Origin of the sequence: Streptomyces sp. NPDC086519, assembly GCF_040686075.1 — a bacterium.
GTDB classification, from domain to species: domain Bacteria; phylum Actinomycetota; class Actinomycetes; order Streptomycetales; family Streptomycetaceae; genus Streptomyces; species Streptomyces shenzhenensis.
In genome coordinates, this window is sequence record NZ_JBFBJL010000016.1 from 56504 (window position 1) to 113672 (window position 57169).

Sequence of the window (57169 nt, forward strand, 5' to 3'; positions counted from 1 at the left end):
CCCGATCCTCGGCAGGAACCAGGCCGACCTCGTCAAGCTGCTGCGGCCCGCGAACAAGGAGCTGCGCTACGTCCGGCTCGCCACCCGGCAGACCCCGCAGGTCTGGAAGCAGATCAAGGACCTGAAGGCCGCGCTGACCGCCAAGGCCGGGACCGACCACAGCACCGTCAACGTGCTGGCCGGTGTCTTCGCCGACCCCAGCAGCCAGCGGGTCTACCCGAACGGCGGCCTGGCCGCCGGGATACTGGGCTGGGTCAACGCCGACGGCAAGGGCGGCGGCGGCATCGAGTCGCAGCTCGACAAGGAGCTCACCGGCAAGGACGGCAAGATCCGCTACGCCCAGTCCGGCGGCCGCGAGGTGCCCACCGCGGGTTCCACCGAGACCCCGGCCGTGGCCGGCTCCGACGTCGAGCTGACCATCGACCGCGACATCCAGTGGGCCGCGCAGAACGCCATCACCGAGCAGGTCAAGCAGTCCAAGGCGGACCGCGGGTACGTGGTCGTCCAGGACACGCAGACCGGGCAGGTCCTGGCCATGGCCAACTCGCCCGGCTTCGACCCGAACGACCTGGCGTCGGCCGACGCCGCCGACCTGGGCAACGCGGCCCTCCAGGACGCCTACGAGCCCGGCTCCACCGCCAAGGTGATGTCGATGGCGGCCGTGCTGGAGCAGAACGCCGCCACCCCGCTCACGCACGTGGTGGTGCCCAACCGGCTGCACCGCGGCGACCGGCTCTTCAAGGACGACGTCGACCACGCCACCTGGTACCTCACGCTCAACGGCGTGCTCGCCAAGTCCAGCAACATCGGCACCATCCTGGCGGCCGGCCAGCTCGGCAAGACCCAGGAACAGGCCAACCGGGTCCTCTACTCGTACCTGCGCAAGTTCGGCATCGGCAGCTACTCCGGGCTCGGCTTCCCCGGCGAGACCAAGGGCATCCTGGCCGCCCCGGACAAGTGGTCGACGTCGCAGCAGTACACGATTCCTTTCGGCCAGGGCTTCTCCATCAACGCCATGCAGGCGGCCTCCGTCTACTCGACCATCGCCAACGGCGGGGTCCGCGTCGAGCCGACCCTGGTGCGCGGCACCAAGGGCGCCGACGGCCGCTACACCCCTGCCGACCAGCCCAAGAAGACCCGCGTGATCAGTGCGAAGACGGCGAAGACCCTGGCCGAGATGCTGGAGTCCGTCGTGGACGACGAGCAGGGCACCGGCGCCAAGGCGGCCATCCCCGGCTACAACGTGGCCGGCAAGACCGGCACCGCCAACCGAGTGGATCCGGCCACCGGCAGGTACCGCGGCTACACCTCGTCGTTCGCCGGCTTCGCACCCGCGGACAAGCCCCGCATCACCGTCTACTGCGCCATCCAGAACGCCACCGCCGGCAGCTACTTCGGCGGCCAGATCTGCGGCCCCATCTACAAGCAGGTGATGGAGTTCGCCCTCAAGACCCTCCAGATCCCGCCGACCGGCGCGAAGGCGGCCAACCTGCCCGTCGACTACAAGCCCTGATCAGCGCCTCAGCACCTCGCACAGACCACCAGGAACGAGTTCGTGACAACGATCACCCCCGATCCCGGGAACCACGGGATGCCGCGCCCCTCGCTTCGCTCCGGACCGGGTGCGCCCGGTACGCTCACCGCCGTGCCACACGCTGATCAGTCCCAAACCACCCAGAAGGGCGCTTCCGTGACACATCCGGGGCCGCCCAGGCCGGTTCAGAACTCCGCCACACCCCTCGCGGAGCTCGCCGATCAGCTGGGTGCCGCCGCCCCGGAACCGGCGCACAGCGCAGTCGACGTCACGGGCATCACCCATGACTCGCGCGCGGTCCGCCCCGGCGACCTGTACGCCGCCCTGCCGGGCGCCCGGCTGCACGGCGCCGACTTCGTCGCCCAGGCCGCCGGACTCGGCGCGGTCGCCGTCCTGACCGACCCGACGGGCGCCGAACGCGCCGCCGCGACCGGCCTGCCGGTCCTGGTGGCCGACGACCCGCGCGCGCGGATGGGCGAACTCGCGGCCACCGTCTACGGCCGTCCGGGCCGCGACCTGCTCCAGATCGGCATCACCGGCACCTCGGGCAAGACCACCACGGCCTACCTGGTCGAGGGCGGTCTGAAGGGCACGCGCAACACCGGCTTGATCGGCACGGTCGAGACGCGCATCGGCGAGGAGCGCATCAAGTCCGAGCGCACCACCCCCGAGGCCACCGACCTCCAGGCCCTGTTCGCCGTGATGCGCGAACGCGGGGTCGAGGCGGTCGCCATGGAGGTCTCCAGCCACGCCCTGGTCCTCGGCCGGGTCGACGGCTGCGTCTTCGACATCGCCGTCTTCACCAACCTCAGCCCGGAGCACATGGAGTTCCACTCCGGCATGGAGGACTACTTCCGGGCCAAGGCGCAGCTGTTCACCCCGAAACGCAGCAGGCGGGGTGTGGTCAACGTCGACGACGAGTACGGCCGCCGGCTCGCCCGGGAGGCCTCCGTACCGGTCGTCACCTACTCCGCCGAGGGCCACCCGGACGCCGACTGGCGGGCCGCCGACGTCCACATCGGCCCGATGGACTCGACGTTCACCGTCACCGGGCCCGAGGGCGTCCGGGTCGCCGCCAAGTCGCCGCTGCCGGGCCCCTTCAACGTGGCCAACACCCTCGCCGCGATCGTCGCCCTCGCCACCGCCGGCCTCGACCCGCAGACCGCCGCCGACGGCATCGCCGCCGTGCCGGGCGTGCCGGGCCGCCTGGAGCGCGTGGACGCCGGACAGCCCTACCTCGCGGTCGTGGACTACGCCCACAAGACGGACGCCGTCGAGTCGGTCCTCAGGGCCCTGCGCAAGGTCACCAAGGGCCGGCTGCACATCGTCCTCGGCTGCGGCGGCGACCGCGACCGCACCAAGCGCGCCCCGATGGGCGCCGCCGCGGCCCGGCTCGCCGACACCGCCGTACTGACCTCCGACAACCCCCGCTCCGAGGATCCCCTCGCCATCCTCGCGGCCATGCTCGAAGGCGCCGCCTCGGTGCCCGTCCACGAGCGCGGCGAGGTGCTCCTCTTCGAGGACCGGGCCGCCGCGATCGAGGCCGCCGTCGCCCGCGCGCACCCGGGCGACACCGTGCTGGTCGCCGGCAAGGGCCACGAACAGGGCCAGGACATCGCCGGCGTGATCCGTCCCTTCGACGACCGTCAGGTCCTCCGCGAAGCCATCCAGAAAACCCAGGGATGAAAATCCAGAAGACCCAGGGGATGAACTTGTGATCGCCCTCTCTCTCGCCGAGATCGCAGCAGTCGTCGGCGGGCAGACGCACGACATACCGGATCCGTCCGTCCTGGTCACCGGCGAGGTCGTCCGGGACTCCCGCGAGGCGGGGCCGGGCAGTCTGTTCGCCGCCTTCGTGGGCGAGCGCGTGGACGGCCACGACTTCGCCGCCCAGGTCGTCGGACAGGGCGCGGTCGCCGTACTGGCGTCGCGCCCCGTCGGCGTGCCCGCGATCGTCGTGGACGACGTCCAGACCGCCCTCGGCGCCCTCGCGCGTCATGTCGTACGACGGCTCGGCGCGACCCTCGTGGCGCTGACCGGCTCGGCCGGCAAGACCAGTACCAAGGACCTCATCGCCCAGGTGCTGCGCACCAAGGCGCCGACCGTGTTCACGCCCGGCTCGCTCAACAACGAGATCGGGCTGCCGCTGACCGCCCTGTCCGCCACCGAGGAGACGAAGTTCCTGGTGCTGGAGATGGGCGCCCGCGGCATCGGCCACATCCGCTACCTGACCGATCTGACGCCCCCGAAGATCGGCCTGGTCCTCAACGTCGGCACCGCCCACATCGGCGAGTTCGGCGGCCGGGAGCAGATCGCCCAGGCGAAGGGCGAGTTGGTGGAGGCGCTGCCCGCGGCCGAGGACGGCGGCGCCGCGATCCTCAACGCGGACGACCCGTTGGTGCGGGCCATGGCCTCCCGTACCAAGGCGAAGGTGGTCCTTTTCGGAGAGTCGGCCGAAGCGGACGTACGGGCCGAGAACGTACGACTCACGGACACGGGACAGCCCGCGTTCAGCCTTCACACACCCTCCGGTGCAAGCGATGTGACCATGCGCCTGTACGGTGAGCACCACGTGTCGAACGCGCTCGCCGCGGCCGCCGTCGCCCATGAGCTGGGCATGTCCGCGGAAGAGATCGCCCTCGCGCTCTCGGAGGCGGGCTCCCTCTCCCGCTGGCGTATGGAGGTCACCGAGCGCCCGGACGGCGTGACCATCGTCAACGACGCCTACAACGCCAACCCCGAGTCCATGCGAGCCGCGCTGCGCGCGCTCGCGGCCATGGGCAAGGGGCGCCGCACGTGGGCGGTGCTCGGCAAGATGGCCGAGCTCGGGGACGAGGCGCTCGCCGAGCACGACGCGGTCGGACGGCTCGCCGTCCGGCTCAATGTCGGCAAGCTCGTCGCTGTCGGGGGAGTGGAAGCCTCCTGGCTGCAACTGGGCGCATATAACGAGGGTTCGTGGGGTGAGGAGTCGGTGCACGTGTCCGACGCACAGGCGGCGATCGACCTGTTGCGCAGCGAGTTGCGCCCGGGGGACGTCGTACTCGTGAAGGCGTCACGGTCGGTGGGTCTGGAGAGCGTTGCGCAGGCGCTCGTCGAGGCCGATGCCGAGGGTGTTGATGCCCGATGATGAAGCAGATCCTCTTCTCGGGCGTCATCGGTCTCTTCCTGACGCTGATCGGCACCCCGCTGCTGATCAAGCTCCTCGCCCGCAAGGGCTACGGCCAGTACATCCGTGACGACGGCCCGCGCGAGCACGCCAGCAAGCGCGGTACGCCGACGATGGGCGGTATCGCCTTCATACTGTCCACGGTCGCCGCCTACTTCCTGTCCAAGGTGATCACCGGCTACACCCCGACCTACTCGGGCCTGCTGGTGCTGGGCCTGATGTGCGGGATGGGCCTGGTCGGCTTCCTGGACGACTACATCAAGATCGTCAAGCGGCGTTCGCTGGGTCTGCGGGCCAAGGCGAAGATGGCCGGCCAGCTGATCGTCGGCATCGCCTTCGCGGTGCTCTCGCTCCAGTTCGCCGACGCCCGCGGCAACACCCCGGCGTCCACGAAGCTGTCCTTCATCACGGACTTCGGCTGGTCGATCGGCCCGGTGCTGTTCGTGGTCTGGGCGCTGTTCATGATCCTCGCGATGTCGAACGGCGTGAACCTGACCGACGGTCTGGACGGCCTCGCCACCGGCGCCTCCGTGCTCGTCTTCGGCGCCTACACGTTCATCGGCGTCTGGCAGTTCCAGGAGTCCTGCGCCAACGCGATCACCCTGACCAACCCCAATGCCTGCTACGAGGTGCGCGACCCGCTGGACCTCGCGGTCATCGCCTCCGCGCTGATGGGTTCCTGCCTGGGCTTCCTGTGGTGGAACACCTCGCCCGCCAAGATCTTCATGGGCGACACCGGTTCGCTCGCGCTCGGCGGTGTCCTCACGGGCCTGGCGATCCTGTCCCGCACCGAACTCCTCGTCGCCATCATGGGCGGTTTGTTCGTCCTCATCACGATGTCGGTCGTCATCCAGGTCGGCTCCTTCCGGCTCACCGGCAAGCGCGTCTTCCGGATGGCACCGCTCCAGCACCACTTCGAACTCAAGGGCTGGTCCGAAGTCCTTGTGGTGGTCCGCTTCTGGATCATCCAGGGCATCTGTGTGATTGTCGGACTCGGCCTCTTCTACGCGGGATGGGCAGCGGACAAGTGACCTCCTCGGTGTCCCCGGACTTCCAGGGCATGCACGTCACCGTCGCCGGGCTCGGCGTCTCCGGTGTCCCGGCGGCCAAGGTGCTGCACGCGCGCGGGGCGATCGTCACGGTCGTCAACGACGGCGACGACGCACGCGCGCGTGAGCAGGCCGCCGGACTGGAGGCGCTGGGCGTCACGGTACGACTCGGTGACACTGCGTCCGTCAGCGGCTCCGCCGCGGGCACCCTGCCGGAGGGCACCGAGCTCATCGTCACCGCGCCGGGCTGGAAGCCGGACAAGCCGCTGTTCCAGGCGGCCCGCGCGGCCGGTGTCGACATCTGGGGCGACGTCGAGCTGGCCTGGCGGCTCCGGGGCCCCGATGCGGCCCCCTGGCTGGCCGTCACGGGCACCAACGGCAAGACCACCACCGTCCAGATGCTGGCGTCGATCCTGAGGGCCGCGGGCCTGCGCACGGCGGCGGTCGGCAACATCGGCGTCTCGCTGCTCGACGCGGTCCTCGGGGACCAGGAGTACGACGTCCTCGCGGTGGAGCTGTCGAGCTACCAGCTGCACTGGGCGCCCTCGCTGCGCGCCCACTCGGCGGCCGTGCTGAACCTCGCCCCCGACCACCTCGACTGGCACGGCTCCATGGAGGCGTACGCCAAGGACAAGGGCCGCGTCTACGAGGGCAACCGGGTCGCCTGCGTCTACAACGTCGCCGACAAGCTCACCGAGCAGCTGGTGCGCGAGGCCGACGTCGAGGAGGGCTGCCGGGCCGTCGGCTTCACCCTCGGCACCCCGGGACCGTCCCAACTCGGCGTCGTGGACGGCATCCTGGTCGACCGCGCCTTCGTCGAGAACCGGCACAAGAACGCCCAGGAACTGGCCGAGGTCTCCGACGTCAACCCGCCGGCCCCGCACAACATCGCCAACGCCCTTGCCGCGGCGGCCCTCGCGCGCGCCTACGGGGTGCCCCCCACGGCCGTACGGGACGGGCTGCGGGCCTTCACGCCGGACGCCCACCGCATCGCGCACGTCGCCGACGTGGACGGCGTCGCGTACGTCGACGACTCCAAGGCCACCAACACCCACGCGGCGGAAGCCTCGTTGGCGTCGTATGAGTCGATCGTATGGATCGCGGGCGGGCTGGCGAAGGGCGCGACCTTCGACGAGCTGGTCGCCAAGTCGGCAAAGCGGCTTCGCGGTGTGGTGCTCATCGGCGCCGATCGCGCCCTCATCCGGGAGGCCCTCGCGCGACACGCGCCCGAAGTCCCGGTCGTCGACCTCGACCGGACCGACACTGGGGCGATGCTCGCGGCGGTCCGGGAGGCCCGGCGACTCGCCGTCGCCGGAGACACGGTGCTGTTGGCACCCGCCTGTGCCTCCATGGACATGTTCGCCAACTACAACAAGCGCGGTGACGCGTTCGCTCAGGCGGTTCGCGAACTCGGCGCCTGACCCGGCCGCCTGCCGGGCGACCTTGGGAGGGACGCGTGGGACGCTCGACGTGCAGCGGAGGCGTTGATGCCCGGTAGCCGCACCGGCCGGCCGCCCGTACAGGGAGCGGTCCGCCGGCCCGCCGCGCCCCGAGCCTCCCGCGACAACCCGCTGCGGCGGCTCCACACACGGGCCCAACGGGCCTGGGACCGGCCGCTGACCGCCTACTACCTGATCCTCGGCGGCAGTCTGCTGATCATCGTGCTGGGTCTGGTGATGGTCTACTCGGCCTCCCAGATCACCGCGCTGCAGATGTCGCTGCCCGGCTCGTTCTTCTTCCGCAAACAGTTCCTGGCCGCCTGCATCGGGGGCGCGCTGCTGTTCGTGGCGTCCCGCATGCCGGTGAAACTGCACCGGGCGCTCGCCTACCCGATCCTCGCCGGCGCCGTCTTCATGATGGCGCTCGTGCAGGTGCCGGGGATAGGGATGTCCGTCAACGGCAACCAGAACTGGATCGCCCTCGGCGGCTCCTTCCAGATCCAGCCCAGCGAGTTCGGCAAGCTCGCCCTCGTGCTGTGGGGCGCCGACCTGATGGCGCGCAAACAGGAGAAGCGGCTGCTGACCCAGTGGAAGCACATGCTGGTGCCGCTCGTTCCGGTGAGCTTCCTGCTGCTCGGCCTGATCATGCTCGGCGGCGACATGGGGACCGCGATCATCCTCACCGCGATCCTGTTCGGCCTGCTGTGGCTGGCGGGGGCGCCGACCCGGCTGTTCGCGGGGGTGCTGTCGATCGCGGGCGTGCTCGGTGTGATCCTCATCAAGACCAGCCCCAACCGCATGGCCCGGCTCGCCTGCATCGGCGCCACCGAGCCGAAGACCGGCGTCGCCGACTGCTGGCAGGCCGTTCATGGCATCTACGCCCTGGCCAGCGGCGGCCTCTTCGGATCCGGGCTCGGTGCGAGTGTGGAGAAATGGGGTCAACTCCCCGAAGCCCACACAGACTTCATCTTCGCCGTCACCGGTGAGGAACTGGGCCTGGCGGGCACACTGTCGGTGCTGGCCCTCTTCGCGGCTCTAGGCTATGCGGGTATCCGCGTGGCCGGATGCACGGAGGACCCCTTCGTGAGGTACGCCGCGGGAGGCGTGACCACCTGGATCACCGCTCAGGCGGTGATCAACATCGGTGCGGTGCTCGGCCTGCTGCCGATCGCCGGCGTCCCCCTCCCGCTGTTCTCCTACGGAGGCTCCGCCCTGCTGCCGACCATGTTCGCCATCGGGCTGCTGATCGCCTTCGCGCGCGACGAGCCCGCTGCGCGGGCGGCGCTTGCGATGCGGCAACCTCGCTTTGGTAGAAAACGAGGAGCCGGGGGCCCTCAGGGGCCTCGGAGATGGAACACGATGCGACGGCGTGCCTCGGCGGCGCGCTCGTCCGGAGAGCGGTGAATTTCGGTGCATGTCGTACTCGCTGGTGGGGGGACCGCCGGCCACATCGAGCCCGCGCTCGCCCTCGCGGACGCCCTGCGCAGGCAGGACCCCACCGTGGGGATCACGGCCCTGGGCACGGAACGCGGTCTGGAGACCAGGCTCGTCCCGGAACGCGGCTATGAGCTCGCACTGATCCCGGCGGTGCCGCTGCCCCGCAAGCCCACCCCCGAACTGATCACCGTCCCGGGCCGGCTGCGCGGCACCATCAAGGCCGCCGAGCAGATCCTGGAGCGCACCAAGGCGGACTGCATCGTCGGCTTCGGCGGCTATGTCGCCCTGCCCGGCTACCTCGCGGCCAAGCGCCTCGGCGTGCCGATCGTGATCCACGAGGCCAATGCCCGACCCGGCCTCGCCAACAAGATCGGCTCCCGGTACGCCGCCAAGGTCGCCGTCTCCACCCCGGACAGCAAGCTGCGCGACGCCCGCTACATCGGCATCCCGCTGCGCCGCTCCATCGCGACCCTGGACCGGGCCGCCGCCCGCCCCGAGGCCCGCCACCGCTTCGGCCTCGACCCCAACCTGCCCACGCTGCTGGTCTCGGGCGGCTCCCAGGGCGCCCGCCGCCTCAACGAGGTCGTCCAGCAGGTCGCGCCCTGGCTCCAGCAGGCCGGCATCCAGATCCTGCACGCGGTCGGCCCGAAGAACGAACTGCCGCAGGTGCACCAGATGCCGGGAATGCCCCCCTACATCCCGGTAAGTTACCTGGACCGGATGGACCTCGCGTACGCCGCGGCCGACATGATGCTCTGCCGCGCGGGCGCGATGACCGTCGCCGAACTCTCCGCCGTCGGACTCCCGGCCGCTTATGTCCCGCTGCCCATCGGCAACGGCGAACAGCGGCTGAACGCCCAGCCGGTGGTCAAGGCCGGCGGCGGCCTGCTGGTCGACGACGCGGAACTCACCCCGGAGTGGGTGCAGCAGAACGTCCTGCCCGTGCTCGCCGACCCGCACCGGCTGTACGAGATGTCCCGCGCGGCAAGCGAGTTCGGCCGCCGGGACGCCGACGAGCTGCTCGTCGGCATGGTGTACGAGGCGATCGCCTCACGCCGATAGGACCGTATGACGAAAGGCAAGTGAGTAGCGTGGCCGGACCGACCACCACCGCCGAACGCGGTGAACGCCGGCAGGAGTCGTCCGGCCCGCCGCTCGTCCGTCGGCTGCGGAACCGCCGCTTTCGTAGGATCGTCATTCTGGTGCTGGCCGTTGTGTTCCTCGGGTCCGGCTCCGTCTGGCTGCTGTACGGCTCCCCGTGGCTGCGGGTGCGTCATGTCTCCGTGTCCGGGACGGCCGTTCTGACCCCCGAGCAGGTCCTCGCGGCCGCCGGCGTCCCGGTCGGAGCGCCGATGGTCTCCGTCGACACCGACGGGATCGAGGCCCGACTGCGCCGGAAACTGCCCCGAATTGACGCGGTGGACGTCGTCCGTTCCTGGCCTCACGGAATCGGGCTGAAAGTAGTCGAGCGCGCGCCGGTGCTGCTTATCGAAAAGGGCGGAAACTTCACCGAAGTGGACAAGGGAGGCGTCCGTTTCGCCACGGTTTCCCGGGCGCCGGAAGGTGTTCCGGCGCTGGAATTGAGCCTGTCCCGGTCGGGTTCGGCCACCGCGAGCCTGCGCCGCTTCGGCACGGACCGGCTGGTGCGGGAGGCGGTCGAGGTCGCGCGTGCCGTTCCGGCCGCCGTCCGCCGGGACACCCGAACCCTCAAGGTCCGTTCCTACGACGACATCTCGCTGGAGTTGGGCGGCGGCCGGGTCGTCGAGTGGGGCAGTTCGGAGAACGGCGCGGCGAAGGCGCGCACGCTCACCGCGCTCATGAAAGCCGCTTCCGGTGCCCGCCACTTCGACGTGAGTGTTCCCACCGCCCCTGCGTCATCGGCGAGTTGACGCACATCAGCGCAGGCCAGCACCCTGGTTGGGCACCGCTATGCCTGATCACATAGGGTGAAAAGAAAAACGGGAGGTTCGGCGTGTTCGTTGAACGGGCGCCACTTGTCGACTTAGTGTCCTGTTCAGAAGACTCCAGGGAACAGACACACTGGTAACCCTAAACTTCAGGGTTAGGGTTCGGGTCGGCGCTACGGACCGTCCCAATCGGCATCTGCCGTCCCGCGCGGGGCACCGCACGTGGACGGCAACGTAATTCGAGGCGAGAGGCCTTCGACGTGGCAGCACCGCAGAACTACCTCGCAGTCATCAAGGTCATCGGTGTCGGCGGCGGTGGTGTCAATGCCATCAACCGGATGATCGAGGTCGGTCTCAAGGGCGTCGAGTTCATCGCCATCAACACCGACGCACAGGCGCTGTTGATGAGCGACGCCGACGTCAAGCTCGACGTCGGCCGTGAACTCACCCGGGGACTCGGCGCCGGCGCCAACCCGGCCGTCGGCCGCAAGGCCGCCGAGGACCACCGCGAGGAGATCGAGGAGGTCCTCAAGGGGGCCGACATGGTCTTCGTGACGGCCGGTGAGGGCGGCGGCACCGGCACCGGCGGCGCGCCCGTCGTGGCCAACATCGCGCGCTCCCTCGGCGCCCTCACCATCGGCGTGGTCACCCGCCCGTTCACCTTCGAGGGCCGGCGCCGCGCCAACCAGGCCGAGGACGGCATCGCCGAACTCCGCGAAGAGGTCGACACCCTCATCGTCATCCCCAACGACCGGCTGCTGTCCATCTCGGACCGCCAGGTCTCGGTGCTCGACGCGTTCAAGTCGGCCGACCAGGTCCTGCTCTCCGGTGTCCAGGGCATCACCGACCTCATCACCACCCCCGGCCTGATCAACCTCGACTTCGCCGACGTCAAGTCGGTCATGTCGGAGGCCGGTTCGGCCCTCATGGGCATCGGCTCGGCCCGCGGCGACGACCGCGCGGTGGCCGCCGCCGAGATGGCGATCTCCTCGCCGCTCCTGGAGGCCTCCATCGACGGCGCCCGGGGCGTCCTGCTCTCCATCTCCGGCGGCTCCGACCTCGGCCTGTTCGAGATCAACGAGGCCGCCCAGCTGGTCAGCGAGGCGGCGCACCCCGAGGCCAACATCATCTTCGGCGCGGTCATCGACGACGCCCTCGGTGACGAGGTCCGCGTCACCGTGATCGCGGCCGGTTTCGACGGGGGCCAGCCCCCGGCCCGCCGGGACAACGTGCTCGGCTCGTCCTCGGCCCCCGCCCGTCGCGAGGAGCCGGCTCCGGCCCGGCGGGAGCCCGAGCGCCCCTCCTTCGGCTCGCTCGGCAGCGTGACCCCGAAGGAGGAGCCGGAGCCGGCGCCCGAGCCGGTGGCCGACATCCCGGTCGCCCCGCCGGTCCCGCCGTCGCGGACGTACACGGACAGCGCGGCCGAGGAACTGGACGTACCGGACTTCCTCAAGTGATCCTTACGACGTGACAGGACAGCGCGAGACCGTGAGCGGCGCGCACTTCGCCTTCACCGACAGGTGGGGCGGGGTGAGCGCCGCTCCGTACGAGGAGCTCAACCTGGGCGGGGCCGTCGGCGACGACCCCGACGCGGTACGCACCAACCGGGAGATCGCCGCCCGGTCGCTCGGCCTGGACCCCGGCCGGGTGGTCTGGATGAACCAGGTCCACGGAAACGACGTGGCCGTCGTGGACGAGCCCTGGGGAGAGCGCCCGGTGCCCGAGGCCGACGCGGTGGTCACCGCGCGCCGGGGGCTCGCCCTCGCCGTCCTCACCGCCGACTGCACGCCGGTGCTGCTCGCCGACCCGGTCGCCGGGATCGTGGCGGCCGCCCACGCGGGACGGCCCGGGATGGTCGCGGGGGTCGTGCCCGCCGCCGTGCGCGCGATGACCCGACTCGGCGCCGACCCGGCCCGGATCGTCGCCCGCACCGGCCCCGCCGTCTGCGGCCGCTGCTACGAGGTGCCGGAGACGATGCGCGCCGAGGTGGCCGCCGCCGAGCCGGCGGCGCACGCCGAGACCGGCTGGGGCACTCCGGCGGTGGACGTGAGCGCCGGGGTGCACGCACAGCTCGCGCGCGCCGGGGTGCTCGACCGGGCGCAGTCGCCGGTGTGCACGCTGGAGTCGGGCGATCACTTCTCGTACCGCCGGGACCGCACCACCGGGCGGCTCGCCGGATATGTGTGGCTGGACTGATGAGACATGACGGACCGTAGAACCGAACTCGCCGCGAACCTGGCGAAAGTGGAGGAGCGCATCGCCGCCGCCTGCGCGGCGGCCGGGCGCAAGCGGGAGGAGGTGACCCTGATCGTGGTCACCAAGACCTACCCGGCGAGCGACGTGCGGCTCCTGTCCGGGCTGGGGGTGCGCCATGTCGCGGAGAACCGCGACCAGGACGCGGCCCCCAAGGCTGCCGAATGCTCGGATCTGCCTCTTGGTTGGCACTTTGTTGGGCAATTGCAGACCAATAAAGTGCGATCCGTCGTGGGTTATGCGGATCTCGTGCAGTCCGTCGATCGTTCCAAGCTCGTGGACGTCCTGTCCAGGGAGGCGGTGCGGGCCGGGCGCGAGGTCGGCTGCCTCCTGCAGGTCGCACTCGACGCGGGCACGAGCGGAAGGGGGGAGCGCGGCGGTGTGGCGCCGGGCGGAATCGAAGAGTTGGCCGACCTCGTCGCCGGTGCGCCGGGACTGCGGCTCGACGGCCTCATGACCGTCGCTCCGCTCACCGGGGAGTACGCGGGGCGCCCGCGTGCGGCGTTCGATCGGTTGATGGATTTGTCGACTGACCTGCGCCGAGCCCATCCGGCTGCCACCATGGTCTCCGCAGGGATGAGTGCGGACCTTGAGGAAGCCGTGGCCGCCGGGGCGACACATGTACGCGTCGGCACTGCGGTACTCGGAGTCCGCCCCAGGCTCGGGTAACGTCGCCAGGAAGTCGGACCACAGCAGAAAATATGGTCAATGCCGCCTCAGGTGGGCGCAATGACCGCGTGGATCGCGGGACTTGGCAGTCGTCACCGATCCACCACAGAGCGGAGGACTCAGAGCATGGCCGGCGCGATGCGCAAGATGGCGGTCTACCTCGGCCTCGTGGAGGACGATGGGTACGACGGCCGCGGATTCGACCCCGATGACGACTTCGAGCCCGAACTGGACCCGGAGCCCGAGCGGGATCATCGACGGCACGAGCCGTCGCACCAGTCCCACGGGGCACACCAGTCCCAAAGGGACGATTCGGTACGAGTGGTACACCCCTCGCCCCCGCGCGAACCGATGTCGCATTCCGCCGCGCTCCCCGCGGAATCGGGACGCCCGGCGCGCATCGCCCCCGTGGCGTCCATCACACAAGAACGCGCAAGCCTGGAGAAGAACGCACCGGTGATCATGCCCAAGGTCGTGTCGGAACGAGAGCCTTACCGGATCACCACGCTTCACCCCCGGACCTACAACGAGGCCCGTACCATCGGGGAACACTTCCGCGAGGGCACCCCGGTGATCATGAATCTGACTGAGATGGACGACACAGACGCGAAGCGACTTGTCGACTTTGCGGCCGGTTTGGTGTTTGGTCTTCACGGCAGCATCGAACGGGTGACGCAGAAGGTGTTCCTGTTGTCGCCTGCTAACGTCGATGTCACGGCGGAGGACAAGGCCCGCATCGCAGAGGGCGGGTTCTTCAACCAGAGCTGAGACGCAAGACCGGTACAAGGCACGGAAACAGGGGAGAGGGAAAGCACGGATCATGGGCGTGTTCCTGGATGTGATCTACATCGCGCTGATGTGCTTCCTCATCGTGCTCATCTTCCGGTTGGTCATGGACTACGTGTTCCAGTTCGCCCGCTCATGGCAACCCGGCAAGGCGATGGTGGTCGTACTTGAGGCCACCTACACTGTCACCGATCCACCGCTCAAGCTTCTGCGGCGGTTCATCCCGCCGCTGCGTCTCGGGGGCGTGGCGCTCGACCTGTCCTTCTTCGTACTGATGATCATCGTCTACATCCTGATTGCGATCGTTGGTCGGCTGTGATGAGCGATGTGACCTACCGTCTTGCCGAACGCCGACGACTACGTTGAGGTGAAGAGATGCCGTTGACCCCCGAGGACGTGCGGAACAAGCAGTTCACGACCGTCCGCCTCCGAGAAGGCTATGACGAGGACGAGGTCGATGCCTTCCTCGATGAGGTCGAAGCCGAACTGACGCGCCTGCTCCGCGAGAACGAGGACCTGCGCGCCAAACTGGCCGCGGCCACGCGCGCTGCTGCCCAGAACCAGCAGAACATGCGCAAGCCTCCGGAGCCGCAGGACCAGCAGCAGGGCGGAATGCCCCAGCAGGGCGGAATGCCTCAGGGCATGCCGCAGCAGGGCATGCCTCAGCAAGGCGGCATGCCCCAGCAGGGCATGCGAGGTCCCGGCGCTCCGGTGCCCGCCGGCATATCGGGCCCGCCGCAGCAGCAGATGGGTGGCCCCATGGGCGGTCCCCCGCAGCTGCCGAGCGGCGCCCCGCAGCTGCCGGCCGGTCCCAGTGGCCAGGGCGGTCCGCAGGGTCCCGGTCCGATGGGCCAGGGTCCGATGGGTCAGGGCCAGATGGGCCAGGGTCCGATGGGCCAGGGTCCGATGGGCCAGGGTCCGATGGGGCAGGGTCCGATGGGGCAGGGCCCGATGGGCCAGGGTCCCGGTCCGATGGGTCAGGGCATGGGTCCGATGGGTGGCCAGCCGCCCATGCAGCAGCAGATGGGTGGCCCGATGGGCGGTCCCATGGGCGGTCCGATGGGCGGCCCCGGTCAGGGCCCCGGTGGCGACAGCGCCGCCCGTGTCCTCTCGCTGGCCCAGCAGACCGCCGACCAGGCGATCGCCGAGGCCCGCTCCGAGGCCAACAAGATCGTCGGCGAGGCCCGCAGCCGCGCCGAGGGTCTGGAGCGCGACGCCCGTGCCAAGGCCGATGCGCTGGAGCGGGACGCGCAGGAGAAGCACCGCGTCGCCATGGGCTCCCTGGAGTCCGCGCGCGCCACGCTGGAGCGCAAGGTCGAGGACCTGCGCGGCTTCGAGCGCGAGTACCGCACGCGTCTGAAGTCGTACCTGGAGTCGCAGCTGCGTCAGCTGGAGACCCAGGCCGACGACTCCCTGGCGCCGCCGCGCACCCCGGCCACGGCCTCCCTCCCGCCGTCCCCGGCGCCCTCCATGGCCCCGGCCGGCGCGAGCGCCCCGTCCTACGGCGGCAACCCGTCGATGGGCGGCGCCCCGTCCCCCGCTGGCCCGTCCTACGGCGGCCAGCAGCAGATGACGCCGGCGATGACCCAGCCGATGGCGCCGGTACGCCCGCAGGGCCCGTCCCCGATGGGCCAGGCACCGTCCCCGATGCGCGGCTTCCTCATCGACGAGGACGACAACTGACGGCCGCCGCGTAGTACCGCGTAGGCGTCGGCAGCCTTCACCAGGGCGGGGCCCCGGATCTCGATCCGGGGCCCCGCCCTTTTTACGCGAGTTGCACCCCCCGCCGCGTGGGCGCAGGCCAGGGTCGTCGCCCCGTACGTGTGAGAAGGGGTTCGTAACTCAGGGGCGCGGGGAACCGCGCAGGCCAGGGTCGTCGGCCCGCAGGTGTGAGGAGGGGTTCGTCAATCAGGGGCGCGGAGCCGCGCCGGTCTGCGGCTCCGCCGCGTGGGCGCAGGCCAAGGACACCGACCCGCACGCACCGGAAGGGCCCGATCCCCGTCTGGAGACCGGGCCCTTCCAGAACAGGCCGGCGCTTACGCCTTCCGCAGCCGGAACGTCAGAGACAGCCCCTCGTCAACGAACGGCTCTCCATAACTCCCGTCGGCCTCGCCCTGCGAGAACTCCGTCGCGAGAACCTCGTCGGCGATCAGCGCAGCGTGCTCCGCCAGCGCCGCGATCACCGCAGGGTCGGTCGACACCCACCTGAGCGCGATCCGGTCGGCCACATCCAGCCCGCTGTTCTTCCGCGCCTCCTGGATCAGCCGGATCGCGTCCCGGGCGAGCCCCGCCTGCCGCAGCTCCTCCGTGATCTCCAGGTCGAGCGCGACGGTCGCGCCGGAGTCCGACGCCACCGACCAGCCCTCACGAGGCGTCTCCGTGATGATCACCTCGTCCGGTGCCAGCGTCACCGTCTCGCCCTCGACCTCCACCGACGCCGTGCCCTCGCGCAGCGCCAGCGACAGCGCGGCCGCGTCCGCCACGGCGATCGCCTTGGCGACCTCCTGCACCCGCTTGCCGAACCGCTTGCCCAGCGCCCGGAAGTTGGCCTTGGCCGTGGTGTCCACCAGCGAACCACCCACCTCGGACAGCGAGGCCAGCGAGGACACGTTCAGCTCGTCGGTGATCTGCGTGTGCAGCTCCGGGTCGAGCGCGTCGAAGCCGACCGCCGCGACCAGCGCCCGGGACAGCGGCTGCCGCGTCTTCACGCCCGACTCCGCGCGCGTGGCCCGGCCCAGCTCCACGAGCCGTCGTACCAGAACCATCTGCCTGGACAGCTCCGGGTCGATCGCGCCCAGGTCCGCCTCCGGCCACGCGGCCAGGTGCACCGACTCCGGGGCGCCCGGGGTCACCGGCGCCACCAGGTCCTGCCACACCCGTTCGGTGATGAACGGGGTCAGCGGGGCCATCAGCTTGGTGACGGTCTCCACGACCTCGTGCAGCGTGCGCAGCGCGGCCTTGTCGCCCTGCCAGAAACGGCGCCGCGAGCGGCGGACGTACCAGTTGGACAGGTCGTCGACGAACGCGGACAGCAGCTTGCCGGCGCGCTGGGTGTCGTACGCCTCCAGAGCCTGCGTCACCTGGTCGGTGAGCGCGTGCAGTTCGGAGAGCAGCCAGCGGTCCAGGACCGGGCGGTCGGCCGGGGCCGGATCGGCCGCGGAAGGCGCCCAGTTCGACGTACGGGCGTACAGCGCCTGGAAGGCGACCGTGTTCCAGTACGTCAGCAGCGTCTTGCGGACGACCTCCTGGATGGTGCCGTGCCCGACCCGGCGGGCCGCCCACGGCGAGCCGCCGGCCGCCATGAACCAGCGCACCGCGTCCGCGCCGTGCTGGTCCATCAGCGGGATCGGCTGAAGGATGTTGCCCAGGTGCTTGGACATCTTGCGGCCGTCCTCGGCGAGGATGTGCCCCAGGCAGACCACGTTCTCGTACGACGACTTGTCGAAGACCAGGGTGCCGACGGCCATGAGGGTGTAGAACCACCCGCGCGTCTGGTCGATCGCCTCGGAGATGAACTGGGCCGGGTAACGGCTCTCGAACAGCTCCTTGTTCTTGTACGGGTAGCCCCACTGCGCGAACGGCATCGAACCCGAGTCGTACCAGGCGTCGATGACCTCCGGCACGCGCGTGGCCGTCTTCGCGCACCGGGGGCAGGCGAAGGTGACGTCGTCGATGAACGGACGGTGCGGGTCCAGCTCCGACTGGTCGGTGCCGGTCAGCTCGGTGAGCTCCGCTCGGGAGCCGACGCAGGTGAGGTGGTCGTCCTCGCAGCGCCAGATCGGCAGCGGGGTGCCCCAGTAGCGGTTGCGGGACAGCGCCCAGTCGATGTTGTTGTTCAGCCAGTCCCCGTACCGGCCGTGCTTGACCGTGTCCGGGAACCAGTTCGTCCTCTCGTTCTCCGCGAGGAGACGGTCCTTGATCGCCGTCGTGCGGATGTACCAGGACGGCTGCGCGTAGTAGAGCAGCGCGGTGTGGCAGCGCCAGCAGTGCGGGTAGCTGTGTTCGTACGGCAGGTGCTTGAAGAGGAGGCCGCGCTGCTTGAGATCCTCGGTGAGCTGTTCGTCGGCCTTCTTGAAGAAGACGCCGCCGACCAGCGGCACGTCCTCCTCGAAGGTGCCGTCCGGGCGGACCGGGTTCACCACCGGCAGGCCGTAGGCGCGGCAGACCTTCAGGTCGTCCTCACCGAAGGCGGGGGACTGGTGGACCAGGCCCGTACCGTCCTCGGTCGTGACGTATTCGGCGTTGACGACATAATGCGCCGGTTCAGGGAACTCAACCAGTTCGAACGGACGTTGATAAGTCCAGCGCTCCATCTCGGCGCCGGTGAAGGACTGGCCCGTGGTCTCCCAGCCCTCGCCGAGCGCCTTGGTGACCAGCGGCTCGGCGACGACGAGCCGCTCCTCGCCGTTGGTGGCGACGACGTAGGTGACCTCCGGGTGCGCGGCGACCGCCGTGTTGGACACCAGGGTCCATGGGGTGGTCGTCCACACCAGGAGCGCGGCCTGGCCGGCGAGCGGACCGGAGGTGAGCGGGAAACGGACGTACACGGAGGGGTCGACGACCGTCTCGTAGCCCTGCGCCAGCTCGTGGTCGGACAGGCCGGTGCCGCAGCGCGGGCACCAAGGGGCGACGCGGTGGTCCTGGACCAGCAGCCCCTTGTCGAAGATGGTCTTCAGCGACCACCAGACCGACTCGATGTACTCGGGATCCATGGTGCGGTAGGCGTCGTCGAGGTCGACCCAGTAGCCCATGCGGGTCGTGAGCTCGGTGAAGGCGTCGGTGTGCCGGGTCACCGACTCACGGCACTTGGCGTTGAACTCGGCGATGCCGTACTTCTCGATGTCCGGCTTGCCGCTGAAGCCCAGCTCCTTCTCGACCGCGAGCTCCACGGGCAGCCCGTGGCAGTCCCAGCCGGCCTTGCGGGCCACGTGGTAGCCGCGCATGGTGCGGAAGCGGGGGAAGACGTCCTTGAAGACGCGCGCCTCGATGTGGTGGGCGCCGGGCATGCCGTTGGCGGTGGGCGGCCCCTCGTAGAACACCCACTCGGGGCGGCCCTCGGACTGCTCCAGGGTCTTGGCGAAGATCTTCTGCTCGCGCCAGAAGTCGAGCACGGCGTGCTCGAGGGCGGGCAGGTCGACCTGTGCGGGCACCTGGCGGTACGTCGGCGCTGTCATCTGCGAGCTTCCTCCAACGGACTTGCTGCCTTCCGTCGGAGGGACGAGAGCCTTGCCTTCCGTACGCCGTGTGCGGCGCGCTCCCGCGGTACCACCCTCCTTGGCTCTCCGGGCGCCGTACGCGCCGGTGAGCCCCCTCATTGGGGTCGCGAAGCCGGTTCTACTGGCCCTTGCGGGGCTTTCTTCCGGCGGCTCCGGGGTGATCTTCACGTCGCGCTCGCCCCCGGGCTTCCACCGTCCCCGGGTCGCTCTGGGCTGCGTACGCCGCTACTCGTCCCCATCCACGCTTCTCGCTCCGCCCAGTGTACGGCGCCGCACGGACAGCGGCCGCCCCGTTTTCCGGGCACCGGCGGGACAGGGCCCTTTGCCTGCCGGGATGACCCGAATGGCGCGGTACGCGTGTTCGCATCCTGGGATGTCCGGCTCGGCGGATTACCGCGCGGGGAGCTGGGCACAACGCATGCATACCTGCTGCGTGGGGGGTGCGGGGCGGGCGGATCGGGCGGCGTGCCCCGTTGCCGCGGGACTCAAGTCGATTTATCGTCCCAGCACGATTCGCGTGCAAGATCACAATATGTGAAGGGGCCGCGGCCATGGTGGCGAAGAAGACCGCGGGGGACGGTGAGAAGAAGAGCACGCGCGCGACCGCGACGGCTCCTTCGGAGAAGACTCCGGGCGAGAAGGGCTCCGCCGGGAAAGAGGCCGCACACAGGACACCGGTGGGGACGGCGGCCGGGAAGAAGGCCGCGGTGAAGAAGGCCGACGGGGCGAACCGGGAGAACCCTGAGAAGCCTGAGAACCCGGAGAACCCTGAGAAGCCGGAAAAGGCGGAGAAGACCCGGAAGCCGGAGAAGAGCGCGTCCCGGGCCGCGGCGACGAAGACCGCGGCGGAGAAGAGCACGGCCAAGAAGAGCACGGCCAAGAAAGCGGGCGCGGCGCGGGCCGCGAAGCAGACGGGAGCCATGACGGTGGTTGCGAAGAAGACTCCTGGCACGGCCGCGGCGGCGGAGACCGCCGTCCCCAAGGCGCGGGTCGCCACGGCGGCTCCGGGCGAACTCGCGGTACGTCCCGGCGAGGACCCGTGGACGCCGCAGGAGGTCGAGGAGGCGCGCACCGAGCTGACGGGCGAGGCGATGCGGCTGCGGGCCGAGATCGAGGCGTCCGACAGCGCTCTGGTCGGGCTGATGCGGGACTCCGGCGACGGCGCCGGTGACGACCAGGCCGACACCGGCACCAAGAACATCACCCGCGAGCACGAACTGGCGCTGGCCGCCAACGCGCGCGAGATGCTCGAACAGACCGAGCGCGCCCTCCAGAAGCTGGACGCGGGCACCTACGGCCTCTGCGAGAACTGCGGCAACGCCATCGGCAAGGCGCGCATGCAGGCCTTCCCGAGGGCCACCCTGTGCGTGGAGTGCAAGCAGAAGCAGGAACGCCGCTACTGAGCATCGGGGTCGCCTGGGGCGTGCCGTAGTCTCGTCCCGAGGCAGGCACCTAGGTTTGAGGGACTCACGTGGCAGAGGCGGGACGCATCATCGGTACGCCGGGCACCCCGGACGACGGCGGCGAGCGGACGGCGGCGCCCGGCGCCCTTGACGCGTCCGGTGCGGATCAGCAGTCCACCGCGGGACGGCGGCCCGGGCGCGGTCGCCGGATCGCCGTGCTGTTCGCGGTGGCCGCCTTCGCGTACGCCCTCGACCTGGTCAGCAAGATGATCGTGGTCGCGAAGCTGGAGCACCACGCGCCGATCAAGGTCGTCGGCGACTGGCTGGAGTTCCACGCGATCCGCAACCCGGGTGCGGCCTTCGGTTTCGGCGGCGCCTTCACGATCATCTTCACGGTGATCGCGGCGGCCGTGATCGTCGTGATCTTCCGGCTGGCACGCAAGCTCTACAGCTTCCCCTGGGCGGTCGCGCTCGGCCTGCTGCTCGGCGGTGCGCTCGGCAACCTCACCGACCGGATCTTCCGCTCGCCGGGGATCTTCGAGGGCCAGGTCGTCGACTTCATCGCGCCCAAGGGCTTCGCGGTGTTCAACCTGGCCGACTCGGCGATCGTCTGCGGCGGCGTCCTGATCGTGCTGCTGTCCTTCCGCGGCCTGGACCCGGACGGGACCGTCCACAGGGACTGACGGGGGTCACGCGGGCCGCACGGCCCGCAGGGGCTTGCGTACGGGGCTGCCGACGGTGTCCGGCATACTCGACGGGTGAGTACCCTTCCCGAGATCCGAACCCTGCCCGTGCCCGACGGCCTGGAGGGCGAGCGCGTCGACGCCGCCATCTCCCGCATGTTCGGCTTCTCCCGCACCAAGGCGGCCGAGCTGGCCGCGGCGGGCAAGGTCCAGGTCGACGGCTCGGTGGTCGGCAAGTCCGAGCGGGTGCGCGGCGGGGCCTGGCTGGAGGTCGAGATGCCGGGGGTGCCCGCGCCCGTGCAGATCGTCGCGGAGCCCGTCGAGGGCATGGAGATCGTGCACGACGACGACGACGTGGTCGTGATCGTCAAGCCGGTCGGCGTCGCCGCGCACCCCAGCCCCGGCTGGACCGGTCCCACCGTGATCGGCGGTCTCGCAGCCGCCGGCTACCGGATCTCCACCTCCGGCGCCGCCGAGCGCCAGGGCATCGTGCACCGCCTCGACGTCGGCACCTCGGGCCTGATGGTGGTCGCCAAGTCGGAGCGGGCGTACACCTCGCTGAAGCGCCAGTTCAAGGAGCGCACGGTCGACAAGCGCTACCACACGCTCGTGCAGGGCCACCCCGACCCGACCAGCGGCACCATCGACGCCCCGATCGGCCGCCACCCGCAGCACGACTACAAGTGGGCGGTCACGGCCGACGGCAAGCCCTCCGTGACCCACTACGACCTCATCGAGGCGTTCCGCGCGGCCTCCCTGCTCGACGTGAAGCTGGAGACCGGCCGCACCCACCAGATCCGCGTCCACATGGCCGCCCACCGTCACCCCTGCGTCGGCGACCTGACCTACGGCGCCGACCCCACGCTCGCCAGGCGGCTGCACCTGACCCGCCAGTGGCTGCACGCCGTCCGGCTCGGTTTCGAGCACCCCGGGGACGGCGAGTGGGTCGAGTTCGCCAGCGACTACCCGGCCGACCTGCAGAAGGCGCTCGACCAGGTCCGCGAGGAGACGTACGCATGAGCACGCGCGCGTACCGGGTGCGGGTCGCCGGGGACCCCGCCGACCTGGAGGCCTGCTTCGCGGTGCGCAAGCAGGTGTTCGTGGTCGAGCAGGGCGTCCCCGAGGACCTGGAGTACGACGAGTACGACCCCGTCGCCGTGCACGTCCTCGCGGTGGCTGAGGACGGCGTACCGCTCGGCACCGGCCGGCTGCTGTACGGCGAGGTGGCCGCGGCCAGGACCGACGGTGACCTGTCCCTCGGCTCCCTGGGCCGGCTCGCGGTCCTGGAGGAGGCCCGCGGCCTCGGCGTGGGCGTCGCCCTGGTCCGGGCCGTCGAGGAGGCCGCACGCGCGCGTGGCCTGACCGCGGTGGACCTGCACGCGCAGACCCACGCGCTGGGCTTCTACCAGCGGCTGGGCTACGAGCCGTACGGTGCGGAGTACGAGGAGGCGGGCATCGCGCACCGGGGGATGCGGCGCGCGCTCTGACCGCGGTCGCGTGGCACGCTTGAGGCCTGCTGTGTGATCGTCGACTCCCGGAGTACTGGCCGTGGATCAGCTGGCCCTGCTGTTCGTGCTGCTGCTCGGGGCCCTGGTGAGCGTCCCGGTGGGGGACCGGCTCGGGCTGCCGGCGCCCGTGCTGATGACGCTGTTCGGGATCGCCCTCGCGGTCGCCGACTTCGTGCCGAACGTGAACATCCCGCCGGAGCTGATCCTGCCCGGCCTGCTGCCGCCGTTGCTCTACGCCGCCGTACGGCGGACCTCCTGGCGGCAGTTCGCGGCCAACAAACGGCCGATCTTCCTGCTCGCCGTGGCCCTGGTCTTCGTCACCACGGTGTGCGTCGCCGCCGTCGCCAACGCGATCGTGCCCGGGCTGCCGATCGCCGCCGCGGTCGCGCTGGGCGCGCTGGTCGCCCCGCCCGACCCGGTCGCCGCGACCGCCGTCGCCGGGCAGCTCGGGCTGCCGCGCCGGCTGGTGTCGATCCTGGAGGGCGAGGGCCTCTTCAACGACGTCACGGCCATCGTCCTGTACCACGTGGCCATCGCCGCCGTGGTCAGCGGCGCCTTCTCGCCGTGGCGGGCCGGGCTGGACTTCCTGCTGTCCGCCGTGGTCGCGGTCCTCGTGGGGCTGGCGCTCGGCTGGGGCGCCAACAAGCTGATGGACGTGCTCGGCGACGCGACCCTGCAGATCGGCCTGACCCTGATCGTCCCGTACGCCTCCTACGTCATCGCCGAGGAACTGCACGGCTCCGGTGTCCTCGCCGTGCTCACCACCGCGCTGTTCATCGCCGAGTACGCCACCGACGCCGACGACGTCATGACCCGGCTCGCCGGCTACACCTTCTGGGACATCGTCGACACGCTCGTCACGGGGGTCGCCTTCGGGCTGATCGGCCTGGAACTGCACAACGCGATCCGCACGGCGTCCGGCCGCTGGGGCGAACTGCTCGGCTGGGCGGTCGCGATCGTCGCCGTGGTCGTCGTGGTACGGCTGCTCTGGCTGCTGCCGGCGACCTGGCTGACCAAGCGGCTGCACGCCCGGCGGGACTACGACGAGGAGATCCCGACCAGCTGGCGGGAGACGATCGTGATGTGGTGGTCCGGGATGCGCGGTGTGGCGTCGGTGGCGCTGGCCCTGGCGATTCCCCTGAAGACGGACGACGGGTCGCCCTTCCCGGACCGCGACGAGATCGTCTTCATCGCCTTCGGCGTGATCCTGGCGACGCTGGTGCTCCAGGGGCTGACCCTGCCGTGGCTGGTCAGGCGGCTCGGGGTACGGGCCGACATCGACCGTGAGAAGGAGATCGAGAAAGAGCTGGCGGTGCGGGCGGAGAAGGCGGCACGGCGGCGTCTGAGGGAGATCGAGCAGGTCGAGGAGTTGCCGGACGACGTGACGGAGCAGATGCTGCGGCGGGCCTTCGAGATCGGGTACCGGATCAGTCCCGACGTGGTGGAGGACGAGCGGCGGGAGGGCCACGAGAAACGGATGCGGCGGCAGAAGCGGTTGCGGCGGATCCAGCAGGAGATGCTGAGCGCGGCACGGCACGAGGTGCTGGCGGCGCGGAGCGAACCGGGGGCGGATCCGGAGATCGTGGACCGGGTGCTGAGGCATCTGGACGTCCGTAGCCTGCGCTAGGTCAGCGCCAGGTCCCCCACCCGCGCACCGCCCGTCCGCGGTCACGTGAGGGCGTGAGGGGTGGTCGCTTCGGCCTTCGCCGCGTGCGCGCAGCGCCAGTCATACGAACATACGGCGGCTGTGGACAGTCCCAGGCGCCATCGGCTTCCCGCTCGTAGTCTCGGATCATGGCTCGGAACATTGTGATCAGTGGTGGAGGAACCGGGATCGGGCTCGCGACGGCGCGGGTGTTCGCCGGGGACGGGGACCGGGTGCTGCTGCTCGGGCGGCGCAGAGAGCTGCTGGAGAGGGCGGGGGTGCCGGGGGCGGAGGTGTACGACGCCGATCTGGCCGAACCCGAGCAGGTGCGCGGAGTCGCGCGGTTCGTCGCCGACGAGTTCGGGACCGTGGACGTGCTCGTCCACGGCGCCGGAGGGAACGCGGCGCGTACAGCCGACGCGGAGGCCGACGATCCGCTCGACGCCGCCGCGCGCGCCTGGACCGGCAACTTCCGGCAGAACACGCTGAGCGCCGTCCTGCTGACGGAGGCCCTGAAGGACCGGCTCGCCGACCCCGGCGGGCGGGTGCTGTTCATCAGCTCGATCGCCGCGTACCGGGGCTCGGGGACCGGGTCGTACGCCGCCTCCAAGGCCGCCCTGCACCCCTATGCCCACGACCTGGCCCGGCAGCTGGGGCCGCGCGGGGTCACCGTGAACGTGGTCGCGCCGGGGTACATCGAGGACACCGACTTCTTCGGCGGTCCCGTGGCGGAGGCCCGGCGCGCGCAGCTCGTCGCCGAGACGTCGACCGGGCGGGCCGGCATCCCCGGTGACGTCGCCGCCACGCTCCACTGGCTGGCCTCCCCGGCCGCCGGGCACGTCACCTCGCAGATCATCCAGGTCAACGGCGGCGCCGAGCGCGGCCACTGAGGGCCGGGGGAGCGGTCAGCCGCGGCCGGTGCGCGGCGGTTCGTGCAGACGCCGGCCCGCCGCCGCCCCGTCCTGGGAGGGAATGTGCCCGCCGGGCGGCAGGACCGCGTCGGCCGTGTTGACCCGGGGCAGGGCGTACGGGTGCTCCGCGCTCAGCCAGGTGATCATCTGCTCCCGGACGGTGACCCGGACCGTCCAGATGTCGTCCGCGTCCTTGGCGGTCACCAGCGCCCGCACCTGGATGGTGTTCGGCGTGGAGTCCGTGACCACCAGGCCGTAGGCCCGCCCGTCCCAGGCCGGGCACTCCCGCAGGATGTCCTGGAGCTTCTCGCGCATCGCCTCGATCGGCGCCGAGTGGTCGAGGTGCCAGTAGACGATCCCGGTCATCTGCGGCGTGCCCCGCGACCAGTTCTCGAAGGGTTTGGAGGTGAAGTACGACACCGGCATGGTGATCCGGCGCTCGTCCCAGGTCCGTACCGTCAGAAAGGTCAGGGTGATCTCTTCCACCGTGCCCCACTCGCCGTCGACCACGACGGTGTCACCGAGACGCACCATGTCGCCGAAGGCGATCTGCAGGCCGGCGAACATGTTCGCCAGCGTGGACTGGGCGGCCACACCGGCGACTATGCCGAGGATTCCGGCGGAGGCCAGCAGCGAGGCGCCGGCCGCGCGCATCGCCGGGAAGGTCAGCAGCATCGCCGCCACCGCCATCACGCCGACGACGGCCGTCACCACCCGCATGATCAGCGACACCTGGGTGCGCACCCGGCGGACCCGGGCCGCGTCGTGGTGGGCGCGGGCGTAGCGGGAGTAGCTCGACTCCACGACGGCCGCCGCGATCCGCACCACCAGCCAGGCGGCCGACCCGATCAGCACCAGGGTCAGGACCTGGCCGACGGCGACCCGGTGTTCCAGGATCAGCTCGGCCTGGTCGTAGGAGCCTCTGAGCAGGGCCGCGCACAGGACCAGCTGGTAGGGGACACGGCTGCGGCGCAGCAGGCCCCACAGCGGCGTCTCGCTGTGCCGTGCGTCGGCCTTGCGCAGCAGTAGATCGGTCGCCCAGCCGATCAGCAGGGTGAGGACGACGGCGCCGCCGAACACGATCAGCGGGCGGAGTACGTTCTCCATCTCCATGGCTTCGAACGTAACCGGATTCGCGGGGTCCTGAACATGCCGCCCGGTGAGAAGGACGTCACGGTCGTGGTCGCAGGCAGGTCGGTGTTGCCCGTGGTGGCTGGCACCATGGGCGCATGAACATCATGCTCTTTCACTCCACCTATGGCCTCAGGCCCGCGGTGCGCGAGGCCGCGGACCGGCTGCGTGCGGCCGGACACGAGGTGTGGACGCCGGACCTGTTCGAGGGGCGCACGTTCGACACGGTCGAGGAGGGCATGGAGTTCAACGAGTCGATCGGCAAGGACGAACTGCTGAAGCGGGCCGTGCTGGCGGCGGCGCCGTACTCGGAGCGCGGGCTGGTGTACGCGGGGTTCTCGCTGGGCGCCTCGGTCGCGCAGACGCTGGCGCTGGGCGACGAGCGGGCGCGGGGGCTGCTGCTTCTGCACGGCACGTCGGACATCGCGCCCAGCGCCTCGGTGGCCGAGCTGCCGGTGCAGCTGCACGTGGCCGAGCCCGACGCCTTCGAGACGGACGACTGGCTGAGCGCCTGGTATCTGCAGATGGGCCGGGCCGGCGCCGATGTGGAGATCTACCGGTACCCGGGCGCCGGTCACCTCTACACCGACCCCGGCCTGCCGGACTACGACGCGGAGGCCGCCGAGGCCACCTGGCGGGTGGCGCTCGGCTTCCTCGACACGCTGTAGACGGCGGTCACACCGGGTCGTAGGTGCGCTCGACCTTCTGGGTGCCGCTGCGGGTGCGGTACGACCGCTCCCAGGACGAGGCGGCGTCGGCCTTCGTCTTGTCGGAGACGACGTAGTAGTCCATCTGCGCCCGCGCGGGCGTGATGTCCAGGACGCCGTAGCCGTGCCGGTCGGTGTCGACCCAGTGCACATGGCGGTTGGCCAGCTGGATCACCGGTGCGGCGACGGTGGAGACGACGCCGGGGGAGACCTTGAGGATGTCGTCGAGGTTGTCGGAGGTCACCGAGGTGACCACGAACTCGGTGGCGGCCGAGGCGGACAGCGGATAGGTCCCGGCATCCACGGGCACGTCGTTGGCCCAGGCCATGTGGATGTCGCCGGTGAGGAACACCGTGTTGGTGATCGCGTTGGAGCGCAGGTGAGCCAGCAGCTCGCGGCGGTCGTCGGTGTAGCCGTCCCACTGGTCGGTGTTGAGGGCGAGGCCGTCCTGGGGCAGGCCGAGCAGCTTGGCGAGCGGCTTGAGGAGGTCGGCGGAGAGCGAGCCGATGGCGAAGGGCGAGATCATCACCGAGTTGCCGACCAGCCGCCAGGTGGTGTCGGAGGCCTTCAGTCCTGCCTTCAGCCAGTCGAGCTGGGCGCGGCCGGTGATGGTGCGGTCCGGGTCGTCGACCGAGCCGCTGCCCGTGGACACCTGCTGGGAGCGGAAGGAGCGCAGGTCGAGCAGGGAGAGGTCGGCGAGCTTGCCGAAGCGCAGCCGGCGGTAGGTGGTGCCGGTGATGGCCGGGCGGACCGGCATCCACTCGAAGTAGGCCTGCTTGGCGGCGGCCTGACGGGCCGTCCAGGTGCCCTCGGCGCCCTCGGTGTGGTTCTCGGCGCCGCCGGACCAGGAGTCGTTGGCGAACTCGTGGTCGTCCCATATCGCGATGACCGGCGCCTTGGCGTGCAGGGCCTGGAGGTCGGTGTCGGTCTTGTACTTGCCGTGCCGGGTGCGGTAGTCGGCGAGGGTGATGATCTCGTGGGTGGGCGCGTGCTCGCGGACCACGGTGCCGCGGGTGCCGTAGTCGCCGGTGCCGTACTCGTAGATGTAGTCGCCGAGGTGCAGCCAGGCGTCGAGGTCGCCGCGGGCCGCGAGGTGGCGGTAGGGGGCGAAGTAGCCGGCCTCCCAGTTCGCGCAGGAGACCACGCCGAAGCGCAGGCCGGAGACGGTGGCGTCCGTCGCGGGCGCGGTGCGGGTGCGTGCCACCGGGGAGTCCGTGGGGCCGGCCGAGAAACGGAACCAGTAGTCGGTGGCCGGGGCGAGGCCGCGGATGTCGGCCTTGACCGTGTGGTCGGAGGCGGCGGTCGCGGTGGTGGAGCCCTTCGAGACGATGTTCGTCAGCGCCTTGTCGGTGGCGACGACCCAGCTGACCTCGGTGTCCGGGCCGGCACCGGAGCCCGGCGTGGCGTCGGCGGTCGGCGTCACCCGCGTCCACAGCAGAACGCCGTCGGGCAGCGGGTCGCCGGAGGCGACGCCGTGCAGGAAGGCGGGGGCGTCCGAGGCGGCCCGGGCCGGCAGCGCGGTGGCCAGGGGGGCTGCGACGACGGCAATGCCGGCGGTCGCCGCCGCGGCCTTGACGACCGTGCGGCGGCGGGGAGAGGGGCTCTGCGCGCTCTCGGAAGACTGTGTTGATCTGTTTCGACTGGTCACGACCGCACAGGTTACTGACCAGTATGAACAAGAGCAGGCGAACCAGCGAAAGTTCGCCTGCTCTTCACGTGGAGCCGGGGATTCCGGTCGGGCGTCAGCCCTTGAGGGCCGCGTCCACCACGGAGTTGAAGGCCGCGACCGTCATCGGCGGGTTGCCGTTGGAGTCGGCCGTCAGCATCTTGCCGTTCATGACGAAGCTCGGAGTGCCCGTCACGCCGTCCTTGTTGGTGTCGAAGGTCTTCGACATGGCCAGCGCCCAGGCGTCGTACTTGCCGGACTTCACGTCGGCCTGGAAGGACTTGTTGTTCTTCAGGGCCGGGACGGTGTCGGCGACCTGGATGAGGTAACTGTCGTTCTTGAACTTGTCGGTCGACTCGTCCGGGTGCCACTTCTTCGAGTACAGCGCGGTCTTGTACTCCAGGAACGCCTCGTCGCTGACGTTCAGCGCCGCGCCCATGGCGCTCATCGCGTTCTTGGAGCCCTCGCCGCGGGAGCCGATCGTGCCCTTGCCGAGCGCGTCGCCGTCGAGGAACGTGCCACCGATGTACTGGATCTTGAACTTGCCGTCGTCGATGTCCTTCTTCACCGTCGCACCGACGGTCTGCTCGAACTGGGCGCAGATCGGGCAGCGCGGGTCCTCGTAGACCTTCAGGGTCTTCGCGGCGGTGGACTTGCCGATGACGACCGTGGTGCCGTCGGTACCCGTCGTGTTGGCCGGGGCGACGACCTTGGCGTCCTTCTCCGACTCCCAGTAGCTGGGCTTGTTGGCCTGGACGACGGCGTAGCCTATGCCGCCCGCCGCGGCCAGCACGGCCACGACCGAGCAGGCCACGATGACCTGCCGCCTGACCTTGGCGCGCTTGGCCTGCTTCTCGCGCTCGGCGCGCAGCCGCTCCCGGGCCGCGTTCTTGGCAGCTGCGCTGTTCCGCTTGCTCATGTTGGTGATCTCCATAGGGGACGCGCACATGTCGTACGCGGGATACGTGTGGGGGACTCGTCGTGCTCGGACGACGGGCGTGCTCGGGAGGAAGGGGCGCTCAGACGAAGGGCAGGGCGAGCGCCCCGGAGCACGGCGGTCCGCGCCGTCCCAGGGAGTGCACGAGGAGCAGGTCGCGGGTGGCGGCCGGGCGGGGCGCCGGGCGCGGCAGCCGTGGCACCGGAGCCGGCCGGACCGTGCCCGCCGCGACCGCGAGGAGCAGCGGGCGGAAGGTGGTGGCGGCGACGGCGCGCAGCAACTGGGTCAGGGCGCGCTCGCCGCGGCGCAGCCAGGCGGCGGCGAGCAGCCCGACGCCGACGTGCACGGCGAGCAGCAGCCAGGCGGCGGCCGGGTCGGCCTGCGCGAGGACCGCGGTGGCGCGGGAGCCGCCGGCCATGCGGGCCAGCGGGGTGCCGACCGTGCCGCCGTGGCAGAGCACGTCGAAGCCGACCGCCCGCAGCGGGCCGGCGATGGGGCCGCCCGCCCGCCCGTAGCAGGCGTGCTGTCCGGTGGTGAAGACCGTGTCGGCGGCCAGCTCCAGGGGGATCAACAAGGCCGCGATCCGCCCGAAGCCGCGTTCGCGGCCCGCCAGCGCGTACGCCGTGACGAACACGCCGGCGGCGACCGCGGCCACCGTCGTGAACGGCAGCGGGGCCCGGGACAGCAGCACGTGCGACGCGGTGCTGAGCGTCACGACGAAGGCCGTGAACAGCGCCGCGCGCACGGCTCTGAGCTGGGTCCCGGATATGTCCATAGCGGTGGAGAGTCTGTCACGTACTCATGTAGGGGACCCCTAAAAGGTCCTGAGAAATCGGCGAAGGTTACAGCCCTGGAATGCGGCCGTTGCGGAACAGGTCGACGAAGATCTGGTGGTCGGCACGCGCGCGTGCGCCGTAGCTGTGCGCGAAGTCGGTGAGCAGGCTCGCGAAGCCGTCCTCGTCGGCGGCGATCGCCGCGTCGATGGCCCGCTCGGTGGAGAACGGCACCAGGGACTCGCCGGAGGTGTCGTCGGCCGCCGAGTGCATGGACGCCGTGGCCCGGCCGAGGTCGGCGACGACCGCCGCGATCTCCTCCGGGTCGTCGATGTCGCCCCAGTCCAGGTCCACCGCGTACGGCGAGACCTCGGCGACCAGCTGCCCCGCGCCGTCCAGCTCGGTCCAGCCCAGCCACGGGTCGGCGTGCGCCTGCAGGGCGCGCTGCGAGATCACCGTGCGGTGGCCCTCGTGCTGGAAGTAGTCCCGGATCGCCGGGTCCGTGACGTGCCGGGAGACGGCCGGTGTCTGGGCCTGCTTGATGTAGATCACCACGTCGTTCTCCAGGGCGTCGGTGGCGCCCTCCAGGAGGATGTTGTACGAGGGCAGGCCGGCCGAGCCGATGCCGATCCCGCGGCGGCCCACGACGTCCTTCACGCGGTAGGAGTCCGGACGGGACAGGGACGACTCGGGGAGCGTCTCCAGGTAGCCGTCGAAGGCCGCGAGCACCTTGTAGCGGGTGGCGGCGTCCAGCTCGATGGAGCCGCCGCCGGCGGCGAACCGGCGCTCCCAGTCGCGGATCTCCGTCATCGAGTCCAGCAGCTCGAAACGGGTCAGCGAGCGGGCCGTGCGCAGCGCGCCGAGCAGCGGGCCCTCGGCGGTGTCCAGGGTGAACGGCGGCACCTCGTCGCTCTTCGCGCCCGTCGCCAGCGCGTGGATGCGCTCGCGGTAGGCGTCCGCGTACACCTCGACCAGCTCGGTGATCTGCCCGTCGCTGAGCGCCTTCGCGTACCCGATCAGCGCGATGGAGGCGGCGAAGCGCTTCAGGTCCCAGGTGAACGGCCCGACGTAGGCCTCGTCGAAGTCGTTGACGTTGAAGACCAGGCGGCCGTTGGAGTCCATGTAGGTGCCGAAGTTCTCCGCGTGCAGGTCGCCGTGGATCCACACGCGCGAGGTGCGCTCGTCCAGGTACGGCCCGGTGTATATCCGGCCGCCGCCCCCCGCGGTCTCCGCGTCCAGGTCGTGGTAGAAGAGCGCGGCCGTGCCCCGGTAGAAGGCGAAGGCCGAGGCCGCCATCTTCCGGAACTTCACGCGGAACGCGGCCGGGTCGGCGGCCAGGAGCTCGCCGAAGGCGGTGTCGAAGACGGCGAGGATCTCCTCGCCGCGCTGCTCGCCGTTGAGCTGGGGGACCGACATCGCTGGGTGCCTCCTGGTACGGGTGATGCTTGACATGTGGCACGGATCTCTCGCCGGACCAACGTGCGAAGGTCCCCGGGAGTGCCCGCTTTCTCGGACGAAGGTACGCGGGGGAGCCCGCCGGGTGTCAGTGCCGAGGCATAGGATTCCGCTGTTCCACCAGACTGTCCGCAGCCGGTCGGAAGATCGTCGACGCCTGTTTCCCTTGGAGGCCGAAACCGTGTCAAAGCCGCCTTTCACGCACCTGCACGTCCACACCCAGTACTCGCTGCTGGACGGTGCCGCGCGGCTCAAGGACATGTTCAACGCCTGCAACGAGATGGGCATGACCCACATCGCCATGTCCGACCACGGCAACCTGCACGGGGCGTACGACTTCTTCCACTCCGCGAAGAAGGCCGGGGTCACCCCGATCATCGGGATCGAGGCGTACGTCGCCCCCGAGTCCCGGCGCAACAAGCGCAAGATCCAGTGGGGCCAGCCGCACCAGAAGCGGGACGACGTCTCAGGTTCCGGCGGTTACACCCACAAGACGATGTGGGCCGTGAACAGCACGGGCCTGCACAACCTCTTCCGGCTCTCCTCGGACGCGTACGCCGAGGGCTGGCTGCAGAAGTGGCCCCGGATGGACAAGGAGACCATCGCCCAGTGGTCCGAGGGGATCGTCGCCTCCACCGGCTGCCCCTCCGGCGAGCTCCAGACCCGGCTGCGCCTCGGCCAGTACGACGAGGCCCTCAAGGCCGCCGCCGACTACCAGGACATCTTCGGCAAGGACCGCTACTTCCTGGAGCTGATGGACCACGGCATCGAGATCGAGCACCGGGTCCGCGAGGGCCTGCTGGACATCGGGAAGAAACTCGGCATCCCGCCGCTGGTGACGAACGACTCGCACTACACGTACGCGCACGAGGCGACCGCCCACGACGCCCTGCTGTGCATCCAGACCGGCAAGAACCTCTCCGACCCGGACCGCTTCAAGTTCGACGGCACCGGCTACTACCTGAAGTCCACGGACGAGATGTACGCCATCGACTCCTCCGACGCCTGGCAGGAGGGCTGCGCCAACACGCTCCTGGTCGCCGAGATGGTCGACACCACCGGCATGTTCGAGGCCAGGAACCTCATGCCGAAGTTCGACATCCCCGAGGGCTACACCGAGGTCACCTGGTTCAAGGAGGAGGTCCGCCGGGGCATGGACCGCCGCTTCCCCGGCGGTGTCCCCGAGGACCGGCAGAAGCAGGTCGAGTACGAGATGGACGTCATCATCCAGATGGGGTTCCCGGGCTACTTCCTCGTGGTCGCCGACTTCATCATGTGGGCCAAGAACAACGGCATCGCGGTCGGCCCCGGCCGAGGCTCCGCGGCCGGCTCGATCGTCGCCTACGCCATGGGCATCACCGACCTCGACCCGATCCCGCACGGCCTGATCTTCGAGCGGTTCCTCAACCCCGAGCGCGTCTCCATGCCCGACGTCGACATCGACTTCGACGAGCGCCGGCGCGTCGAGGTGATCAGGTACGTGACCGAGAAGTACGGCGCCGACAAGGTCGCCATGATCGGCACCTACGGCAAGATCAAGGCCAAGAACGCGATCAAGGACTCCGCGCGCGTCCTCGGCTACCCGTACGCGATGGGCGACCGCATCACCAAGGCCATGCCCGCCGACGTCCTCGGCAAGGGCATCGACCTGGACGGCATCACCAACCCCGCGCACCCCCGCTACAACGAGGCGGGCGAGGTCCGGGGGATGTACGAGAACGAACCGGACGTGAAGAAGGTCATCGACACCGCCAAGGGCGTCGAGGGACTGGTCCGGCAGATGGGTGTGCACGCCGCCGGCGTGATCATGTCCAGCGAGACCATCACCGAGCACGTCCCGGTGTGGGTGCGGCACACCGACGGCGTGACCATCACGCAGTGGGACTATCCGAGCTGTGAGTCGCTCGGCCTGCTGAAGATGGACTTCCTGGGCCTGCGCAACCTGACGATCATGGACGACGCCGTCAAGATGGTGAAGTCCAACAAGGGCGTCGACATCGACCTGCTGTCGCTGCCGCTGGACGACCCGACGACCTTCGAACTGCTCCAGCGCGGTGACACCCTGGGCGTCTTCCAGTTCGACGGCGGCCCCATGCGCTCCCTGCTGCGCCTGATGAAGCCCGACAACTTCGAAGACATCTCCGCCGTGTCGGCGCTCTACCGTCCGGGCCCGATGGGCATGGACTCGCACACCAACTACGCGCTCCGCAAGAACAAGCTCCAGGAGATCACCCCGATCCACAAGGAGCTGGAGGAGCCCCTCGAAGAGGTCCTCGCGGTCACCTACGGCCTGATCGTCTATCAGGAGCAGGTGCAGAAGGCCGCCCAGATCATCGCCGGCTACTCGCTCGGCGAGGCCGACATCCTGCGCCGCGTGATGGGCAAGAAGAAGCCCGACGAACTGGCCAAGAACTTCACCATCTTCCAGGCCGGCGCCAAGAAGAACAACTACAGCGACGAGGCGATCCAGGCCCTGTGGGACGTCCTGGTCCCGTTCGCCGGCTACGCGTTCAACAAGGCGCACTCCGCCGCGTACGGCCTGGTCTCCTACTGGACCGCCTACCTCAAGGCGAACTACCCGGCCGAGTACATGGCCGCGCTGCTGACCTCCGTCAAGGACGACAAGGACAAGTCGGCGATCTACCTCAACGAATGCCGCCGCATGGGCATCAAGGTGCTCCCGCCGAACGTCAACGAGTCGGTGCACAACTTCGCCGCGCAGGGCGACGACGTGATCCTGTTCGGCCTGGAGGCCGTGCGCAACGTCGGTACGAACGTGGTCGAGTCGATCATCAAGAGCCGCAAGGCCAAGGGCAAGTACGCCTCCTTCCCCGACTACCTCGACAAGGTCGAGGCCGTCGCGTGCAACAAGCGCACCACGGAGTCGCTGATCAAGGCGGGCGCGTTCGACACCCTCGGGCACACCCGCAAGGGGCTCACCGCCCAGTACGAACCGATGATCGACAACGTGGTCGCGGTCAAACGCAAGGAGGCCGAGGGCCAGTTCGACCTGTTCGGCGGGATGGGCGAGGAGGAGACCAGCGAGCCCGGCTTCGGACTCGACGTGCAGTTCACCGACGAGGAGTGGGACAAGACCTATCTGCTCGCCCAGGAGCGGGAGATGCTCGGTCTGTACGTCTCCGACCACCCGCTCTTCGGCCTGGAACACGTGCTCTCCGACAAGGCGGACGCGGGCATCGCCCAGCTGACCGGCGGTGAGCACGCGGACGGCGCGGTGGTCACCATCGGCGGCATCATCTCGGGCCTGCAGCGCAAGATGACCAAGCAGGGCAACGCCTGGGCGATCGCCACCGTCGAAGACCTGGCCGGTTCCATCGAGTGCATGTTCTTCCCGGCGACCTACCAGCTGATCTCGACCCAACTCGTCGAGGACGCGGTCGTGTTCGTCAAGGGCCGCCTCGACAAGCGCGAGGACGTGCCGCGGCTCGTCGCCATGGAGCTGGCCGTCCCGGACCTCTCGAACGCCGGCACCAACGCGCCCGTGATCCTCACCATCCCGGCCACCAGGGTCACCCCGCCGATGGTCAGCCGCCTCGGCGAGATCCTCAGCCACCACAAGGGCGACAGCGAGGTCCGGATCAAGCTGCAGGGCCCGACCAAGACCACCGTGCTGCGGCTCGACCGGCACCGGGTGAAGCCGGACCCGGCGCTGTTCGGCGACCTCAAGGTGCTGCTCGGCCCGTCCTGCCTGGCCGGATAGGGCTTCCGGTCCGTACCCGCGCGGAAGGGGCGCACCCGCAACGGGTGCGCCCCTCCTGCATGGCTGGGCTTCGACAGCCGGGTGGGACCTGGTCGGTCCGCTCAGTTGTGGCCGAAGCTCTTTTGCTTCTTACGAGCAACATCGGCGGGGCTGCCCTGGATGTGCGACACCGGCGAGTCCTGGGGCTCGTTCGACGTGCGCTGCCCGTGCTCGTGGGTCTGCTCGGCCTGCGGGGCGCGGTTCTGGGAGCCACCCTTGCGGTTCTTGTTCTTGGCCATGGTGATCTGCCTCCTGTGGGGGATCTAGGGGCCGAATTCAGATTCACATAGGCTGACAACAGACGCATTTCGGATAATTACCGTCTGTAACAGGGCTTGTCGGAGGACGAGGTCCCGAAACGCCACGCCGAAGATCGAGTTCGGGCCGTTAACCCCCGCGTGGTCGGGCAGACTCGAAGGAAGCCCCGAAAGCAAACCTCCCGGAAAGAGGGTGAGTCGCGTGGACCGCTGCATTGTCCTGGTGGACGCCGGGTATCTGCTGGGTGCCGCCGCCAGTCTCCTCGCCGGTGAGCCCTCCCGATCCCGGATCACCGTCGACCACGCCGCGCTGATCCAGGCGTTGCGCGACCGCGCGGAGTCCGACACCGAGCGTCCACTGCTGCGCATCTACTGGTTCGACGGCGCCCCCGACCGTGTCCCCCAGCCGGAACACCGTCGGCTGCGCGTGATGCCCCGGGTGACCGTCCGGCTCGGCGCGCTGACCCGCAGCGACGGACGCTGGGCGCAGAAGGGCGTGGACGCGGCCATGCACGCCGAGCTGACCGAGCTGGCCCGCAACCGCGCCTGCTCCGACGTCGTGCTGGTGACCGGCGACGGGGACCTGCTGCCGGGCATGATGGCCGCCAAGGAGCACGGGGTCGCCGTACACCTGTGGGCCGTACAGGCCGCCGACGGGGACTACAACCAGTCCGAGGACCTGGTCGCCGAGGCCGACGAGCGGCGGGTGCTGGACCGGGCGTGGATCACCCAGGCGGTACGGGCCAAGGAGCTGACCGGGGTCTGTGCGCCGCAGCCGGTGCCGCGGCCGGAGATCGCCGCGATCCTCTCGGCGCCGCTGCCGGAGTCGTCGCTGGCGGCCGCGGCGGAGGCGGGGACCGAGGACACCGACCGGGCACCCGCGGCGAGGGCGGCGGAGAACGGGGCGGCGGAGCGGATGCCGACGCCGAAGGGGGTGCCGACGCCCAAGGATCTCGCCGCGCTGCGGGCGCCGGGGACGCAGTCGGTCCAGCATCCGGCGACGACGGCCACGCTGCGGTGGTCCTCCGACAAGGGGTGGGTGGACCGGCCGGGGGGCGCGGTGGAGTCGGCGGAGGCGGCCTCCATGCCGACACTGGCGCAGCTGACCACCGCGGAGCAGCGGTGGGCCGACCGGGAGGAGGACATCACGACCGTCGGCGGGGATCCGTACGAGGTCGGGCAGGTGTTCGCACGGCGGTGGATGTCGCGGCTCGGGGACCAGAGCCATCTGCAGAAGCTGTCGGGGATGTACCCGCGGATTCCGCACCGGATCGACGGGGAGCTGTTGCGGTACGCGGCGCGCTTCGGGTTGCTGGCGCACAAGGACGACCAGATCGACGAGCATGACCGGTACGCCATTCGGGCGGGGTTCTGGAGAGAGTTCGATGTTCCGGCGGGGGCCGGGGAGCACGCGTCGGCGGGGGAGTAGCGGACGGTGCGGGGCCAGGCGGGGCGTCGGCGGCTGCGGGCCGGTGGGGGCTGTTCGCGCCCACGCGGCGGAGCCGCACAGGTGACGCGGCCCCGCGCCCCATGGGGGTGCGCTGCCGCCACGGGGTCGTCATGCCGAGGCGCCCCAAAGGCGAGTAAACCGGGGTGACCCCGTAGGCTCGTTCCTTGTGAGTACGGGCGTGGGTCGGGCACTTCGGCGGCAGAGTGATGTCGTGTGCGCGGTGCGTGGGCTGACCAAGACCTACGCCGCGGTCAAAGGACGGCGTGGCGCCCCCGCCGTGCCCGCGGTGCGGGCCACCGACGGGGTGGAGCTCGCTGTCCGGCGCGGGGAGATCTTCGGGCTGCTCGGGCCGAACGGGGCCGGCAAGTCGACGCTCGTACGGCAGCTCACCGGGCTGCTGCGGCCCGACACGGGCAGTGTCGAGATCCTCGGACACGACATCGTGCGGCACCCGGAGCGGGCAGCGCGGCTCCTCGCCTACCTCGGGCAGGAGTCCAGCGCCCTCGACGAGCTGACCGTGTCCCTCGCCGCCGAGACCACCGGGCGGCTGCGCGGACTGGACGTACGGCAGGCCCGGAGCGAGCGCGACGCCGTGCTGGAGGAACTGGGCCTGACGCCGATCGCCGGGCGGGCGCTCAAGAAGCTCTCCGGGGGACAGCGGCGGCTCGCCTGCTTCGCCGCCGCGCTGGTCGGGGAGCGGCCGCTGCTGGTGCTCGACGAGCCGACGACCGGCATGGACCCGGTCGCCAGGCGGGCCGTGTGGGCCGCCGTGGACCGGCGGCGGGCCGAGCGAGGGGCCACCGTGGTGCTGGTCACCCACAACGTCATCGAGGCCGAGACGGTCCTCGACCGGGTCGCCGTCATCGACCAGGGCCGGGTCATCGCCTGCGACACCCCGGCCCGGCTCAAGGAACGGGTCGCCGGCGAGGTGCGGGTCGAGCTGGTGTGGCGTGAGGAGGCCCCGCTGGACGTGCCCGAGGTGGCCGTCCTGCGGGAGCGCGCCGTCGAGTCCGGCCGGCGCTGGACGCTGCGGCTCGCGCCCGAGGAGGCGCGTGCCGTCGTCGCCACGGTGACCGGCGGGGCCGCGTTCGGCGCCCTCGACGACTTCACCCTCGCCACGCCCAGCCTGGAGGACGTCTACCTGGCGCTGGGCGGCGCCGCACGGCAGGGGCTGGTGAAGGCATGAGGGTGAACGGGGCGGCGGCCGGGCGCGTACGGAAAGACGCGGCGGCGGTACGGGCCGCAGGTGCCGCACGGAAAGGGAGCAGAGCGACGTGAGTGTCGTACCCGCGGAGGTTCTGCCGGGCGGTGCCCAGGCCGTGCAGGAGACGGCGCCGGGCGCCCCGGCGGCCGAGCTGGGCCCGCGCGCACGGCTGTGGCCGGCGCTGCTGGCCGTCTACCGGGCGCAGCTGTCCCGGGCCCGGGTGGCCCGGATCCCGCTGCTGTTCGTCGCGACCTTCCAGTCCGTCGGCATCATGGTCATGATGCGCGGGGTGGTGGACTCGCGGGGCGAGGCCGAGTCCGTGGTGGCGGGCTCCGCGGTGGTCGTGGTGGCCTTCGTGGCGCTGAACCTGCTGGCGCAGTACTTCGGACAGCTGCGGGCGAGCGGCGGGCTCGACCATTACGCCACGCTGCCCGTGCCGCCGGCCTCGGTGGTGCTCGGGGCGGCCGCGGCGTACGCGTCCTTCACCGTGCCCGGGACGCTGGTGACGGCCGTCTTCGGGTGCGTGCTCTTCGGGCTGCCGCTCGGGAACCTGTGGATCCTCCTCGCCGTGATCCCGCTCGCGGGGGCAGCCCTGGCGGGGCTCGGCGCGGCCTGCGGACTGCTCGCACCGCGCCCCGAACTCGCCACGCTGCTCGGGCAGCTGGGCATGTCGGCGGCGCTGCTGCTCGGGGTGCTGCCGCCGGACCGGATGCCGGGGTTCATCCAGCTCGCCCGCGACCTGCTGCCTTCCACGTACGGCGTCGAGGCCTACGCCCGCACCTTCGGGGCGCGGCCCGACTGGGCCGTCGTCCTCGCTGACCTGGGCGTGTGTGCGGGGGTGGGGGTCGTCTCGCTGGCCGCCGCCACGTGGGCGTACCGCAGGGCAGCCGTCCGGTGACGCGCCCCACAGGCCGACCTGGCACGATGGCATCGTGACCGCACCGTTGACGCCGCCTCCGCCGCCGCACGACCAGCCCTCGCACCAGGCCCGGCAGGCATCGCCGCCTGCCGGGGAGGCCGCGGGAGAATACGGCCAGCACGGCGAGTACGGCCAGCACGGCGAGTACGGCGAGTACGGACAGGACGGTCCCGGGATGAAGACCGAACTGCGGGAGGCCGCGGTGATCGCCGTCGCGGTGGCGGTGAGCGGGGTGCTGCTCGGGCTGCTGTGGCTGTGGCTGGCGCCGCATGTGCCGCTGGTGGGGGACCAGTCCGACACGAGCTGGGCGGTCTACCTCAAGGACAGCGAGGGAGAGCAGGCGGCGGGGGTGGACGGGACGTTCACCCTGCTCGCGCTGGCCTTCGGGGCGGTGAGCGCGGTCGCGGTGTTTCTGTGGCGGCGGCGTGGGGGTGTGCCGCTGGTGGTGGCGCTGGGGGTCGGGGGGCTGCTCGCGTCGTTCCTGGCCTGGCGGCTGGGGGTGTGGCTGGGGCCGGAGCAGGATGTGATCGCCCATGCGAAGGCCGTGGGGAAGGGGGTGACGTTCTCGGCGCCGCTGAAGCTCGGGGCGAAGGGGGCGTTGCTGGCGTGGTCGTTGGCGGCGTTGGTGGTGCATCTGGGGTTGACGGCGCTGTTCGGTCCGCGGGACCCGGAGCCGCCGTACGAGGACGGACCGTACGCCGCTCCACCGGCGTAGTTTTTCTCGCCCCCGCCGCCCCTACCCGTCCCGTCCTCCAGGGGGCGCGCCCCCTTCGACCGCCCGCTCCGGGGGCTGCCGCCCCCGAACCCCCGCATCGGCCTGAACGGCCTCGTCCTCAAACGCCGGACGGGCTGGTAGTGGGGGGGGTGCGGACCGGCCCTCGTCCTCAAACGCCGGACGGGCTGGTAGTGGGGGGTGCGGACCGGCCCGCGTCCTCAAACGCCGGACGGGCTGGTGGGGGGTGCGGACCGGCCGTCGTCCTCCCGCGCCGGACGGGCTGGAGTGTGGGGGATGCAGGCCGCGTTCGGTGACTGGTGATTGGGGGCGGCGGCAGAGGAGTCAGGGGCGCGGGGAACTGCGCGACCAGCCGACGACGGCCCGCGGCCGGGCTGTCGCCTCGGGCGGCCGTGGAGCGCGTCGGCTGGGGTGTGGGGAGGTGTGCGAGAAGCTCCCGTGACGGCCTGCGGGCGGGCTGTCATCTCGGGTGGCGGCAGAGGAGTCAGGGGCGCGGGGAACTGCGCGACCAGCTCACGACGGCCCGCGGCCGGGCTGTCACCTCGGGCGGCCGTGGAGCGCGTGGGCTGGGGTGTGGGGAGGTGTGCGAGAAGCTCCCGTGACGGTCTGCGGCCGGGCTGTCATCTCGGGCGGCGGCAGAGGAGTCAGGGGCGCGGGGAACTGCGCGACCAGCTCACGACGGCCCGCGGCCGGGCTGTCACCTCGGGCGGCTGCGGAGCGCGTCGGCAGGGGTGGGGGGAGCTGTGCGGCTGGTGGGCGGTAGGGCGGCTGTGCCGCTGGGGAGTGCCTGTGCCGGACGGCGACCGTGGTTCGAGCGGGCCTTCTTCGGGCGGCACTTCCTTTTCCGTGTCCTCTTCGACATGTCTTTCGTCGAGAGGTCAGGCACGCCCGATGGGGGCCAGGGTGGCGTTCGTGAGGGTGGCCAGGTCGGCCGGGGCGAGTTCGACCTCCAGGCCGCGGCGGCCCGCCGAGACGCAGATCGTGAGGTGGGCCGATGCCGACGCGTCCAGGACCGTGGGGAGTGTCCTGCGCTGGCCGAGCGGGGAGATGCCGCCGCGGACGTAGCCCGTCGTGCGCTCGGCCAGGGCCGGGTCGGCCATCGCCGCGCGCTTGCCGCCGACCGCCGTCGCCAGGGCCTTGAGGTCAAGGCTCCCGGCCACCGGGACCACCGCCACGGTGAGCGCCCCGTCCACGTCCGCGACCAGGGTCTTGAAGACGCGGTCCGGGGACACGCCCATCGCCTCCGCGGCCTCCTCTCCGTAGGACGGATGCGCGGGGTCGTGGTCGTAGGAGTGGACCGTGAAGGCCACCCCCGCCGTGGTCAGGGCCACCGTCGCCGGGGTGCCGCCGCCCCCGGACTGCTGCTTCTTCGGCTTCTTCGGCATGTCAGGAAAACCCCGGCTCAGTTCAGACTCGTCGGCGCCCGCGTCAGCTCCGCGGCGGGCAGTGACGGCAGGTTACGGATGATCGCGGTCTCGGCGCGAAGGAGTTTCAGCTCGTCGCGGAGGCGGGACGCCGTGTCGGGCGCCTGGAGCAGGCGCTGCTTGGTGGGGGTGTCGTGCATCATCGCGGCCGCGACCAGGTAGGAGACGACGGACGGTTCGTCCGGGAGGTCGACGCCGGTGGACAGTGAACGTTCACGCGCGCCCGCCAGGCGCTTCTGGTACTGGCGGAAGGCCCGCAGGACCCCCTCGGCCAGCGCGCCCGCCTCGTCGCCCTGTTCCTCCGGCAGCTCCTCCAGTTCCGCCGTCAGGAACGGTCCCGACGCGTCGACGGAGAGCAGCCGCACCCGGTTCGTCCCGGTCGCCAGCACCTCGAACGTGCCGTTCGCCCGCTCCCGGATCGTCGCCGCGTCCGCCACACAGCCCACCCGGTGGAAGGACTTGAGAGGCTCGGGTCCGAAGCCGGCCGCCGGGCCCTTCTCGGGCTGGGCGGTCGGGTCCGGCATGCCCGGCGCGCTCGGTGCCACCTCGTGGCCGTCGCGGATCGCCACGACGGCGAACCGGCGCGGTTCTTCCTCGGGCGTCTTGAGCAGGTCGCGCATCATGGCGCGATAGCGCTCCTCGAAGACGTTCAGCGGCAGCACCAGCCCCGGGAACAGCACCGAGTTCAGTGGGAAGAGGGGGAGACGGACGGTGGTCACGGCGCCCCAGCCTAGTGGTCATCGGTGAGAACATGTCCGCCGTGCCCGGTCCGTGGGCGTCCCGCGGTCCTCGGCGAGGGGATCGACGCGGCCTCGGGCGGCGGTTTAGTACCGGCCAGCAGGTGGTCGCGCAGGCGTACGAAATGGCCCAGCGGGTCGTCGGAGAGCCGGCCCCAGGGGAAGGACGTGACGTACGGGCCGATCAGCCGCAGCTGGGTGCGGGCGGCCTCCCAGCGTTCCAGGCGGACCAGCAGGTACATCAACGTGTTGCGGACCTCGGCGGGCCAGGGATCGGCCGCCGGGAACCGCGCGGACAAGGCGATCGCCCGGTCGGCCGCCGCGTCCAGACGGGCCCGCGGCACCCCCGGGCCGCAGCCGTCGGTGAGGTAGGCGAAGGCCGCGCGGACCGGCAGGGCCTGGACGAGCGAGTCCGGCGGCGCGTCCTGCGCGGCCAGGTCGGCGAAGTCGAAGCACTCGCGGTGCGAGCCGTGCCAGTACGTGCCCAGATAGCGCAGCGCCGCCACATGGCAGCCGTAGTGGTGCGGGGCGCGGCGGACCGCCGCCTCCCACAGCTCCTCGAAGTACTTGTGACCGGCGTTCGTCCCCCGGGCGTGGTCGAGCGCGATCCGCCACGGCACCGGGTCCCGGCCGTCGCCGCGCGCGGCCGCCGTGATCAGGGGGCTGAGCGGGCGCAGGAGTTCCGCGCGGGCGGGGGAGTCCCAGGCGTGGTCCACCGCGAGCTGGGCCTGGACCAGCAGCAGGTCCGGGTCGTGCGGGGCGGCCATGGCCCACTGGTCGAGCCACTCGGCGCGGGAGCGGGCGAAGAGGGCGAGCCGGTGCGCGTACCGGTCCCGTTCCTCCCACTCGGCCACGTTCCGGGTGCCGGCCAGCAGACCCGCGGCGGGCGCGTACTCGCCCCGGCCGGCCGCGACCAGCACCGGAGCGAGCCGTTCGTCGGGCGCGTCGAGGAACACCTCGTCGTCGGCCGGGGGCCCTCCGGCGGTGAGAGGCGGGGCGGTCGTTGCCCTCCGCGGGGAACGGAAGAGCGCGCGCAGCGAAGCCATGGCGTCGACCATTGAATGTCCGCAGGTCGGGGCAGCGCCATACGGTATGGCCAACTCCACGAAAGTTGTACGCTCAACGGTCAAGGGCGAGTAAAAAGTGACTGTTGCTCATCTGTGCGATACCTGTCAGGGCACCGCTCAGCCGCATCAGCCGCATCAGCCGCACCGCTCAGCCGCCCCGGCGGCACCGTTCGGCTGCGCACCCGCCGCAGCGGCCCCGGAGGTCAGCTCCGCCGCAGCAGCCTCGTCGCCCCGGCCGCCACCGTCGTCGCCAGGATCCAGCCCAGCAGGATCATCGCCGCCGCCGCCCACTGCCAGCCGCCGGTGAGCCGCCACTGGCCGGCCTGGCCCAGGTCGATCACCGGCAGCAGCAGGTCCAGGACGAACAGCGCCGGATCCCAGTCCGGGTGACCACCGGAGTTCATCGGAGGATGCGGGGCGTGCGTGAACGCGAGCGTGCCCGCCGCCCACAGCACCGCCATCCACACCGCCGCCCGGCCCGGCCGGTAACCGTAGGCCACCGTCAGGTCCTGCGCGTACCCCCAGAGCTTGGCGGCCAGCGGCAGCGTCTCGCGGCGCCGCCGCTGCTTGGCGAGCAGCACCTCGCGCGCGTCCTCGTCCTCGCCGGCGGCCCGCAGCACGGCCGCGAGGCGCTCGTACGGCTCCGGGTTGTACTCGGCGGTCGCCGCCGCCACCCACTCCAGGCGCCGGGTCAGCGGGAACGGGCCCTGCGGGACCAGGTTCTCGTAGACGAACCCGCCCATGTGCAGCCGCCCCGGCCCCGGCCAGCTGACCGCCCGGTCGACCAGGTTGGTGGTCCGGGCGCCCGACAGCAGCACCCCGCCGCGCTGCGGCTCCTCGCCGAGGAACCGCAGCTCCGGCGTCTGTACCCGGCGCAGCGACAGGTTCTGGTCGTCCGTGAGGACGAACCGCGCCCGCTCCAGGTCGACCGCGTCCCCGAACCGCCCGTCGTCCAGCCGGATCCCGCCCTGGCACTCGAAGCGCTGGATCCGCGTCCCGCGCGCCGGGGTCGTCCCGCTGAGCCAGGGGCCGCCCACCCCGGCCGGGGTCAGGTAGAGGGTCCGGCCGACGGTCAGCTGGGGTGCGTTCAGTGCGAACCGCCCGTCGGGATTGCGCAGCCGCGCCCCGCGCAGGCTCAGCGACACGCCCACCTTGGCGCTGCGCAGGCTCACCTCCCCGTGCGTCTCCAGGAGCTCCGCCTGCAGGTCCTGGCCGACGGTCACGCCGTCCGCCGCGATCGAGCGCCCGCTGTGGTCCCGGTACACCACCGCCTGGTTCAGCAGCAGGTCGGTGCCGATGTGGGCGTCGGTCAGCCGGACCCCGCCGAGGAAACGGCAGCGCGGCAGATGCAGGTCACCCTCCGTGTGCACCCGGGCCGCCTCAAGGCGCGGCGCCGCGCAGTCCACGAACCGCACGGTCGTGAAGTACGCCTCCGGCAGCAGTATCTCCTCGTCGAACCGGCAGCCGCGCAGCTCCACGTACGGCTTGACCGTGCCGCCCGCCAGGTCCAGGGTGCCCGTGATCCGGATGCCGGCCAGCTTCAGCGAGGACACCCGGCCGTCGAGCGCCGGCGGCCCGTCGAGCAGCAGCCAGCAGACGATCCGCGCCCGCACCGTCCGCTCCGGTCCCCACGGGTGGCCGCCGTGCGGATCGTCCACGTGCACGTCGCCGCTGCTCAGGTCGTAGACACTGCCGTTGCGGAACGCCTGCCACATACCGGCCTCGGCCGCGGTCAGATCGTCCGGCAGATCCCCGTCCCGGACGCCGTCCCCCTCGGTCACGGCTCTTCCTTCCTCCTCAGCCATTCGTGAGTCATGGTCGGTACAACCGGTGATGCCCGGTGCGTGAGATCCCGAACACACAACGTGAAGGTGATCTTCCGGGTTCAGGCCAGGCTATGTACCGGCCGTCGGCCCGCGTTCTGTATCAGCCATTGATACGCGCGGACGGGCCCCGAGTGCCGTCTGAGAGAATTGATTCCGTGCCCCAACATTTCTCTATGGCCCGAATCGATCTGCGCGGCGACGCCCTTCCCGAGGGCCCCGCCCTGCGCGACCTGCTGCCCCGAGCCGACTTCGACGTCCAGGCCGCCCTGGAGAAGGTGCGCCCGATCTGCGAGGCCGTGCATCATCGGGGCGACGCGGCGCTGATCGACTTCGCCGAGAAGTTCGACGGGGTCACGCTGGAACAGGTGCGGGTCCCGGCCGAGGCCCTGGCCAAGGCGCTGGCCGAGCTCGACCCGGCCGTGCGCGCGGCCTTGGAGGAGTCCATCCGGCGCGCCCGTCTCGTCCACCGCGAGCAGCGCCGTACGACCCACACGACCCAGGTCGTGCCGGGCGGGTCCGTGACCGAGAAGTGGGTGCCCGTGGAGCGCGTCGGGCTGTACGCGCCCGGCGGCCGGTCGGTCTACCCGTCCTCCGTGGTCATGAACGTGGTGCCCGCGCAGGAGGCCGGCGTCGAGTCCATCGCGCTCGCCTCCCCGCCGCAGGCCGAGTTCGGCGGTCTGCCGCACCCGACGATCCTCGCCGCCTGCGCCCTGCTCGGCGTCGACGAGGTGTACGCGGCCGGTGGCGCCACCGCCGTGGCGATGTTCGCGTACGGCACCGAGTCCTGCCCGCCCGCCAACATGGTCACCGGCCCCGGCAACATCTGGGTGGCCGCCGCCAAGCGCTACTTCACCGGCAAGATCGGCATCGACGCGGAGGCCGGCCCGACCGAGATCGCGGTCCTCGCGGACGCCACCGCCGACCCGGTGCACGTCGCCGCCGACCTGATCAGCCAGGCCGAGCACGACCCGCTCGCGGCGGCGGTGCTGGTCACCGACTCGGCGGAACTGGCGGACGCGGTCGAGAAGGAACTGGAGCCGCAGGTCGCGGCCACCAGGCACATCGACGACCGGATCGTTCCGGCCCTGAGGGGCCGGCAGTCCGCGATCGTCCTGGTCGACGGCGTCGAGGAGGGCCTCAGGGTCGTCGACGCGTACGGCGCGGAGCACTTGGAGATCCAGACGGCCGACGCCCCCGCCGTGGCCGACCGGGTGCGGAACGCGGGCGCGATCTTCATCGGGCCCTGGGCGCCGGTCTCCCTCGGCGACTACGCCGCCGGCTCCAACCACGTGCTGCCCACGGGCGGCTGCGCCTGCCACTCCTCCGGGCTGTCCGTCCAGTCCTTCCTGCGCGGCATCCACATCGTCGACTACACGAAGGACGCGCTGGCCGAGGTCGCGCACCACGTGGTCACGCTGGCGGAGGCGGAGGACCTGCCCGCGCACGGCGCGGCGGTCAAGGCAAGGTTCGGCTGGAAGGTACCCGAGAGCAAGTGACAGGCATCGACGATCTCCCCGTACGGGACGAGCTGCGCGGCAAGTCCCCCTACGGCGCGCCCCAGCTGGACGTTCCGGTACGGCTGAACACCAACGAGAACCCGTACCCGCTGCCCGAACCGCTGGTCGAGCGGATCACGGAGCGGGTGCGCGAGGCCGCCCGCGACCTGAACCGCTACCCCGACCGGGACGCCGTCCAGCTCCGCACCGAGCTGGCCAGGTACCTGACGAAGACCGGCAGCCACCCGCTCTCCGTCGAGAACGTGTGGGCGGCCAACGGCTCCAACGAGGTCATCCAGCAGCTGCTGCAGACCTTCGGCGGACCGGGCCGTACGGCGATCGGCTTCGAGCCGTCGTACTCGATGCACTCGCTCATCTCCCGCTCCACCGGCACCCGCTGGATCTCCGGCCCCCGCAACGAGGACTTCACCCTCGACGCCGAGGCGGCCTCGGCGGCCATCGCCGAGCACAAGCCGGACGTCGTCTTCATCACCACCCCCAACAACCCCACGGGCAACGCGGTGCCGCCCGAGACGGTCCTCGCGCTCTACGCGGCCGCCCAGGCCGCCAAGCCGTCGATGGTGGTCGTCGACGAGGCCTACGTCGAGTTCAGTCACGGCGCCTCGCTGCTGCCGCTGCTCGAAGGTCGGCCGAATCTCGTCGTCTCCCGGACCATGTCGAAGGCGTTCGGCGCGGCCGGCCTGCGCCTCGGCTACCTCGCCGCGGACCCCGCGGTGGTCGACGCGGTCCAGCTCGTACGGCTGCCGTACCACCTGTCGGCGATCACCCAGGCGACCGCGCTGGCCGCCCTGGAGCACACCGACACGCTGCTGAAGTACGTCGAGCAACTGAAGGCCGAGCGGGACCGGCTGGTCGCCGAGCTGCGCGCGGCGGGCCTCGAAGTCACCGAGTCCGACGCCAACTTCGTACAGTTCGGGCGGTTCGAGGACCCGCACGCGGTGTGGCAGCAGATCCTCGACCGGGGAGTCCTCGTCCGCGACAACGGCGTGCCCGGCTTCCTGCGGGTGTCCGCCGGAACCCCCGAAGAGAACGACGCGTTCCTCGACGCGGTACGTGAAGTCAAGAAGGAGCTGGACGCATGACCCGCGTAGGGCGCGTGGAGCGCACCACCAAGGAGACCGCGGTCCTCGTCGAGATCGACCTCGACGGCACCGGCAGGACCGACATCGCCACCGGCGTCGGCTTCTACGACCACATGCTCGACCAGCTCGGCCGGCACGGCCTGTTCGACCTCACCGTGAAGACCGACGGCGACCTGCACATCGACTCGCACCACACCATCGAGGACACCGCCCTCGCCCTCGGCGCCGCCTTCAGGCAGGCCCTCGGCGACAAGGTGGGCATCTACCGCTTCGGCAACTGCACGGTCCCGCTGGACGAGTCCCTCGCCCAGGTCACCGTCGACCTGTCCGGCCGCCCGTACCTCGTGCACACGGAGCCGGAGAACATGGCCCCGATGATCGGCGAGTACGACACCACCATGACCCGGCACATCCTGGAGTCCTTCGTGGCCCAGGCCCAGGTCGCGCTCCATGTGCACGTGCCCTACGGGCGCAACGCACACCACATCGTGGAATGCCAGTTCAAGGCGCTCGCCAGGGCGCTGCGCTACGCCTCCGAGCGCGACCCGCGCGCGGCCGGCATCCTCCCCTCGACGAAGGGCGCGCTGTAAAGCCATGACCGGGCTGTCCACCATCCTGATCGTCGTCGGCCTCTTCCTGGTCGGCGGAATCATCTCCTTCGTCAAGCAGAAGATGCCCACCAGCCTGATCGTGCTGCTCTCGATCGGCGCCGCGATGTGCCTGGTGGCGGGCGTCATGAGGCTGGAGGTGTGGAATTGACCGCTCCCAAGCGTGTGGTGGTCTTCGACTACGGCTTCGGCAACGTCCGGTCCGCCGAGCGCGCCCTCGCCCGCGCCGGGGCCGACGTCGAGATCACCCGTGACTTCGACCGGGCCATGAACGCGGACGGCCTGCTGGTGCCGGGCGTCGGCGCCTTCGCCGCCTGCATGGCGGGCCTGCGCGGGGCGCGCGGGGACTGGATCATCGACCGCCGGCTGTCCGGCGGGCGGCCGGTGATGGGCATCTGCGTCGGCATGCAGATCCTGTTCGCGCGCGGCATCGAGCACGGCGTGGAGACCGACGGCCTCGACGAGTGGCCCGGCTCGGTCGAGCCGCTCCAGGCCGAGATCGTCCCCCACATGGGCTGGAACACCGTGGACGCACCGGCCGGCTCCGAGTTGTTCGCCGGCCTGGACGCCGACGCGCGCTTCTACTTCGTGCACTCCTACGCCGTCCACGACTGGTCGCTGGAGACGCACAACGCCGCGCTGCGGGCCCCGCTGGTGACCTGGGCGACGCACGGCAAGCCGTTCGTGGCCGCCGTGGAGAACGGCGCGCTGTGGGCCACCCAGTTCCACCCCGAGAAGTCCGGCGACGCCGGCGCCCAGCTCCTCACCAACTGGATCGGAACACTGTGAGCAAGCTCGAACTCCTTCCCGCCGTCGACGTCCGCGACGGCCAGGCCGTGCGTCTCGTGCACGGCGAGTCCGGGACCGAGACCTCCTACGGCTCCCCGCTGGAGGCCGCCCTCGCCTGGCAGCGGTCGGGCGCCGAGTGGCTGCACCTGGTCGACCTGGACGCGGCGTTCGGCACCGGCGACAACCGGGCGCTGGTCGCCGAGGTCACCGAGGCGATGGACATCAGGGTCGAGCTGTCCGGCGGCATCCGCGACGACGCCACCCTGGCCGCCGCGCTCGCCACCGGCTGCACCCGGGTGAACCTCGGCACGGCCGCCCTGGAGACCCCGGAGTGGGTCGCCAAGGTCATCGCCGAGCACGGCGACAAGATCGCCGTCGGCCTGGACGTGCGCGGTACGACCCTCAGGGGCCGCGGCTGGACCCGCGACGGCGGCGACCTCTACGAGACGCTCGCCCGCCTCGACAAGGAGGGCTGCGCGCGTTACGTCGTCACCGACATCGCCAAGGACGGCACCCTCCAGGGCCCGAACCTGGAACTGCTGCGCAACGTGTGCGCGGCGACGGACCGGCCGGTCGTGGCCTCCGGCGGCGTGTCGTCACTGGACGACCTGCGGGCCCTGGCCGACCTGGTACCCCTCGGTGTCGAGGGCGCCATCGTCGGAAAGGCGTTGTACGCCAAGGCGTTCACCTTGGAAGAAGCTCTGGAGGCTGTGTCCCGATGACGTCAGAAGCCGTACGGCGCGTGCAGAGCGAAAGTCCCTGGGAGGAGACGTTCGGTTCCGCCCGCGCCGTCGCGGCGGGCGACCGGGTGGTGGTGGGCGGTACGACGTCCTTCAAGGGCACCGTGCTGTACGGGGAGGGCGACCCGTACGAGCAGGCCAAGGTGGCCTTCGCCACCGCCCTGGAGGCGATCGCGGAGTTCGGGCTGGGACCTGAGTCCGTGATCCGCACCCGCCTGTTGCTCACCCACGCGCGCGACATGGACGCCGTGGGACGCGCCCACAAGGAGGTCTTCGACTCGGTGCGCCCGGTGACCACGTTCGTCGTGGTGACCGGCTTCGTCGATCCGCGCATCCTGGTCGAGGCGGAGCTAGAGGCATACAGAGGAGCCGTGGATTCATGACCCTGGCGGTCCGAGTCATCCCCTGCCTGGACGTGGACAACGGCCGGGTCGTCAAGGGCGTCAACTTCCAGAACCTGCGCGACGCGGGCGACCCGGTCGAGATGGCCAAGGTGTACGACGCGGAGGGCGCCGACGAGCTGACCTTCCTGGACATCACCGCGTCCTCCGGCGACCGGGAGACCACCTACGACGTGGTGCGCCGCACGGCCGAGCAGGTGTTCATCCCCCTGACGGTGGGCGGCGGCGTCCGCACCGCCGAGGACGTGGACAAACTGCTGCGCGCCGGCGCCGACAAGGTGGGCGTCAACACGGCGGCCATCGCCCGTCCGGACCTGATCCGCGAGATCGCGGAACGCTTCGGCCGCCAGGTCCTGGTCCTGTCGGTCGACGCCCGCCGCAACGCATCGGGCTCCTTCGAGGTCACCACCCACGGCGGCCGCCGCGGCACCGGCATCGACGCGGTCGAGTGGGCACACCGGGCCGCCGAGCTGGGCGCGGGCGAGATCCTGCTCAACTCGATGGACGCGGACGGCACCAAGGACGGCTACGACCTCGAAATGATCGCCGCCGTCCGCAAGCACGTCACCGTCCCGGTCATCGCCTCCGGCGGCGCCGGCGCCCTCTCCCACTTCCCCCCGGCCGTCGCGGCGGGCGCGGACGCGGTCCTCGCCGCCTCCGTCTTCCACTTCGGCGACCTGCGGATCGGCGAGGTCAAGCAGACCCTGCGCGAGGCGGGTCACCCGGTGCGCTGACGCCGCGCCGAGCTTCGGCCCCGGTGCCCTCCGTGAGGGAGCCGGGGCTTTTCGCCGCCCTGACGCGCCTCCGGATGCGAAAGGAAAGTTGCGCAAAATCCATTGCGCAACTTTTCTTTCGTACTTACGGTCGGTGTCATGACGGGCAAGGAGAGAGACCTCCGCATCACCGACCTCGGCACGCTCAAGGCGCTGGCCCATCCGCTGCGCATGAAGCTCTACCGGGGCCTGACCGTGGCCGGCAAGGCAACCGCCTCCCAGCTGGCCGAGCAGGTGGACGAGGCCGTCTCGCTGGTCAGCTACCACCTGCGCAAGCTCGCCGAGCACGGTCTGATCGAAGAGGCCGAGCCGCAGCGCGCCGACGGCCGGGAACGCTGGTGGCAGCCCGCTTCGGACGGCATCAGCATCCGCGATCGGGACTTCCGCGACGCACCCGAGAAGGCGGCCGCCCACCTCGCCGCCAGCCGGCTCTTCCACGAGCAGCGCGCCGACATGTACCGCCGTTACCTCGACGAGCGCGCCACCTGGAGCCCCGAGTGGAACGCCGCCGCGCCCGACAGCGAGTCCCTGCTCCGCCTGACCGCGGCCGAACTGGACGAACTCCGCGCGGAACTGGCCGCGCTGGCCAGGAAGTACGACGAGAAGGGCCGGTCCGCCGTGGCGAACGGCGACACCGAGGGGCGTGAGCACGTCGCGCTGTACACGTACGGCTTCCCGTTCCGCGTCTGAGAAGGCCTCACGCCCATGACCGCGGCCCTCGTACCCGCTGCTCCCACGACCCGGCGCCCCGCCCACCGCGACCCCGACGTCCTGCGCTGGCTGGGTGCCTACGCCTCCTCGATGGTCGGCGACAGCGTCTACTACGTCACCCTCTCCTGGGCCGCGGTCCAGGCCGGTTCACCCGCCCAGGCCGGGACGGTGATGTCCGTCAGCGCGCTGCCCAGGGCCGTGCTGATGCTGTTCGGCGGGGTGATCGCCGACCGGCTGGGGCCGCGCCGGGTCGTCATCGGCAGCGACGCGGTGCGCTGCGCGGCCGTCCTCGCCGTGGCGGCGCTGCTGTTCCTCACCAGCCCGGGCCTGTGGCCGCTGGCGGCGCTCGCCCTGGTCTTCGGCACCGTCGACGCCGTGTTCATGCCTGCCGTAGGGGCCCTCCCCGCGCGTCTGACGGACCGTGACCAGCTCGCACGCGTGCAGGGCATGCGCGGCCTCGCCATCCGCTTCGCCAACGTCGTCGGCGCCCCGCTGGGCGGCCTCGGGGTCGCCGTGGGCGGCACGGCGGCCGCCTTCGGCCTCGCCGGGCTGCTCATCGCCGTATCCGTCCCCCTGCTGGTATCCGTCCGGGTACGGGAACTGCCGGCCGAGGACCGCGCCACCGCTCCCACCCCCTGGCAGGATCTGCGCGCCGGCCTCGCCCATGTCCGCAAGCACCGGGTCCTGGCTCCGCTGATGCTCGCCATCGCACTCGGCGACCTGGGGTTCGTCAGCCCCCTCAACGTCGGACTGACCCTGCTCGCCGACCGGCGCGGCTGGGGTGCCGCCGGCATGGGCTGGGTGCTCGCCGGGTTCGGGACCGGCGCCGGCGCCGCCTCGCTGCTGCTGACCGTCCGGGGCAGGCTGCCCCGCGCCGGACTGGTCGCCGGGTGCACGATCCTCGCCGGCTCGGTGGCGATCGGCGCCCTCGCCTTCGTACCGGGCCTGGCCGGCGCGGTCGGCGTCGCCGTGCTGATCGGCCTGCTCGCCGGGCTCAGCGGCGCGATGTGCGCGGCCCTGCTACAGACCGAGGCCGGCCCCGCCTACCTGGGACGGGTCACCGCCGTCTCCGGCCTGATCAGCCTGGGCCTCACCCCGTTGAGCATGCCGCTCGCGGCCGCCGCGAGCGGCGCCTTCGGACTCGGCCCGGTCTACGTCGTCAGCGCCGCCGTCTGCGGGCTCGGCGGGGTCGTGGCGCTGGCCGTACCGGGGCTGCGCCGGGCCGAACTGCCCCGCTGACGGCGGTCAGCCCTTCGGCTGGGTCAGCTGGATCAGGTTGCCGACCGTGTCGTCGAGGACCGCGGCGATCACCGGGCCCTGGTCCCGCGGCCCGTGCGGGAAGCGGACGCCCAGGGCGCGCAGGCGGTCGTACTCCGAACGGATGTCGTCGACGGAGAAGACGATGGCCGGCAGGCCCGCCTCGTACACGGCCTTGCGGTACGGGTCCGCGTAGGAGCCCTGGCCGGGTTCCAGCAGGAGCTGCAGGTCCGGCTGGGCGCCCTGCGGGGCGCCGACCGTGATGAACGGGATGCCGCCGCCCGGGTCCAGACAGGTGCGGGTCTCGAAGCCGAGGACGTCGGTGTAGAAGGCGTGCGCCTTCGGCACGTCGTCCACGTACACGCTCGTCATCGCGACCCTGATCACGGCGGGCTCCTCAGATGCCCAGCTTCCTGGACTCGTTCAGCTTGGCGATCGCGTTCTCGTCGCCGGCCACCTCGACCCTGGCCGTGCTCTGCCGGCCGAAGGCGAACATCAGCAGCTCGGAGGGCTCGCCGGTCACCGTCACCACCGGGGCGCCGCGGTGGGCGACCGCCGTCTGGCCGTCCGGGCGGCGCAGCACCAGGCCCGTCGGCACACCCCGGCCGAGCAGCCGGGCGGTGCGCTCCAGACGGGACCACAGGGCGTCCTGGAAGACCGGGTCCAGCTCCCGCGCCGACCAGTCCGGCTGGGCCCGGCGGACGTCCTCGGCGTGCACGTAGAACTCGACCGTGTTCGCCGCCTCGTCCACCTGCTTGAGCTGGAACGGCGAGAACCGCGGCGGACCGGTGCGGATCAGCTGGATCAGCTCCTCGTACGGCTTCGCCGCGAACTCGGCCGTCACCTTCTCCAGCCGCGGCGCCAGCTGCTTGATCACCGTGCCCCCGGCCGCGTCCGGCCGGCGTTCGCGCACCACCACGTGCGCGGCCAGATCACGGGTCGTCCAGCCCTCGCAGAGGGTCGGTGCCTCGGGACCGGCGGTCTCCAAGAGGTCGGCGAGCAGGAGCCGTTCACGCTTGGCGAAGGTCGACATACCGCCAGCCTACGACCACACGCACCGTCCGGACAGTGGACACGGACCGTGACTGTCGGTGCCGCGCGGCACAATGGCACCCATGACCAGTACGACCGGTACGACAGGCACGCCCCCGTCCAGTGGCCTCGCCCCGGAGATCGCCGCCCGCCTCAAGCGCAGCGCCGACGGACTCCTGCCCGCCATCGCCCAGCAGTACGACACCGGCGAGGTGCTGATGCTCGGCTGGATGGACGACGAGGCGCTGCACCGGACCCTCACCACCGGCCGCTGCACCTACTGGTCGCGCAGCCGCCAGGAGTACTGGGTCAAGGGCGACACCTCCGGCCACTTCCAGTGGGTCAAGTCCGTCGCCCTCGACTGCGACGCCGACACCGTGCTGGTCAAGGTCGACCAGGTCGGCGCCGCCTGCCACACCGGCGACCGCACCTGCTTCGACGCCGACGTGCTCCGTAGGGACGGCGCCGATTCCGGCGTCCCGTCCTCCGATCAGTAAGGTCTGCCGCCATGGACCTCGAGACCTTCCGCAAGCTCGCGACCGACCGGCGTGTCATCCCGGTCACCCGCAAGCTCCTCGCCGACGGCGACACCCCGGTCGCGCTCTACCGCAAGCTCGCCGCCGAGCGCCCCGGCACCTTCCTGCTGGAGTCCGCCGAGAACGGCCGCACGGCGTATCAATGGTCTCGGTACTCCTTCATCGGCGTCCGCTCCGCCGCCACCCTCACCGCCCGCGACGGCCAGGCCCACTGGCTCGGCACCCCGCCGGTCGGCGTGCCCGTCGACGGCGACCCGCTGGCCGCCCTGCGCGCCACCATCGAGGCCCTGCACACCCCGCACACCCAGGAGCTGCCCCCCTTCACCGGCGGCATGGTCGGCTACCTGGGCTACGACATCGTGCGCCGCCTGGAGAAGATCGGCCCGGGCGAGCGCGACGACCTCGGGCTCCCCGAGCTGACCATGCTCCTCACCAGCGACCTCGCCGTCATGGACCACTGGGAGGGCTCGGTCCTGCTGATCGCCAACGCGATCAACCACAACGACCTCGACACGGGCGTCGACGAGGCCCATGCCGACGCCGTGGCCCGCCTGGACGCGATGGAGGCGGACCTCTCCCGCCCGGTCGCCCAGCCGCCCGCCGTCCTGCCGCCCTCCGAGCTCCCCGAGTACACCGCGCTGTGGGGCGGCCCCGACTTCCAGGTGGCCGTCGAGGACATCAAGGAGCGCATCCGCGCGGGCGAGGCCTTCCAGGTCGTCCCCTCCCAGCGCTTCGAGACCCCGTGCACGGCCAGTGCGCTGGACGTCTACCGGGTCCTCAGGGCCACCAACCCCTCGCCGTACATGTACCTCTTCCGCTTCGACGGCTTCGACGTCGTGGGATCCAGCCCCGAGGCCCTGGTCAAGGTCGAGGACGGGCAGGCCATGGTGCACCCCATCGCCGGCACCCGGCCGCGCGGGGCCACCCCGCAGGAGGACCAGGCCCTCGCCGAGGAGCTGCTGGCCGACCCCAAGGAGCGCGCCGAGCACCTGATGCTCGTCGACCTCGGACGCAACGACCTGGGGCGGGTCTGCGAGCCCGGCTCCGTCGAGGTCGTCGACTTCATGTCCGTCGAGCGGTACTCGCACGTCATGCACATCGTCTCGACGGTCACCGGAAAGGTCGCCGCGGGCCGCACCGCCTTCGACGTCCTCACCGCCTGCTTCCCGGCCGGCACCCTCTCCGGCGCCCCCAAGCCCCGGGCGATGCAGATCATCGACGAACTGGAGCCGTCCAGAAGAGGGCTGTACGGCGGCTGCGTCGGCTACCTCGACTTCGCCGGTGACTCCGACACCGCCATCGCCATCCGCACCGCCCTGCTCCGCGACGGCACGGCGTACGTCCAGGCGGGCGCCGGCATCGTCGCCGACTCCGACCCGGTGGCCGAGGACCAGGAGTGCCGCAACAAGGCGGCGGCGGTCCTGCGGGCCGTGCACACGGCCAACAGGCTGGGAAAGTAGGGCGCTTCTCACCCGACCCCGGGTGACCGTTCGCCACGGGTTCAGGCGATAGTGGAGTACGTGACTGCTGTTCCTCACCCCCGTTCCGAAGCCGGCGAGCCCGCCCGGTCCGGCCGCCGCAGCCTTGCCGTGGCGCTGCTGTCCGGCGCGCTCGGCGCGGCCGTGGCCCTGCTGTCCAGCCGGCAACGCTGGGCGGAGGGCACCGCCACGGTGGCCGGTGGCGCCTTCCCGCTGACCGCCAAGGGCAGCGACGTCACGGGCGTCCCCGCGGCCCTCGCCATAGTGGGCCTCGCCGCGCTCGTCGCCGTCTTCGCCGTCCGCAGGGCCGGCCGCCTCCTGGTCTCCGCGCTGCTCGCGCTCTCCGGCGCCGGCATCGCCGCCGCGGCCCTGCTGGGCGCGTCCGACGGGTCCGCGCTCGACGAGAAGGCCGCCGCGGCCAGCGGGGACACGTCCGCCACGGTCGACGCGCTCACTCACACCGGCTGGCCGTACGTCGCCGCGGCCGGCGGTGCGCTCCTCCTGGTCGCCGGGCTGCTGGCGCTGCGCTACGGCGGGCTGTGGCCGGCCATGTCCGGTCGCTACGAGCGCGGCACGGGGGGGCAGCGGCCGCG

General features: G+C 71.2%; 52 protein-coding genes (2 of these 52 cut by a window edge). 39 read left to right on the top strand and 13 right to left on the bottom strand.

The window, feature by feature from the left end; translation table 11 throughout:
- The 14 genes from AB0P24_RS17260 to AB0P24_RS17325 form a co-directional block, all read left to right on the top strand.
- A protein-coding gene (locus AB0P24_RS17260; RefSeq protein ID WP_365794727.1) for a penicillin-binding protein 2 crosses the window boundary here: on the top strand, window positions 1-1513 show its 3' portion. The gene continues 473 nt to the left of window position 1, outside the view; 1513 of the gene's 1986 nt are visible here — the last part of the coding sequence; its start codon lies beyond the left edge, outside the window; it ends in the stop codon at window positions 1511-1513.
- A gap of 42 nt (window positions 1514-1555) precedes the next feature.
- Window positions 1556-3220, top strand: coding sequence for a UDP-N-acetylmuramoyl-L-alanyl-D-glutamate--2,6-diaminopimelate ligase (locus tag AB0P24_RS17265; protein WP_365794728.1), 1665 nt, complete (start codon window positions 1556-1558; stop codon window positions 3218-3220).
- Between the two features lie 28 nt (window positions 3221-3248).
- Window positions 3249-4661, top strand: a complete 1413-nt coding sequence (gene murF / locus AB0P24_RS17270) for a UDP-N-acetylmuramoyl-tripeptide--D-alanyl-D-alanine ligase (RefSeq protein WP_365794730.1) — start codon at window positions 3249-3251, stop codon at window positions 4659-4661.
- A complete protein-coding gene (gene mraY / locus AB0P24_RS17275) occupies window positions 4661-5731 on the top strand; it encodes a phospho-N-acetylmuramoyl-pentapeptide-transferase (RefSeq protein ID WP_181807536.1) in 1071 nt (356 codons plus the stop codon). Before murF ends, mraY begins: the two co-directional genes overlap by 1 nt.
- The gene (gene murD, locus AB0P24_RS17280; RefSeq protein WP_365794732.1) at window positions 5713-7170 is read left to right on the top strand and encodes a UDP-N-acetylmuramoyl-L-alanine--D-glutamate ligase; all 1458 of its coding nucleotides are present in this window, start codon (window positions 5713-5715) and stop codon (window positions 7168-7170) included. Before mraY ends, murD begins: the two co-directional genes overlap by 19 nt.
- Window positions 7171-7236: 66 nt before the next feature.
- Window positions 7237-8592 (top strand): putative lipid II flippase FtsW, encoded by a 1356-nt coding sequence (gene ftsW / locus AB0P24_RS17285; protein ID WP_365794734.1) that lies wholly within the window; start codon window positions 7237-7239, stop codon window positions 8590-8592.
- Window positions 8593-8598: 6 nt separating this feature from the next.
- Window positions 8599-9687 (top strand): undecaprenyldiphospho-muramoylpentapeptide beta-N-acetylglucosaminyltransferase, encoded by a 1089-nt coding sequence (gene murG, locus AB0P24_RS17290; RefSeq protein ID WP_365794735.1) that lies wholly within the window; start codon window positions 8599-8601, stop codon window positions 9685-9687.
- Window positions 9688-9716: 29 nt separating this feature from the next.
- Entirely contained in the window at window positions 9717-10514 is a 798-nt protein-coding gene (locus AB0P24_RS17295) for an FtsQ-type POTRA domain-containing protein (protein ID WP_365794737.1), read from the top strand.
- Between the two features lie 278 nt (window positions 10515-10792).
- Window positions 10793-11989 (top strand): cell division protein FtsZ, encoded by a 1197-nt coding sequence (ftsZ, locus tag AB0P24_RS17300; protein ID WP_365794738.1) that lies wholly within the window; start codon window positions 10793-10795, stop codon window positions 11987-11989.
- A 10-nt stretch (window positions 11990-11999) separates the two neighbouring features.
- Window positions 12000-12728 carry a peptidoglycan editing factor PgeF gene (gene pgeF / locus AB0P24_RS17305; protein WP_365794739.1) on the top strand — a complete coding sequence of 243 codons (729 nt, stop codon included), beginning with the start codon at window positions 12000-12002 and terminating at the stop codon, window positions 12726-12728.
- 6 nt (window positions 12729-12734) lie between these two features.
- Complete coding sequence (locus AB0P24_RS17310) at window positions 12735-13454, top strand: YggS family pyridoxal phosphate-dependent enzyme (RefSeq protein WP_365794740.1); 720 nt, start codon at window positions 12735-12737, stop codon at window positions 13452-13454.
- Between the two features lie 126 nt (window positions 13455-13580).
- A complete protein-coding gene (gene sepF, locus AB0P24_RS17315; protein WP_365794741.1) occupies window positions 13581-14222 on the top strand; it encodes a cell division protein SepF in 642 nt (213 codons plus the stop codon).
- A gap of 52 nt (window positions 14223-14274) precedes the next feature.
- Window positions 14275-14559 carry a YggT family protein gene (locus AB0P24_RS17320; protein ID WP_181805458.1) on the top strand — a complete coding sequence of 95 codons (285 nt, stop codon included), beginning with the start codon at window positions 14275-14277 and terminating at the stop codon, window positions 14557-14559.
- Window positions 14560-14615: 56 nt separating this feature from the next.
- A complete protein-coding gene (locus tag AB0P24_RS17325; protein ID WP_365794744.1) occupies window positions 14616-15923 on the top strand; it encodes a DivIVA domain-containing protein in 1308 nt (435 codons plus the stop codon).
- Window positions 15924-16276: 353 nt separating this feature from the next.
- On the opposite strand, the gene ileS is transcribed toward AB0P24_RS17325, so the two are convergent.
- Entirely contained in the window at window positions 16277-19414 is a 3138-nt protein-coding gene (gene ileS, locus AB0P24_RS17330) for an isoleucine--tRNA ligase (RefSeq protein WP_365794746.1), read from the bottom strand.
- 593 nt (window positions 19415-20007) lie between these two features.
- Here ileS and AB0P24_RS17335 point away from each other — a divergent pair.
- The 6 genes from AB0P24_RS17335 to AB0P24_RS17360 all read left to right on the top strand — a co-directional run bounded on the left by AB0P24_RS17335 (window position 20008) and on the right by AB0P24_RS17360 (window position 25585).
- On the top strand, window positions 20008-20859 hold the full coding sequence (locus AB0P24_RS17335) for a TraR/DksA family transcriptional regulator (RefSeq protein ID WP_365794748.1): 852 nt from the start codon (window positions 20008-20010) through the stop codon (window positions 20857-20859).
- A gap of 68 nt (window positions 20860-20927) precedes the next feature.
- Window positions 20928-21542 (top strand): signal peptidase II, encoded by a 615-nt coding sequence (gene lspA, locus AB0P24_RS17340; protein WP_365794750.1) that lies wholly within the window; start codon window positions 20928-20930, stop codon window positions 21540-21542.
- Between the two features lie 75 nt (window positions 21543-21617).
- Window positions 21618-22562 (top strand): RluA family pseudouridine synthase, encoded by a 945-nt coding sequence (locus AB0P24_RS17345; RefSeq protein WP_365794752.1) that lies wholly within the window; start codon window positions 21618-21620, stop codon window positions 22560-22562.
- Entirely contained in the window at window positions 22559-23029 is a 471-nt protein-coding gene (locus AB0P24_RS17350) for a GNAT family N-acetyltransferase (protein WP_365794754.1), read from the top strand. Before AB0P24_RS17345 ends, AB0P24_RS17350 begins: the two co-directional genes overlap by 4 nt.
- 61 nt (window positions 23030-23090) lie before the next feature.
- Window positions 23091-24677, top strand: a complete 1587-nt coding sequence (locus AB0P24_RS17355; protein WP_365794756.1) for a Na+/H+ antiporter — start codon at window positions 23091-23093, stop codon at window positions 24675-24677.
- 167 nt (window positions 24678-24844) lie between these two features.
- A complete protein-coding gene (locus tag AB0P24_RS17360) occupies window positions 24845-25585 on the top strand; it encodes an SDR family oxidoreductase (RefSeq protein ID WP_365794758.1) in 741 nt (246 codons plus the stop codon).
- Between the two features lie 15 nt (window positions 25586-25600).
- On the opposite strand, the gene AB0P24_RS17365 is transcribed toward AB0P24_RS17360, so the two are convergent.
- Window positions 25601-26713 (bottom strand): mechanosensitive ion channel domain-containing protein, encoded by a 1113-nt coding sequence (locus tag AB0P24_RS17365; RefSeq protein WP_365794906.1) that lies wholly within the window; start codon window positions 26711-26713, stop codon window positions 25601-25603.
- 122 nt (window positions 26714-26835) lie between these two features.
- On the opposite strand from AB0P24_RS17365, the gene AB0P24_RS17370 reads away from it, so the two are divergent.
- Entirely contained in the window at window positions 26836-27405 is a 570-nt protein-coding gene (locus tag AB0P24_RS17370; protein WP_234541375.1) for a dienelactone hydrolase family protein, read from the top strand.
- 7 nt (window positions 27406-27412) lie between these two features.
- Here the strand turns inward: AB0P24_RS17370 and AB0P24_RS17375 are convergent, their stop codons facing one another.
- From AB0P24_RS17375 to AB0P24_RS17390, 4 genes are all read right to left on the bottom strand, one after another.
- On the bottom strand, window positions 27413-29092 hold the full coding sequence (locus AB0P24_RS17375; protein WP_365794760.1) for an alkaline phosphatase D family protein: 1680 nt from the start codon (window positions 29090-29092) through the stop codon (window positions 27413-27415).
- A 94-nt stretch (window positions 29093-29186) separates the two neighbouring features.
- A complete protein-coding gene (locus AB0P24_RS17380; protein ID WP_365794762.1) occupies window positions 29187-30029 on the bottom strand; it encodes a thioredoxin domain-containing protein in 843 nt (280 codons plus the stop codon).
- 100 nt (window positions 30030-30129) lie between these two features.
- Window positions 30130-30822: a hypothetical protein gene (locus tag AB0P24_RS17385; protein ID WP_365794764.1), complete on the bottom strand. Its 693-nt coding sequence runs from the start codon at window positions 30820-30822 to the stop codon at window positions 30130-30132.
- Window positions 30823-30889: 67 nt separating this feature from the next.
- A complete protein-coding gene (locus AB0P24_RS17390) occupies window positions 30890-32236 on the bottom strand; it encodes a DUF2252 domain-containing protein (RefSeq protein WP_365794766.1) in 1347 nt (448 codons plus the stop codon).
- A gap of 220 nt (window positions 32237-32456) precedes the next feature.
- Here AB0P24_RS17390 and dnaE point away from each other — a divergent pair, with 220 nt between their 5' ends.
- Window positions 32457-35996 carry a DNA polymerase III subunit alpha gene (dnaE, locus tag AB0P24_RS17395; protein ID WP_365794768.1) on the top strand — a complete coding sequence of 1180 codons (3540 nt, stop codon included), beginning with the start codon at window positions 32457-32459 and terminating at the stop codon, window positions 35994-35996.
- A gap of 101 nt (window positions 35997-36097) precedes the next feature.
- Here dnaE and AB0P24_RS17400 read toward each other — a convergent pair whose 3' ends face one another.
- A complete protein-coding gene (locus tag AB0P24_RS17400; protein WP_365794770.1) occupies window positions 36098-36274 on the bottom strand; it encodes a hypothetical protein in 177 nt (58 codons plus the stop codon).
- A 220-nt stretch (window positions 36275-36494) separates the two neighbouring features.
- On the opposite strand from AB0P24_RS17400, the gene AB0P24_RS17405 reads away from it, so the two are divergent.
- The 4 genes from AB0P24_RS17405 (at window position 36495) to AB0P24_RS17420 (ending at window position 40580) form a co-directional block, all read left to right on the top strand.
- Window positions 36495-37721 carry an NYN domain-containing protein gene (locus AB0P24_RS17405; protein WP_365794772.1) on the top strand — a complete coding sequence of 409 codons (1227 nt, stop codon included), beginning with the start codon at window positions 36495-36497 and terminating at the stop codon, window positions 37719-37721.
- A gap of 232 nt (window positions 37722-37953) precedes the next feature.
- Entirely contained in the window at window positions 37954-38928 is a 975-nt protein-coding gene (locus tag AB0P24_RS17410) for an ABC transporter ATP-binding protein (RefSeq protein ID WP_365794774.1), read from the top strand.
- Window positions 38929-39016: 88 nt separating this feature from the next.
- Window positions 39017-39844, top strand: coding sequence for an ABC transporter permease (locus tag AB0P24_RS17415; protein ID WP_365794776.1), 828 nt, complete (start codon window positions 39017-39019; stop codon window positions 39842-39844).
- 34 nt (window positions 39845-39878) lie between these two features.
- Window positions 39879-40580 (top strand): AAA family ATPase, encoded by a 702-nt coding sequence (locus AB0P24_RS17420; protein ID WP_365794778.1) that lies wholly within the window; start codon window positions 39879-39881, stop codon window positions 40578-40580.
- An 896-nt stretch (window positions 40581-41476) separates the two neighbouring features.
- Here the strand turns inward: AB0P24_RS17420 and ybaK are convergent.
- The 4 genes from ybaK to AB0P24_RS17440 form a co-directional block, all read right to left on the bottom strand.
- Entirely contained in the window at window positions 41477-41983 is a 507-nt protein-coding gene (gene ybaK / locus AB0P24_RS17425) for a Cys-tRNA(Pro) deacylase (protein WP_365794779.1), read from the bottom strand.
- Window positions 41984-42000: 17 nt separating this feature from the next.
- Window positions 42001-42741: an LON peptidase substrate-binding domain-containing protein gene (locus tag AB0P24_RS17430; protein ID WP_365794781.1), complete on the bottom strand. Its 741-nt coding sequence runs from the start codon at window positions 42739-42741 to the stop codon at window positions 42001-42003.
- Window positions 42742-42752: 11 nt separating this feature from the next.
- Window positions 42753-43805: a hypothetical protein gene (locus AB0P24_RS17435; RefSeq protein ID WP_365794783.1), complete on the bottom strand. Its 1053-nt coding sequence runs from the start codon at window positions 43803-43805 to the stop codon at window positions 42753-42755.
- Between the two features lie 224 nt (window positions 43806-44029).
- Window positions 44030-45607 carry an oxidoreductase gene (locus AB0P24_RS17440; RefSeq protein ID WP_365794785.1) on the bottom strand — a complete coding sequence of 526 codons (1578 nt, stop codon included), beginning with the start codon at window positions 45605-45607 and terminating at the stop codon, window positions 44030-44032.
- Window positions 45608-45825: 218 nt separating this feature from the next.
- On the opposite strand from AB0P24_RS17440, the gene hisD reads away from it, so the two are divergent.
- The 10 genes from hisD (at window position 45826) to AB0P24_RS17490 (ending at window position 53512) form a co-directional block, all read left to right on the top strand.
- Complete coding sequence (hisD, locus tag AB0P24_RS17445) at window positions 45826-47148, top strand: histidinol dehydrogenase (RefSeq protein WP_365794787.1); 1323 nt, start codon at window positions 45826-45828, stop codon at window positions 47146-47148.
- Window positions 47145-48251 (top strand): histidinol-phosphate transaminase, encoded by a 1107-nt coding sequence (locus AB0P24_RS17450; RefSeq protein WP_365794789.1) that lies wholly within the window; start codon window positions 47145-47147, stop codon window positions 48249-48251. The genes hisD and AB0P24_RS17450 overlap by 4 nt, the downstream gene beginning before the upstream one ends.
- A complete protein-coding gene (hisB, locus tag AB0P24_RS17455; RefSeq protein ID WP_365705727.1) occupies window positions 48248-48841 on the top strand; it encodes an imidazoleglycerol-phosphate dehydratase HisB in 594 nt (197 codons plus the stop codon). The genes AB0P24_RS17450 and hisB overlap by 4 nt, the downstream gene beginning before the upstream one ends.
- Before the next feature lie 4 nt (window positions 48842-48845).
- A complete protein-coding gene (locus AB0P24_RS17460; protein ID WP_234541353.1) occupies window positions 48846-49010 on the top strand; it encodes a hypothetical protein in 165 nt (54 codons plus the stop codon).
- Window positions 49007-49648 (top strand): imidazole glycerol phosphate synthase subunit HisH, encoded by a 642-nt coding sequence (hisH, locus tag AB0P24_RS17465; RefSeq protein WP_365794792.1) that lies wholly within the window; start codon window positions 49007-49009, stop codon window positions 49646-49648. The genes AB0P24_RS17460 and hisH overlap by 4 nt, the downstream gene beginning before the upstream one ends.
- Window positions 49645-50370, top strand: coding sequence for a bifunctional 1-(5-phosphoribosyl)-5-((5-phosphoribosylamino)methylideneamino)imidazole-4-carboxamide isomerase/phosphoribosylanthranilate isomerase PriA (gene priA / locus AB0P24_RS17470; protein WP_181802565.1), 726 nt, complete (start codon window positions 49645-49647; stop codon window positions 50368-50370). The genes hisH and priA overlap by 4 nt, the downstream gene beginning before the upstream one ends.
- Window positions 50367-50771: a Rid family hydrolase gene (locus AB0P24_RS17475; RefSeq protein WP_365794794.1), complete on the top strand. Its 405-nt coding sequence runs from the start codon at window positions 50367-50369 to the stop codon at window positions 50769-50771. The genes priA and AB0P24_RS17475 overlap by 4 nt, the downstream gene beginning before the upstream one ends.
- Window positions 50768-51523, top strand: a complete 756-nt coding sequence (gene hisF / locus AB0P24_RS17480; protein ID WP_365794796.1) for an imidazole glycerol phosphate synthase subunit HisF — start codon at window positions 50768-50770, stop codon at window positions 51521-51523. Before AB0P24_RS17475 ends, hisF begins: the two co-directional genes overlap by 4 nt.
- A gap of 138 nt (window positions 51524-51661) precedes the next feature.
- Window positions 51662-52252 (top strand): helix-turn-helix domain-containing protein, encoded by a 591-nt coding sequence (locus AB0P24_RS17485; protein ID WP_365794798.1) that lies wholly within the window; start codon window positions 51662-51664, stop codon window positions 52250-52252.
- 15 nt (window positions 52253-52267) lie between these two features.
- The gene (locus tag AB0P24_RS17490) at window positions 52268-53512 is read left to right on the top strand and encodes an MFS transporter (RefSeq protein WP_365794800.1); all 1245 of its coding nucleotides are present in this window, start codon (window positions 52268-52270) and stop codon (window positions 53510-53512) included.
- Window positions 53513-53518: 6 nt separating this feature from the next.
- Here the strand turns inward: AB0P24_RS17490 and AB0P24_RS17495 are convergent, their stop codons facing one another.
- Window positions 53519-53917, bottom strand: a complete 399-nt coding sequence (locus AB0P24_RS17495; RefSeq protein ID WP_365794802.1) for a VOC family protein — start codon at window positions 53915-53917, stop codon at window positions 53519-53521.
- A 10-nt stretch (window positions 53918-53927) separates the two neighbouring features.
- Entirely contained in the window at window positions 53928-54563 is a 636-nt protein-coding gene (locus AB0P24_RS17500; protein ID WP_365794804.1) for a TIGR03085 family metal-binding protein, read from the bottom strand.
- Between the two features lie 73 nt (window positions 54564-54636).
- Here AB0P24_RS17500 and hisI point away from each other — a divergent pair, with 73 nt between their 5' ends.
- The 3 genes in view from hisI to AB0P24_RS17515 are tightly spaced (at most 51 nt apart) and all read left to right on the top strand, a layout consistent with a single transcriptional unit that may run on beyond the window.
- Window positions 54637-55059, top strand: coding sequence for a phosphoribosyl-AMP cyclohydrolase (hisI, locus tag AB0P24_RS17505; RefSeq protein ID WP_365794806.1), 423 nt, complete (start codon window positions 54637-54639; stop codon window positions 55057-55059).
- Window positions 55060-55070: 11 nt separating this feature from the next.
- Complete coding sequence (locus tag AB0P24_RS17510; protein WP_365794808.1) at window positions 55071-56558, top strand: anthranilate synthase component I; 1488 nt, start codon at window positions 55071-55073, stop codon at window positions 56556-56558.
- 51 nt (window positions 56559-56609) lie between these two features.
- On the top strand, window positions 56610-57169 hold the 5' portion of the coding sequence (locus AB0P24_RS17515) for a TIGR02234 family membrane protein (protein WP_365794810.1). 85 nt of this gene lie beyond the right edge of the window; only the first 560 of its 645 coding nucleotides appear in the window; its start codon is at window positions 56610-56612; its stop codon lies beyond the right edge, outside the window.

Coding starts and splice junctions, on each gene's coding strand:
- mraY (WP_181807536.1), top strand. CDS start 4,661: ATGAAGCAGATCCTCTTCTCGGGCGTCATCGGTCTCTTCCTGACGCTG.
- murD (WP_365794732.1), top strand. CDS start 5,713: ATGGGCAGCGGACAAGTGACCTCCTCGGTGTCCCCGGACTTCCAGGGC.
- ftsW (WP_365794734.1), top strand. CDS start 7,237: ATGCCCGGTAGCCGCACCGGCCGGCCGCCCGTACAGGGAGCGGTCCGC.
- AB0P24_RS17310 (WP_365794740.1), top strand. CDS start 12,735: ATGACGGACCGTAGAACCGAACTCGCCGCGAACCTGGCGAAAGTGGAG.
- sepF (WP_365794741.1), top strand. CDS start 13,581: ATGGCCGGCGCGATGCGCAAGATGGCGGTCTACCTCGGCCTCGTGGAG.
- AB0P24_RS17320 (WP_181805458.1), top strand. CDS start 14,275: ATGGGCGTGTTCCTGGATGTGATCTACATCGCGCTGATGTGCTTCCTC.
- AB0P24_RS17325 (WP_365794744.1), top strand. CDS start 14,616: ATGCCGTTGACCCCCGAGGACGTGCGGAACAAGCAGTTCACGACCGTC.
- ileS (WP_365794746.1), bottom strand. CDS start 19,414: ATGACAGCGCCGACGTACCGCCAGGTGCCCGCACAGGTCGACCTGCCC.
- AB0P24_RS17335 (WP_365794748.1), top strand. CDS start 20,008: ATGGTGGCGAAGAAGACCGCGGGGGACGGTGAGAAGAAGAGCACGCGC.
- AB0P24_RS17350 (WP_365794754.1), top strand. CDS start 22,559: ATGAGCACGCGCGCGTACCGGGTGCGGGTCGCCGGGGACCCCGCCGAC.
- AB0P24_RS17360 (WP_365794758.1), top strand. CDS start 24,845: ATGGCTCGGAACATTGTGATCAGTGGTGGAGGAACCGGGATCGGGCTC.
- AB0P24_RS17365 (WP_365794906.1), bottom strand. CDS start 26,713: ATGGAGAACGTACTCCGCCCGCTGATCGTGTTCGGCGGCGCCGTCGTC.
- AB0P24_RS17370 (WP_234541375.1), top strand. CDS start 26,836: ATGAACATCATGCTCTTTCACTCCACCTATGGCCTCAGGCCCGCGGTG.
- AB0P24_RS17380 (WP_365794762.1), bottom strand. CDS start 30,029: ATGAGCAAGCGGAACAGCGCAGCTGCCAAGAACGCGGCCCGGGAGCGG.
- AB0P24_RS17385 (WP_365794764.1), bottom strand. CDS start 30,822: ATGGACATATCCGGGACCCAGCTCAGAGCCGTGCGCGCGGCGCTGTTC.
- AB0P24_RS17390 (WP_365794766.1), bottom strand. CDS start 32,236: ATGTCGGTCCCCCAGCTCAACGGCGAGCAGCGCGGCGAGGAGATCCTC.
- AB0P24_RS17400 (WP_365794770.1), bottom strand. CDS start 36,274: ATGGCCAAGAACAAGAACCGCAAGGGTGGCTCCCAGAACCGCGCCCCG.
- ybaK (WP_365794779.1), bottom strand. CDS start 41,983: ATGCCGAAGAAGCCGAAGAAGCAGCAGTCCGGGGGCGGCGGCACCCCG.
- AB0P24_RS17435 (WP_365794783.1), bottom strand. CDS start 43,805: ATGGCTTCGCTGCGCGCGCTCTTCCGTTCCCCGCGGAGGGCAACGACC.
- hisD (WP_365794787.1), top strand. CDS start 45,826: ATGGCCCGAATCGATCTGCGCGGCGACGCCCTTCCCGAGGGCCCCGCC.
- hisB (WP_365705727.1), top strand. CDS start 48,248: ATGACCCGCGTAGGGCGCGTGGAGCGCACCACCAAGGAGACCGCGGTC.
- AB0P24_RS17460 (WP_234541353.1), top strand. CDS start 48,846: ATGACCGGGCTGTCCACCATCCTGATCGTCGTCGGCCTCTTCCTGGTC.
- AB0P24_RS17475 (WP_365794794.1), top strand. CDS start 50,367: ATGACGTCAGAAGCCGTACGGCGCGTGCAGAGCGAAAGTCCCTGGGAG.
- hisF (WP_365794796.1), top strand. CDS start 50,768: ATGACCCTGGCGGTCCGAGTCATCCCCTGCCTGGACGTGGACAACGGC.
- AB0P24_RS17485 (WP_365794798.1), top strand. CDS start 51,662: ATGACGGGCAAGGAGAGAGACCTCCGCATCACCGACCTCGGCACGCTC.
- AB0P24_RS17490 (WP_365794800.1), top strand. CDS start 52,268: ATGACCGCGGCCCTCGTACCCGCTGCTCCCACGACCCGGCGCCCCGCC.
- AB0P24_RS17500 (WP_365794804.1), bottom strand. CDS start 54,563: ATGTCGACCTTCGCCAAGCGTGAACGGCTCCTGCTCGCCGACCTCTTG.
- hisI (WP_365794806.1), top strand. CDS start 54,637: ATGGCACCCATGACCAGTACGACCGGTACGACAGGCACGCCCCCGTCC.
- AB0P24_RS17510 (WP_365794808.1), top strand. CDS start 55,071: ATGGACCTCGAGACCTTCCGCAAGCTCGCGACCGACCGGCGTGTCATC.